Genomic DNA, 56648 nt, shown 5'->3' with positions numbered 1-56648 from the left:
GAGGTGCTCCGCGAGGCGGGCCTGCCCGACGGCGTGCTGACGGTGCTGCCGACGACCAGCGCCGGAGCCGTCACGGGTCCGATGCTGCGCGACCCGCGGCTGCGCAAGCTGTCCTTCACCGGCTCGACCGAGGTAGGCCGCCGCCTGATCGCCGATTCGGCGGATCAGGTCCTGCGGGTCTCGATGGAGCTCGGCGGCAATGCCCCGTTCCTCGTCTTCAACGACGCCGATCTCGAGTCCGCCGTCTCGGGCGCCGTGCTCGCGAAGATGAGGAACGGGGGCGAGGCGTGCGTAGCCGCCAACCGCTTCCTGGTGCAGCGCGGCATCGCCGAGCGCTTCACTTCGGCCTTCGTCGAACGGATGGCCGGCTTCCGCGTCGCCCGTGGCACCGAGCCCGGCTCCACTCTCGGACCGCTCGTGGACGAGGCGACCCGCGGGAAGGTGTCGGAGCTCGTCTCCGGCGCCCTGGAGGACGGGGCGACGCTCGCCCTCGGCGGCTCCGCCGTCCCGGGTGCGGGCTACTTCTACGAGCCGACCGTGCTCACGGACGTGCCGCGCGACGCGAGGATCCTCGACGAGGAGATCTTCGGCCCGGTCGCCCCGATCGTCGTCTTCGACACCGAGGCGGAGGCGGTGGAGCTCGCGAACGCGACGCCGTTCGGCCTGGTCGCCTTCGCCTTCACCCGCGATCTCGACCGCGGGCTCCGACTCGCCGAGGAGCTCGAGACCGGGATGCTCGGCCTCAACGCCGGTGTCGTCTCCAACCCGGCCGCGCCCTTCGGCGGCGTGAAGCAGTCGGGCCTCGGCCGCGAGGGCGGGGCCGAGGGCATCGAGGAGTACCTCGAGACCCGCTACGTCGGCATCGCCGATCCGCACCGCGCCTGAGACCCGGAAAGGACCTCTCGATGGAGATCACCGACTTCTCGACCGACTACTTCTCGCTCGCCGGCCGGACCGCGGTCGTCACCGGCGGCAACACCGGCCTCGGCCGCGCCTTCACCCTCGCCCTGGCCACCGCGGGCGCCGACGTGCTCGTGCCGAGCCTCGCCGAGGACGACGGCACCACCCGTCGGCTCGTCGAGGCGACCGGCGCGCGCTACGAGTTCGTCGAGGCCGACATCAGCGTGCGGGGCACGCCCGCCCGCGTCGTGGAGACCTGCGTCGAGCGCTTCGGAGCGATCGACGTGCTGGTGAACTCCGCCGGGATCTGCCTGCTCGCCGACGTCGACGACTTCGGCCGCGAGCAGTGGGACCCGATGCTCGCCGTGAACCTGACCGCGGCGTTCGAGCTGGCGCATGAGGCCTCGGTCCGGATGCGCGCGCAGGGCGGCGGGAAGATCATCAACATCGCCTCGCTGTTCTCGTTCCTCGGCGGCAAGGGCTCCCCCGCGTACGCCGCGACCAAAGCAGGGATCGTCGGCTTCACCAAGGCCTACTGCGACGAGCTCGGCCGCGACAACATCCAGGTCAACGCTCTCGCTCCCGGCTACTTCGCTACCGCCATCACCGCCGCCACCCGCGCCGACCCGGACGCGGACCGACGGGTCCTCGAGCACATCCCCGCCGAGCGCTGGGGCGACCCGGGCGACCTGATGGGCGCCACCGTCTTCCTCGCCTCGCGCGCCTCCGACTACGTCAACGGCCACGTCCTGGTCGTCGACGGCGGCTATCTCGTCCGCTGATGACCTCCCTCCCGACCCTCCCGAAAGCGATGGACCACCGCATGGCCGCCTCCCGTTCCCCCCTCCGCCGCGACGAGATCGTCGCCGCCGTGACCGAGCTGCTCGGCGCGGGATCGGTCGACACCGACCCGCGCGAGCTGGAGCTCGCCTCCGTCGACCGCTTCAAGAAGTACCAGTCGGTGCACGGGATCTTCGACGGGCCGATCCCCGCCGTGATCGCCTACCCGCGCACCGCCGAGGAGGTGGCGTCCGTCCTGCGGTTCGCGGACGCGAACCTGGTCAACGTGGTCCCCCGCACAGGCCGCACGGCCACCGAGGGCGGCCTCGAGACCGTGATCGAGGACACGATCGTGCTCGACGGCTCCCGCATGGACGCGATCCTCTCGATCGACCCGGTCGACATGATGGCGACCGTGCAGTGCGGAGTGCCGCTGCAGCGGCTCGAGGACGAGCTGCGCGAGCAGGGGCTCACGACCGGGCACTCGCCGCAGTCGAAGCCGCTCGCGCAGTACGGCGGCCTGGTCGCCACGCGCTCCATCGGCCAGTTCTCGACGCTCTACGGTGCGATCGAGGACATGGTCGTCGGACTCGAGGCCGTCTTCCCGGACGGGACGGTCGCGCGGATCAAGAACGTGCCGCGCCGCGCCGCGGGACCGGACCTCCGCCACATCGTGATCGGCAACGAAGGCGCGCTCTGCGTGATCACCGAGGTGACGATCAAGGTGTTCCGGTACCAGCCCGAGAACAACCGCTTCTTCGGCTTCCTCGTCGACGACTTCGCCGACGGCGTCGACGCGCTGCGCGAGCTGGTGACCGCGGGCTACCGCCCCTCCGTCTGCCGCGCGTACTCGCCCGAGGACGCCGCCCAGCACTTCGCGCACTTCGCCGGGGGGAGGAGCGTCGTGATCCTCGTCGCCGAGGGCCCGAAGCGGATCGCGGACGCCACGGCCGAGGCGATCGAGGAGATGTTCGCCTCCCGTCCGCACCAGCGCGTCGAGACGGCACTGATCGAGCGCTGGTTCGACGGTCTCAACTGGGGCCAGGACAAGATCGACGCCGAGAAGGAGACGATGCTGCGCGAGGCGCACCTCGGCTACACCACCGAGGTCTCGATCGACTGGTCCCGGGTGCGCGCGCTCTACGACGCGGTCATGACCCGGATCCGCGGGGAGTTCCCCCGCGCCGCCGACCTGACGATGCTGGGCGCGCACTCGTCGCACAGCTACCAGACCGGCACGAACCTCTACTTCGTCTACGACTACGCGATCCAGGTGTCCCCGCGCGAGGAGATCGACGAGTACCACGTCCCGCTCAACGCGATCATCGTCGAGGAGTCGCTGCGCCTGGGCGGGTCGATGGTGCACCACCACGGCATCGGCAAGTACCGCACGCCGTGGACGCAGCAGGAGCACGGCTCCGCCTTCGGAATGCTGACCACGCTCAAGGACGCCTTCGACCCGCGAGGCGTGATGAACGCCGGCACGCTGATCGCCCTCGACTCGTGAGCACCGCGGACCAGGCGCGCTACGTCGTCGCGGTCGACAACGGCTCCCAGAGCACGAAGGTGCTGATCCTCGATCAGGACGGGACGGTGCACGCCTCGGCGCAGCGCCGGCTCCGCGGGTACGAGACGCCCGAGCCCGGTCACGTCGTGCATCCGGGCGACGACGTCTGGGAGTCGATCGTCGACGCCTGCGCTGAGGCGACGGCGTCGTTCCGGGGTGATCCGGCGCAACTGGTCGGCCTGGGGCTGTGCACGATCCGCTTCTGCCGCGCGCTGCTCGACGCCGACGGACGCCTGGCCGAGCCGATGCTGAGCTGGATGGACGAGCGCGTCTCGCGCCCGCACGTGCAGCGGCCGGGAGTCGCGTCCGTCACGACCTCCTCCGGCTACATCACTCACCGCCTCACCGGCGAGCGCCGGGACGCGGCCGCCAACCACCAGGGCGTCTGGCCGATCGACCAGGCGACACGGCGCTGGTCGACGGACCCCGCCGCCTACGAGGCGACCGGCCTCCGGCCCGAGCAGCTGTTCGAGCTGGTCGACCCGGGGGAGCTCCTCGGACGGGTGAGCGCCGAGGCGGCCGGAGCCCTGGGCCTGCCTGCCGGGCTCCCGGTCTTCGGAACCGCGAACGACAAGGCGGTCGAGGCGCTCGGCAGCGGCCTGCGCTCCGACGACCAGCTGCTCCTCTCCCTCGGCACCTACATCGCCGCGATGTCGACGGGTCCCTTCGCCCCCTCGTCGGACGCGTACTGGGTGAACTTCGGCAGCGAGCCGGGCCGCTACCTCTACGAGAGCGGAGGGATCCGCCGCGGCATGTGGACGGTGAGCTGGTGGCGCGACCTGCTCGCCGGAGGCCTCACCGACGAGGAGCTCAACGCGGGCGCAGCCCTGGTGCCGCCCGGCGCCGACGGCCTGATCGCGCTGCTCGACTGGCTCGCGCCCGGAGACGCTCCGGACCGCCGCGGTGCGCTGCTCGGCTTCGACGGACGGCAGGGGCGCTTCCACGTGCACCGCAGCATCCTGGAGGGCATCGCGATGACGATGCGGGGGCACGTCGACCGGATGGAGACGGCGCTCGGCCGCCGCTTCGCCGAGATCGTGGTCTCGGGCGGCGGCTCCCGCTCGGACCTCGTGATGAGCATCGTCGCCGACGTGTTCGACCGGCCCGCCCGGCGGATGCGCGTGACCGACGCCGCGGGCACGGGTGCCGCGATCTGCGCGCTCGTGGGCGCCGGCGTGCATCCGGACTTCGACACCGCCGTGGCCGCGACCGTCTCCGAGCGCGACCGCGTCGAGCCGGACCCCGAGCGGGCGGAGGAGTACCGGCGGCTGACCGCCCGATACGCGGCGGTGACGACGTACACGGATCCCCTGTTCGAGCATCTGGCGCGCTGAGACGGGGATCGGGACCCTGCCGTCGAGACGGCTGGGTGGATCGTCGAGGGATGGCACCGCCTCACGCGGACCGCACGACCCGCGGTCGCCTTCGTCACGGAGGAAGGCTTCGCAGCGCCCCGCGGAACGGCGCGGATCAGGAGGGACGGATCGGATGTTCGTCCTGAGTTGTGGACAGCTCTGCTGTCCCGAGCCGCCGTCCTCGGCCCTCCACCGCCGCTCCGCGCCTCCGCCGCCGCTGTCAAGAGGGGAGAGACGGGCCGCGCCCCTCGCCTAGGGTGCCGGGATGCCCCGCACCCGGACGTCCCGCGCCGCCCTCGCCTGGAGGGAGGCGGTCACCGGCTCGCGCTTGATGCTCGCTCTCAAGACGGCGCTGGCGGTCGGCATCGCCTGGGCCGTCGCGCCGCTCGCTCCCGGAGTCGCGGAGCAGTACCCGTACTACGCGCCGCTCGGCGCCCTGGTCAGCATGTACCCGACCCTGATGGGCTCGGTCCGCACCGGACTGCAGACCCTGCTCGGCCTGGCGGCGGGGATCGGGCTCGCCGCCCTCGTGGTGGTCACTGTCGGCCCGACCTGGTGGACGATCCCGCTCGTCGTCGGGATCGGCGTGGTCCTCTCGGGGACGGGGTGGTTCGGCGCGGGCCGCGAGTACGTGCCGATGGCGGCCCTCTTCGTGCTGATCATCGGCGGGGCCGACGCCGAGGACTACTCCCTCGGCTACCTCGTGCAGATGGCGGTGGGCGTGGTGGTGGGGCTGCTCGTGAACGTGGTCGTCGCCCCCGGGCTCACCGTCGAGGCGGCGTCCGCCCGGGTCGACGCGTTCCAGCGCGAGCTCGCGGAGCACCTGCGCCAGCTGGCCGCCGCGCTCGAGGAGACGTGGCCGCCCGAGCACGAGGCGTGGGCGCGCAACGGCGAGGAGCTGGCCCGGACGGCGGAGGAGGTCCGCGCGGCCCTCGCGGACGCGGACGAGAGCCGCAAGGGCAACCCGCGCGCGCTGCTGCACCGGCGCGACTCCCGGCCCGACCACCTCCGCCTGGAGACGCTCGACGCGATCCTCTTCCACGTCCGCGATCTCAGCGACGCCGTCGCCGACACCATCTGGGAGCGGCCGGGTGCGCTCCCGTTCGACCCGGCGCTCGGCCCGCCGCTGAGCGAGGCCTGCCGAGCGGTCGCCGACGCGATCGACCGCGACGACCGTGGCTCTCCCGCGACCCACCGGGCGATCGGAGGCGCGGCCCGTGCGATCCGGCACCTCGTGCAGGTCGTCGACGAGCGCACCGCAGCGACGTCCCGGACCCTCGGTCCCGGCGTCCTCGCGGCCATGCACCTCCGCCGCGTCCTGGTGCGCCTGCAGCACGACGGCGCGGAGCCGCAGGAGGACTGAGGTCTGGCGCATCCTGCCCCATACTGATATGGTGATCGGAACATCAGGAGGACGGGGACGACGTGCAGTGGACGGTGACGACGACGAGCCTCCGTGGTCGCGCGCCGGAGCGGGCGACCACGGAGGCTCAGGAGGCCTTCGGGCAGGCGCTACTCGCAGACGAAGAAGGCGACCTCCACGTAGCCCATCGTCTGCGGACGGGTGTCGACGTCCGAGTTCTCGACGGTCACGCTGGACGCGGCGAAGCTGCTGCCTCCTCCGCCCGTCGACGCGTTGGCCGCGTAGGAGCCGCCACCGCGCACCCACAGGGAGGTGCCGCCGCCGGCACCGCCGAAGTAACCGCCGCCACCGCCACCGGACGCGTACGTCACCTGGCGGCTCGCGTTCGTCCTCGGTGCGCCGGCACCGCCGTCGCGCCCGGAGCCCGGGCTGCCGAGAACCGACTCGGTCACGTTGACCGTCGTCACACCGGGCTGCCCGGGCCCGGTCTGGCTTCCGCCGGTGCTCCGGGCCTGCTCGGTGGAGCCGGTGCTGCTGTCCGCGCGCGAGACGGCGCTCTCGTAGCCGGAGCCGCCGACGGGACCGCCGGACGCCGCGTTCGGCCCGACGCGGGCGGACCGGGTGAAGTCGTTCGAGGTGAAGCCGGCTGCGCTACCGCCGCCGCCGCCCGCGATGACGAGCAGGGAGCCCGCGGCGGTGATCCCGCTGGCCCCGCCCCCTCCTCCGGAGCCGATGTAGCCCGGAGTGCCCGGAGCCCCGCCGTTGCCGAGCCCCTGGCCGCCGGCCTGGTTGCTGCCGCCCGAGCCCGCGGTGATGACGATCTCGGACGCTCCGCCGAGCGCGTCGACGGGGATGGTGCCCGTCACCCGCGCACCGGCGTTGGTGACGTCCGACCCGGTGCGGACGCCGCCGCCGTCTCCGCCGACCGCCGTGAAGCGGACCCACTGGGTTCCCGCGGGCACGGGGATCGTCCGGGCCGCGAGCGCGGTGGTCGAGGTGGCGTCGATGCGCTGCGTGTCCTGCAGGGCGCACTGGGGGGCGGTCGAGGCCGAGGCCATCGGAGCGGCGATCGAGGCGGCCACCACGGGAACGGCCCATGCGGCGCCCTTCACCACGGTTCGGCGCTGGGTCAGACGATCGGGGGCGGCGGTCGGCGTACTGGTGTCTTCGTTCTGCATCGGAGTCCTTCTTGTCATCGTGCACCCCTGGGTATCGGGGGCAGAGTCGGGTGAGAGGCACGGGAGGATGCCCGCGCTGCTCCGACAGAGTCGCCTGCTGCGCGACGGGGCACGCCGCTCGAGGCCGCTCTGGCGCGAACCTGTCCTAAGGCGGCGCGCCGCGCCTCTCGCGCCTCATCTTTCGCGGCTTCTCCGCACCGCTGGGCGGTCGGGTCTCGACGCCACGGACCCGCACCCGACGCGTCGGCGCGGACCCTCCGAGCGGGCGGCACGGCTCGCGAGCACCCTGGAACGAGCAGCCCGGCGAACCCGCGACGGCCGAACGCAGAACCCGACGTCAGTGGGCGCCTGCCCGCGACGGCCGAACCCAGAACCCGACGTCAGTGGGCGCCGGCCCGCGACGGCCGGTCGGGCAGACCGGCGCCGACCCGCGACGGCCGAACGGGCAGCCCGGCGTCAGCCCGCGTCGGCGAGCAGGGACTCGCGGTCGAGCCGCTTCGCGCAACAGCGGGCGCTCGGCTCGTCGCCCCAGTAGCCGTAGCCCGCGATCGGGTCGTAGCCGGCGCTCGCGTAGAGCGCCATCGCCTCCGGCTGCTCCGTTCCGGTGACCAGTCGGAGCAGCTCCACGCCCTCGCGGGCCGCCAGCCGCTCGACGCCGGCGAGCAGCACGCGGCTGAGCCCGCGGCCCCGCGCGGCGCTCACCACGAACATCCGCTTGATCTCGCCGATCCCGTCCTCGACCGCGAGCGCCACGCAGCCGACGAGCCCGCCGTCGACCTCGAGCAGCAGGGTCGGAGCGTCGGCGGGAGGGCGCGGACCGGTGTCGTCGCCGCCGTAGCGGGCGAGGAGGTCGGCCTCCTGCAGGGCGAAGAGGTCCGTGGCTGCCGGGTCTCCGGCCGTGGTCTCGATCAGGCGGTGCACGGCACGATGCTACGGCGCGGCGGCGAGCCCCGCGGCGATCCCGGTCAGCTGCTCGAGCACGGCCCGCACGGCCGAGCGCTCCAGCGTCTCGGGCCGGGCGAGGCAGTCGATGTGGCGGCCGAGCCCCGGGATCCCGAGCGGCCGCAGCACCACCTCCGGCGTGCGCCGCAGGTCGGTCGTGTACCGCGGCAGCAGCGCCACGCCGTCGCCCGCCGACACGACCGCCGCCGCGACCAGGAAGTCGTTGATCCGGTGCGGGATGCGCGCGTCGCCGCCCGCGAGGACCGCGATGGCGTCGATCGCCCGTTCCAGGGGGAAGCCCTCGTGCACCGCGACCCACTCCTCGTCGCGGAGGTCGGCGGGGCGGACGACGTCCTTCGCGGCGAGCGGATGGTCGCGGCGGAGCGCGAGGTCGAGCGGCTCGAAGAGGAGGGGCGTCGACCGCACGGTCCCGGGCCACTCGGCGCTGCCGGCGAGCCGGTGCGCGACGACCAGGTCGTGATCCGCGGTCAGCCCGGCGAAGGCGCTCTGCGCCACGTCGAAGTCGGCGAGCGCGACGCCCGGCCGACCCGGTGCGCACAGCGCCTCCAGCAGCGGGCCGAACATCGCCAGCCCCGCGCTGTGGAACGCGGCGACCGAGACCGTGCCGCTCGGCTCCCCCTCGAAGTCCGCGACCGCCCGGGCCGCGCGCTCGAGCGCCACCTCCACCTCGACCACGGCCGCCGCGAGAGCGCGGCCAGCGGGGGTCAGTGCGGTCCGGCGCCCGTCGCGGAAGGTCAGCGCCGTCGGTGTGCGGCGCTGCAGCGCGCTGATCTGCTGCGAGACGGAGGAGGGGGACACCCGCATCGCGGCGGCGACGGCGGCGATGCTCCCGCGCTCGCCGAGCTCCCGCAGAGCCCTGAGCTGTCCGAGTTCCATGAGTTCCAACTTACGCGTCGGCGAAGAAGATGCAGTCTTGTCCTTCGGGTCTCCGTGCCGCCACGATGAGCCGTGCGCGCTCTCCTCTCCCGCTTCCGGGTCGACCTCCTCCTGCTCGTGGTCGCCGCCTCCTGGGGCTCCACCTACTTCGCGGCGAAGGAGCTCGTCACCGACTCCAGCGTGATGGCGCTGCTCGGCTCACGGATGACCCTCGCCGCCCTGTGCCTGGCCGTGATCGTCGCGGCGCGGCGGCACCGGATCACCGCGGCGGAGTGGCGGGTCGGCGTGACCATCGGGGCGCTGCTCGCGACGATCTTCGCGCTCGAGACCTACGGCATAGCCGGCACCTCCGCCACCAACGCGGGCCTCATCATCAGCCTGACGATCGTGATCACGCCGATCCTCGACTCCGCCGTCTCGAAGCGCCGGCTCCCGGGCCGCTTCCTGCTCGCCTGCCTCGTCGCGGTCGTCGGAGTCGCGCTGCTCGCGGGCAACGGCGCCCTCCGCCCGCTCTCCCCCGGCGACCTCCTGATCCTCGGCGCCGCCGTCGTGCGGGCCGTGCACGTCACGTCGATGCACCGCCTCTCGGCCCGGGCGCCGATGGACTCCCTCCGCCTGACCACGGTGCAGCTCGGCACCTGCGCCGTCGTGTTCAGCGCCGCGTCGCTCCTCGTCGGCGTGCCGATCCCCGAGTACGTCGCGGGACTCGACCCCGTGGGCGCCGGTCTGTTCCTCTACCTCGTCCTGGTCTGCACCGTCTTCGGCTTCCTCGTGCAGACGTGGGCGGTCCGCCGCACCTCCCCCTCCCGCGTCAGCCTCCTCCTGGGCACCGAGCCGGTGTGGGCCGCGGTCGTCGGAGTCGCGCTCGCCCGCGACCCGATCGCGCCGGTCGGCTTCCTCGGCATCGCGCTGATCCTCGCGGGCACGGCCTGGGGCCGCTCCCTCGAGCAGCGGACGGCGACCGACGTGCCGACCGCGGCGGCCGCTCCGGAGGCGCTGCTCGCCCCCGAGCCGGAGGACGAGCACCGGCGTCCCGTCGAGCTGTAGCCGGGTCAAGGGACTCGCGTGCGGCGCCCCGATGTGGGGGAATCGGATCGGGAGGCGTCCGCCGCGGGTGCCGCCGGAGGAGGATCCATGTCGCTCAGCGTGCTGTTCATCGGCGGGACGGGCATCATCAGCGCCGCCTGCGTCCGCGAGGCGCTGCGGCTCGGCCACGACGTGACCGTGCTGAACCGGGGGCGGACGTCGCTCCGCCCGCTGCCCGAGGGCGTCCGCGAGGTGCAGGCCGACGGTCGCGACCGCGACTCCGTGACCGCCGCCCTCGGCGACCGGAGCTTCGACGCCGTGATCGACTTCGTCGCCTTCACGCCCGAGCACGTGCAGCAGGACATCGACCTGTTCGCCGGCCGCACGGGCCAGTACGTCTTCATCAGCTCGGCCTCGGCCTACCAGAAGCCGCCGCGCAGCCTCCCGGTCACCGAGTCGACTCCGCTCCGGAACCCCTACTGGCAGTACTCCCGCGACAAGATCGCGTGCGAGGACCTGCTCGTGGCCGAGTACCGCGCGAGCGGCTTCCCGGTCACGATCGTCCGCCCCTCCCACACCTACGACCGCACCGCGCTGCCCGTCGACGGAGGCTGGACCGTCGTCGACCGGATGCGCCGCGGCCAGGAGGTGGTCGTCCTCGGCGACGGCACCTCGCTCTGGACGCTCACGCACGCCGACGACGTCGCCGTCGGCCTGGTCGGCCTCCTCGGCGCCTCCGCCGCGATCGGCGAGGCCTTCCACATCACCGGCGACGAGACGCCGACCTGGGACGAGATCCACCGCTGCCTCGCCGCGGCGGCCGGAGTCGAGCCGCGCCTCGTGCACGTCGCCTCCGACGCGATCGCCGCCGCCGACCCCGAGCTCGGTGCCGGGATCATCGGCGACAAGGCGCACTCGATGGTGTTCGACAACGCGAAGATCCGCCGCCTCGTCCCGGCCTACTCCCCCTCGGTGCGCTTCAGCGACGGCGCCCGCGAGATCGTGGAGTGGTACGACGCCGACGAGTCGCGCCGCGTGGTCGACGAGCGGATGAACGGCCTGTTCGACGCGCTGATCGAGCGGTACCGGCCGCGCCCGCTGTGAGGGTCGGGAGGGGGGTGCGCGAGTCCGCCGGCTCCGCCCCTCCCGGCCGCTGCACCCCGCTCGGCTCCTCCGCCCGCGCCGGCGCCCCCGCTCAGCCGATCGGCTCGAGCCGAATCAGGAACCCGCCCGGCACTCCCGGCTGCAGCTCCTGGTACTCGGACGGCACGCGGTAGGAGCCCTCGCCGACCGCGGTCACGGTGAAGGCGTCGTCCGTGCGCGTCCCTGCGAGGAAGACGGTGTAGACGTCGGTGCCGTCCTCGGCGGTGCGCTTCCCGGCCGCCGCGCCGACCCAGCGGTGCCCGCCCGGATCGACCGTCGCCGTCTCCCCGAGGGTCGCGTCGATCGCGGCCGGGTCGACGTTCACGGCGCGGATCCCGTCCTGGCACTCGCGCCAGACGCCCGTGAATCCCGGGTCGGGGTCGGAGTAGCAGAACATCATCGACCCGTCGGGCGCGACGTGCAGGTCGCCGTAGCCGCCGACCACCGGCCCGGAGACAGGGGCGGTCGTGGGCCCGGTCGTCGGCTCGGGGTCGGTCGGCGCGGTGCACCCGGCGAGCGCGAGGACGAGCACCGCCGCCGCTCCCGCTCGCCACCTCATGTGCGCAACCTACTGGAGCCGCGCCCCCGCCCGTCCGGGTGCCGAGCCGGGAGTCGTCCGAGCGTCCGCCGGGAGGCGGCCCGCCCTCAGACCAGCCGGCGGCCGCTGAAGCGGTCGACGGGGGCGTCGTGCCGCATCGCCCGCTCGTACATCCGCCGGAACGGCTCGGTGAGCACGCCGTTCGACCGGTCCAGCGAGTCCTGCCAGGCCACGATCTCCCCCAGCTGCGCGGCGAGATCCGCGCGGAGGGCCGCCTCGTCGACGGTGGTCGAGACGCCCTTCGAGACGACGACCCGGCCCGCGACGATCACGGTGTCGATCGACGAGCCGTTCTCGGAGTAGACCAGCTGGTTCTCGAGCCGCTGGCGCGGGGTGAAGTTCAGCGTCTCGAGGTCGTAGACGACGAGGTCGGCCTGCTTGCCGACCTCGATGCTGCCGGTGACGTCGTCGAGCACGGCGCTGCGCGCGCCTCCGATCGTGCCGGCCGTGAGCACCTCGGACACGGTCGGCCAGGTGGCGATGTCCGGATCCGTGACCTTGTGCAGGAGCGCCGCGGCCTTCACGACGTCGAGCATGCGCGGAGAGTCGCTGCTCGAGCAGCCGTCGGTGCCGAGGCCGAGGTTCACGCCCGCGTCGTGCAGCGCGCGCCACGGGGCGATGCCCGAGCCGAGCTTGAGGTTCGAGATCGGGTTGTGCGAGACGGACGTGCCGGCGGCGGCGATCCGCTCCATGTCGGAGTCGGTGAGCCAGATCCCGTGGGCGAAGGTCGTGTTCGGGGAGAGCGCGCCGATCCGCTCCATGTACTCGACCAGGGTCGAGCCGTAGGACAGCTCGCCGGTCACCAGCTGCGTCTTCGTCTCGAGGACGTGGATGTGGCACTCCGCCCCGTGCTCGAGCGCCAGCTCGGTCGCCCCCACGAGCAGCTCGGGCCCGCAGCGCTGAGGAGCGGACGGGGCGACCATGTAGCGCAGCCGCCCGCCTCCCCTCCCGTGCTGGGTCGCGAACGCCTCGCGGCTGAAGGCGAGGTAGCCCTCCGTCGTCGGGCGCGACGCCGACCGCGCCTGGTCGAGGATCTCCGCGGGCACGTACTCCTCGAGGAACGGCATCGTCTCGTGGAAGGGCCTGCTGATCACGTGGCCCGAGATGTTGGCGCGGACTCCGATCTCGTCGTACGCGTCGAAGACCGCGGCGAGCTGCTCAGCGTCCTGGTCAGGGTTCTCGAGCACGTCGTCGACCAGGGTCGTGACCCCGGCCTTCAGCGATTCGAGGGCGAAGAGCGACGAGCGCAGCCGCACCAGATCCGGAGCGACGCGGCTGTTCCCGAGGATCGGGTACGACAGCAGCATCCACAGCTCGAGCGGCAGGTTGTCGTAGCGGCCCTTGGAGAGGTACTCCCACGAGTGGGTGTGGGCGTTGACGAAGCCGGGGACGACCAGGCGGTCGCGCCCGTCGATCACCTCGTCGCCCGGCTCGGGGACGAGGCCCGGGCCGATCGCGACGATCAGCTCGTCGACGATGCGGATGCTCGCCGTGATCGGGACGGCGCCCGAGACAGGGTCCATGGTGATCACGGCGGCGTCGGAGAGGAAGAGGGGCATGGCGGTTCCGTTCGTGGTGCGGGGTGGGACGGGGCGGGCCGGCTCGCGAGGGGACCGGCCCGCGGAGGGGCTCGGACTCAGCCGCGGACGGGCTCGGGCTCCGCGGCGACCGGCGCGGCCGACTCCCGGCGCTCGACCCAGGCGGGAGCGTCCCGACCGAGCAGGAGGTAGGCGAGGCCGGCCGAGACTCCGCCCGCGAGCCACGAGACGTCGACGCCGCCGAGGGCGGTCGCGGCCGGACCCTGCAGGGCGGGCACCGAGCCGTTCATGAACAGCCAGGTCAGGGTCGCGCCGATCGCGAAGGAGAGCAGCGCCCGCCAGCGGACGTCCGGCAGCAGCGGCGAGCCGACCGGTGCGAACAGGTGCCCGAAGGAGCGGACGCGCGGCTCGAACACCGTGTAGTGCACCAGCACGATCGCACCCCACGGGGCGACCCAGCCGACGAGGCCGACCAGCCACGCGTCGAGCGTGGTGGCGAGGTCGTCCTGGAAGACGAAGAACACCGCGGCCGCGAAGGCCAGGACGCCGACGATGAGGCTGAGCGCGCGGCGCCCGAGCCGGATGTCGAGGGCCTGGGTCGCCATGCCGAACGAGTAGATGTTCAGGACGTTGGTCGCGATCGGGCCGTGCACCACCAGGAGCAGCACGGGGATCGCGAGGGCGCCGAAGTTCTCGACGATCAGCTCCCCGGGATCCACGGAGCCGTTCTTCGTCGCGAGGGTCGCGCCGAGGACGCCGAGCCAGACCACCGGGATGAACTGGCCGAGGACGCTGGCGAGGTAGAGCCCCCGCTTCGAGGAGCGGGGCCCGACGAAGCGGGAGTAGTCGCCGGCGTAGGCGAGCCAGGTGAGGCCCCAGCCGATGCCGATGGCGGTCATCACGATGGACATGGCCGCGATGCGGTCGCCTCCGGTGAGCGCGCCCTCCGCGGGGCCGGCGTAGGACCAGTCGATGTCGAGGAAGAACCAGGCGACGACCGACATGATCGCCAGCACCAGGAGGGTCGGCGGGACGGTCCAGCGCTCGAAGGCGGCGATCGCGCGGTAGCCGAGGAAGGAGATCGCGACCTGCACCGCCATGATCACCGCCGCCACCGCGATCTTCCAGCCGACGTTCGCCTGCTGCGGGTCGACGACGCCGACGGAGCCGAGGAGCGCGATGACCAGGTCGAGGACGATCCAGGTGTTGATGGCGCACCAGCCGATCACGACCACGGCCTGGATCGCGGCCGGGACGTAGTTGCCGCGCCGGCCGAAGATCGCCCGTCCCACGAGCATCCCGGTCGCCCCCGTCCGCTGGCCGAGGAGGACGAAGAAGCCGAACACCGCCATCCCGACCACGTTGCCGAGCACGAGGACGGTGACGGTGTCCGCCAGGCCGAGGCCCATGTTCACGCCGAGGGCGCCGAGCACCCAGTTGATGGGGGCGATGTTGGCGCCGGCCCAGATCCAGAACTGCCCGTCGAGCCGGGCGGTGCGTCGGGAGTCGGGCAGGGGACTCAGCGCGTCCTTGGCGTCGGCGGTGCCGTGCAGGGTGTCGGTGCTCATGGCGGATCCTCTCGGGGAGGGGGATGAAGGGGAGGGCGGGGCGCCCGGTGAGGCTCCACTCTCGTGCGGACCCGTTTCGGGCGGCGCGTCCGCGTGTAAATTCGCCGTGACGCGAGAGGACGTTCTGTATGGCCTACCTGCTGTCGGACGCGATGCGGGATCCGCGCCTCGCCGCCATGCTCCCTGTGGTGGCCGCCGGGCACGCGGCCGCCGAGCGCGCCGTGATCCGCTGGGCCCACACGAGCGAGCAGCTCGACATCGCGCCCCTCCTCCTCGGGGGCGAGCTGCTCCTGATGGAGGGCGCGCTCCTCTCGACCGACCAGGACCCGGCGGAGTGCCGCGAGTACGTGCGGTCTCTGGTCGACGCGGGAGTCGGCGCCCTCGCTCTCGAGCTCTCGCCGCGCCTGCCCGCGGTGCCGCCGCCGATCGTCGCGGCGGCCGACGAGCTCGGCCTCCCCGTGCTCGCCCTGCCCCGGCGCGTCCCCTTCGTGCAGGTCTGCGAGAGCATCAACACCCACCTCACCGAGCAGAAGTTCCGGAGCATCCGACTGGCGGACAGAGTGTCCGGTCTCCTGGCCGACGCGGCCTCCGGGGACGCCGGTGTCGACGAGCTCCTGCAGGTCGTCGCCTCCGCGACGGGCGCCTCCGCCTCGCTCGTCTCGCTCACGGGCGACGAGATCGCCCGCGCCTCGCCCGGGCCGGGCGTCGACACGGAGCCGACGGCCGGGACGTTCTCGAACGTGCTGCACGCGGGCGACTCCCTCCTGGGCACCCTGCATCTGCGAGCCCACGCCGACGCCGACCTCCACGCCGTCGCCGTCGCGCTCGACCGGGCGCCGGACGTCCTCGCGATCGCCGTGCTCCGGCACCGCCCGCCGTCGGTCACCGAGCGGCTGACCGCCCAGCTCTTCGCGATCGCGTCTGTCGAGCGCGCGGACCCGGCGGCCGACCTCCAGATCGACGCCTTCCTCGGTCGCCTCGGCGCCGGATCCCGGGAGCGCTACCTCGGCGTCCGGGCCGACACCGGTCACGACGACCGGCGGCTCCGCGCTCTGCTCCGCCTCCTGACGGGCGCGGGAGCGGATCCCGGCCCGGTGCTCTGCGTGGTCGGCTCCGAGCTGCTGGCGCTGCTGCCGTTCGCCACCGCCGCCGCGATGGAGGAGGGCCGCACGGAATTCCTGCGCCTCGGCGCCGCCCTCGACTCGGACGCTCTGCTCTGCGTCGGCAGCGGGCTCGGCGGGCAGGAGCGGGTGCCCCGGGAGCTGGCGGAGGTGCGCGGCGCGCGTGAGTGGGCGCCCGCGGGCGGAGTCGTCGACTCGCGCCAGTACCGCCTGGAGCGGTTCGCGAGCTCCCTGCAGGACGATCCGGAGGCGGACGACCTCATCGAGGAGGTGCTCGGGCCCCTGCGCGCCCAGCGCGGCGAGCTGCTCGTCACCCTCGAGGCCTTCGCATCGCTGTGGGGGAGCAAGACGGCGACGGCGGCCGCGCTCGGCATCGGCCGGCAGACCCTCTACGACCGGCTCGCGCGGATCGAGGAGCTGATCGGCCCGCTCGACTCGTCGCCGGCCCGCGCCCGGGTCGTCATGACCGCCGTCTTCCTGCACCGGGCGCGAGCGGCGCTCCCTGCGGGCCCGCCTCCGGTCGGGCGGACGTTCCCGCCTCGCGCCGAACGCTGACGGGGCCGGACGGCATCGACCGGCTCAGGCGGGCAGCAGCTCCGCGACGAGCGCCTGCACACGGGCCCTGATGTCGTCGCGGATCGAGCGGACCTCCTCGAGCGGTCGGCCCTTCGGGTCGGCGAGGTCCCAGTCCTCGTAGCGCTTGCCGGGGAAGACGGGGCAGACGTCGCCGCAGCCCATCGTGATCACGACGTCGGAGGCCTGGACCTGCTCGGTGGTCATCAGCTGCGGGACGGCCTGCGAGATGTCGATGCCCTCCTCCGCCATCGCCTCGATCGCGATCGGGTTGATGCTGTCGCCGGGCTCGGAGCCGCCGGAGCGGACCTCGACGGCGCCGCCGGAGAGGGCGCGGAGGTAGCCGGCGGCCATCTGCGAGCGGCCGGCGTTGTGGATGCAGACGAAGAGGACGGTGGGGGCGGCCATCGGGGCTCCTGGTGTCGAGGGGCGGTGCTCGGAGGAGCACGGGGCGAGGGTAGCGCGCCCGGGCGAACGGCTCGCGCGCCTGCGGAGCCGGAGGAGACTCCGACGGCCGGGTCGGGAATATACCCCCCGGGGGTATGTTGCACTCCCCTGGACCGAACCGGAGGAGACACCATGACCGACCACGCCCACCACCACCCGACCACCTGGCGCGCCGCCGCCCTCGCGACCCTGCACTGCCTGACCGGCTGCGCGATCGGCGAGGTCCTCGGCATGGTGATCGGCTCCGCCCTGGGGCTGCCCGCCCTGGCGACGGTCGCCCTCTCGATCGTCCTCGCGTTCGTGTTCGGCTACGCGCTCACGCTGCGGGGCGTGCTCCGCTCCGGAGTGACGTGGCGCGCCGCCGTCGGCATCGCGCTGGCGGCCGACACCGTCTCGATCGCCGTGATGGAGGTCGTCGACAACACGGTGGTGCTCTCGATCCCCGGAGCGATGGACGCGGGCCTCTCGTCCGGCCTCTTCTGGGGCTCGCTCGCCGGCGCCCTGGCCCTGGCCTTCGTCGTCACGACCCCGGTGAACCGCCTGCTCATCTCCCGCGGCCGCGGCCACGCGGTCGTCCACGGCCTGCACGGCTGAGCCGCGCGGGGTCTCGATGCGCCGCCTGCGACGGCTGCTCGACCAGCAGGAGGCGCGTGCTGATCGAGCCGCCCGGGCAGCAGGCGCCGCGAGATCCCGTCGGCCGTCAGCCCTGCAGGCGGCGGTAGTGGCGGTTGCGGACCGAGAGGATCGCGCCTCCGATCACCGCCGCGAGGAACGAGCCGGCCAGGACGCCGACCTTCACGTGGTCGTCGGACTCGCTGCCCGCGCCGAACGACAGCTCGCCGACCAGCAGCGACACCGTGAATCCGATGCCGGCCACGAACGCCATGCCGATCACGTCCACCCAGCGCAGGGACGGATCCAGCCCGATGCCGCGGAACCGGGTCAGGAGGAAGGTGCTCCCGGCGATGCCGAGCGGCTTGCCGAGCACGAGGCCCGCGATGATGCCCACGGCGATCGAGTCCTGGAACGAGTCGACCAGGCCCGCGACTCCGCCGACCGTCACTCCGGCCGAGAAGAACGCGAAGACCGGCACCGCGACCGCGGTCGAGAGGACGCTCCAGCGATCGGCGAAGTGCGCGGCGAGGCCGTCGTAGACCGGGCGCCCCTCCGCGTCCGACCCCACCTGCACCCGGGCGCGCCTCGACGCGACGACCGGCACGGTGAAGCCGAGCAGCACGCCCGCGACCGTGGCGTGGATGCCCGAGGCGTGCACGAGCGCCCACGTCGCCACTCCGAGCGGGATCAGCACCCACCAGGCGCGCACGCCGCGCTGCACGCAGACCGCGAAGACCGCCAGCGGCACCAGCGCGAGCAGGAGCATCAGCACGTCGATGCCGGCGGTGTAGAAGACGGCGATGATCGTGATCGCGATGAGGTCGTCCACCACGGCGAGCGTGAGGAGGAACGTCCGCAGCGCCGGCGGGAGGAAGCGGCCGACCACGGCGATCACCGCGACGGCGAAGGCGATGTCGGTGGCGGCGGGGATCGCCCAGCCGTCCAGCGCGGCTCCTCCGCGGGGCAGGTTCACCGCGGTGAAGATCAGGGCGGGGACGGCCACGCCGCCGACGGCCGCGACGATCGGCACGAGCGCCGTATTCGGGTCGCGGAGCTTGCCGGCGACGAACTCCTCCTTGAGCTCGAGCCCGACGACGAAGAAGAAGATCGCGAGCAGGCCGTCGGCCGCCCACGACCCGACGCTCAGCTCGAGGTGCAGGGCCTCGGGGCCGAAGCGGAAGTCGCGGACCGCGCTGTAGAGCGCGGACGCGGGGCTGTTGGCGACGATCAGGGCGAGGAGGGTCGCGGTGAGCAGGAACGCTCCGCCGACCGTGTCCTTCTGGAGGGTCTGGCGGAGTCCCCGCCAGATCGAGTGGGGGGCCTGCTCGGCGGGCAGGGGCTGGTGCGGCATGAGGGGTTCCGTCCGGAGGGGTGGGTGAGCGCGGGAACGCGGCCGCGGGCTCCGGAGGAGGGGCGGTCGCGGGTCAGCCGCGCGGCGGCGGGCAGCCGGCGATCTCGCCGTGCGCGTTCGTCCCCCACGAGCTGAGCCATCCGTTCGTGCCCGAGGCGCGCTTGGTCAGCAGCTGCCGGGTCGGGTACGCCGCGGCGGCGCGCGCGCGGGCGCGGCTCAGCGGAGGGAGGGTCAGAGGCACCGCACCAGGGTACCGGTGGCACCCGCGAGGGGGCCGGGTGTGCACGAGCGCTCGGAGGAGGAGCCGCTCTCCGCCGACGAGAGAGCCGCGCATGCCGACGCCCGAGCCGATCCCGCCGCCGTCCGGCGCCGCGGGCGCCCGGAGCTCGCCTTCGCGGCCGGCGCGGGAGGCGCCCGTCGCCGCTCCGTGCTCCTCGGGCAGGAGTAGCCGCGACCCCTGCACGCTCCACCCGGCACCGGTACCCCTACCCGCGGATCCGCCGCAGGCGCATCGTGGAGCCATGAAGCAGATCCAGTACGCCGGCGCGACCTTCCAGGTGGGGGACGCGGTCGCCGACGCACTCGTCTCCTACGCCTCCGGGCTCGCTGCCCACGGCCGCACCGACAGTGTCGAGCTCCCCGTGCTCGCCGGCGACGGCCACGCGACGGTCGTGACGCTGCTGCTCAACTCCGCGACGAGCCTCTTCGTCTCCGGCGCCGCAGGCCTCCTGCCCGGGCTCGACGAGAAGGCCGTCGCCGCCGACCTCCGCCAGCGGACGCAGTGGCTGGACGCGGTCCCGGCGGTCACCGCCGTGGAGCCGAGCGCTCCGGAGGACCTGATCTGGCTCGAGTTCCCGGAGGTCGCGGCCCTGATGGACCCCGAGACCGGCGCCCGCTCCCCCGCGACGCTCCACCTCGTCGAGCACTCGCCGCGGCGCGACTCCCTCGTCTTCACCGTCGTCTACGTCAGCACCCTCGACCGCGACCTGGGCTCGGGGGAGATCCGCCGGCTGCTCGAGACGAGCCGCCGCAACAACGTCGAGCACGGCGTCTCGGGGATGCTCGTCTTCCGCGGCCGCCGCGTGATGCAGCTGCTCGAGGGCGAGGAGTCGGACGTGCGCTCGCTCTACGCGCGGATCCTCGCCGACCCGCGGCACGAGGGCGTGGTCACCGTCTGGACCAGCGTGCACGAGCAGCGCCGGTTCCCGGACTGGTCGATGGGCTTCGACGAGCTCGACCTGCCCGTCGAGCGGCCCGCCTCCTGGCCCGAGCCGGACCTCCCCGAGCAGTCGATCGACGCGGTGGCGGACGACTACCTCCGCCGCCGGTCGGAGGCGCTGCGGAGCGCGCTGGTGAGCAGCGACCCCCTCGTCGCGAGCCTCGCCGTCATCCTGCACGGGCACCGCCCCGAGCGCGTCCTCGAGGGCGGCGCCGGAGTGCGGCTGCGCTGCGCCGAGTGCCGCGCCTTCGACGCCCACGACGGGTACGACTCCTACCCCTGCGCGACCGCGAGGACCGCGATCCAGGCGCTCGAGGCGGCCTGACGCGAGCCGGGCGGCCGTGCGGGATCACCGCCCCGGGGCGCCCCGAGCGCACCCCCTCCGCGGGTCTGCGCAAGCCCGTCCGCTCGCCCCGGCGCGCCCCTAGGGTGAGGCCATGACCGATCCCGGCGCGGCCCGCCACGACGTCCTCATCATCGGCGGCGGCAACGCCGGACTCTCGACCGCGGGGCGGCTGCGGCGCTCCGGAGTGGACGACGTCGCGGTGATCGAGCCCCGGTCGACCCACGTCTACCAGCCGATGCTCTCCCACGTCGCGGGCGGCACCGCACCCGCCTCCGCGGCGACCCGGCCCCAGGGCTCGGTGACGCCGAAGGGGGTCGTCTGGATCCAGGACCGCGTCGAGACGATCGACCCGGTCGCGCACACGGTCACCCTCCTCTCCGGCCGCACCGTCGGCTACGGGCAGCTCGTCGTCTGCCCCGGGATCCAGAAGGACTGGGGCGCGGTCCCCGGGCTCCAGGAGGCGATGGACTCGCCGTTCGGAGTGTCGAACTACGAGTACGAGTACGCCCGCAAGGCGTCGCAGGTGCTCCGCGAGGTCCGCTCCGGCACCGTCGTCTTCACGCAGCCCGGCGGCCCCGGCACCTGCTCCGGCGCCTCCCAGAAGCCGATGTACCTCGCCTGCGACTACTGGCGCGCGACCGGCGTCCTCGACCGCATCCGTGTCGTGCTCGTCGTGCCGACCCCCACACTGTTCGGGATGCCGCTGATCGACTCCGAGCTCGAGCGGAAGGTGGCGGAGTACGGGATCGAGGTCCGCTACGGCCGCGAGCTGGTCGAGGTCGACGCGGCCGAGCGGCGGGTCGTCCTCGCCGTCGACGAGCGCGCGAGCGCCCTCCCCGGCCCCGACCGCGCGCGGCGCTCGACCGACGGCCCGCGCGAGACGCTGTCGTACGACGTGCTGCACGCCGTGCCCCCGCAGTCGGCCCCCGACTGGCTGGCCGGCACCGGACTGGCCGCCGAGGGCGACGAGGGCGGCTTCGTCGAGGTCGACCCGCTGACCCTGCGGCACCCGCGGTTCCCCGACGTCTGGGCGCTCGGCGACGCGGCGGCCACGGTCAACTCGAAGTCCGGAGGAGCGCTGCGCCAGCAGACCACCACGCTCGCGAAGAACCTCGTCGCCGCGCAGAAGGGCCGCCCGCTCCCCCGCGTGTACAACGGCTACTCCGTCTGCCCCTTCGTGGTCTCGCGCTCGAGCGTGGTGTTCGCCGAGTTCGACGACCGCTACCGCCCGAAGCCGACCGTCCCCTTCTGGACGGGTCTGGCGAAGGAGCGGCGCCTCACCTACCTCGCCGACCGCCGCGTCCTGCCGTGGGTGTACTGGAACCTGATCCTGCAGGGACGGGCCTGAGCGTCCTCTTCCGGACATGTCCGGTAGAGGCGCTTGCCGCTGCCGGACGCGCTCCCGAGACTGAGGGGTCGGCACCACCGTCCGACGCGCTCCCTCGTCCCCTGGAGGACCCGATGCGGCCCAGCCCGACTCCCGACCGCTCCGGCACCGCGCGATGACGACCGCGCAGGACTGGGGGCCCTCGACCGACGCGGACTCCGCCGGCGGTCCGCCCGCCTCGCGGAGGCAGCGCGTGCGCGCCTGGATGCGCGGCGGCTCCTTCGGGCCGACCGGCCTCACCCGGCGCGGCTGCCTCCTGGTGCTGGCGTCGGTGCTCGTGGTGGCGGTGCCGGTCGTCGCGCTGACGCTCGCGCACGTCGACCCGCACGCGTCGCTCAAGGTCTGGATCCTGGCGATCACGCTGATCGCGCTGGTCGGAGCGCTGCTCCGGGTCGTCGCCGACGCCGGTCCGGACCCGCAGGCCGACCTCGACCGCGCGGGCAAGGCGGTCGGAGCAGTGGCCGCGGCCTACACGGCGCTGGCCGTGATCATCGACTGGGGGATGCTGCACCTCTGAGGCGCGGTCAGCGGTCCTCGTCGCGCGGGTCATCCGTGCCGTCGGGAGCGCTGCCGATCACGTCCGGTGTGCCGCCGGTGCCGCCCTGCGCGCTCCCGGTCCCGTCCTGCGCCGCCCGCTCGTCCTCGCGCCGACTGAGCCAGCCCGGGCCCTCGCGCCGCAGCCGCTCCGCCTCCGGACTCGGGACGGGCGGCGCCGCCGGCCGCCGCAGGAGCCGCACCTGCCGGACCGCGCCGAGCACCACTCCGGCGCCGAACAGCGGCAGGCCGAGCAGGAGCACCAGCCACAGCGGCGCGTGCCGGCGTCCGCCGCCGACGACCGCGCCGAGATCCCAGCCCGCGTCCGCCGCCAGCCGGAGCATCCCCGCCACGAAGACGGCGCTCACCAGCGAGAGCGCCCAGGGCTGTGCGAGGAGGAGCGCCTGCGCGCGCTCCGTGCGGAAACCCTTCGCCATGCGCCGATCCTAGGCGGGCGTCAGCCGGCGAGGATCCGGTCGACGAGCCCCTGCGCGTCGCCCTCCGCCGGCACGATCTGCACGGCGTCGCCCTCGATCGGCTGCATGACGGAGAGCGCCGACTCGACCCGGGCGCCCGCGCGGAGGAGGAGCCGGGCGTCGGCCCCCTCGTCGATGGTCGCCTGCGAGCCGCGGCGCAGGAGGGCGGCGCCCGCCTCGTCGAACCGGACGTCGACGACCCCCGTGCTCGGATCCGCCTCGACCGCGACGACGCCCGCGCGGGTGAAGTCCTCGGGATCGACGAGGACGTCCTGCCCGCCGACCGGGACGCACTGCGGATCGGAGCCGGCCTCGCAGAGCGCCGAGACGGCGACCCCCAGGCCGCCGACCGGCTCCGGAGTGGCGGCCGGGGACGCCGCGGGCGACGACCCGGCGGAGCAGCCGGTCAGGGCGAGCAGGAGGAGCGCGGCGGCTCCGGAGGCGGTGCGGCGGATCACGGGGTCTCCTCGGGTCGCGTCGGAGCGCGCCACGATACCGAGGCTCCGGCGCTGCGGCCACTCCGCGGCACGGCTCGGGCGGGGCGGCTGCGGCGGGCGGCGGCGGACCGGAGGAACCCGGCCGGATCCCCGGGCTGGTCGCTCGGGGCAGGACCCCGCCCGGTCCCTCCGCTCGGAGCCGGTCCGGAGCCCGGCCTCCCGGAGCCCGCCCCTCAGAGGCGGACGACCAGCTTCACCGCCGACACACCCTCGTGCAGCCGGTCGAGGGCGGGCTGCAGCGCGGCGAGCCCCTCACCCACCACCTCGGGCGCGGGGGCGCAGACGTGCCGGCCCTCGGCGAGCGCCGCCGGCAGGTGGTCGCGCCACAGCATCGGCCCCACCTCGTTCGTCATCAGCGAGCCGCCCCAGACGAAGCGGGCGCGGATGCCGCGGCGCCGGGCCGCGATCTGGAGCGCCGCGGTGCCGCCGGCCACGCGCAGCATCGTCCGCACGAAGGCGGCGCTGACACCGCGCCGGCGCGGGAGCGAGCCGAACGAGACGGAGGGGCTGGCCAGGGCGACGCGTCGCGCTCCGGTGGCCGCAGCCACCGCCACCGACGGAGCACCGGAGCCCGTCCCGATCGCGAGCACCCCCGCGACCTCATGGCCCGCGAGCGCCGCCACCAGGTCGGCGACGACGGTGGGGCTGCGGTAGTCGAGGACGATCTCGGCGCCCAGCTCGCGCATCCGATCGTGGTTGCGAGGCGAGGCGGTCGTCGCCACGCGGTGCCCGGAGGCGACGGCGAGCTGGATCGCGTTGCTCCCCACGCTCGTCGTCCCGCCCCAGACCACGACCGTCCTGCCCGTCGGGCGGACCGGGACGCTCGGGTGCGGCAGGGCGAGGTGGTCCCGCTGGAACAGCGCCGTCGCCGCCGTCGAGACCGCGAGCGGCAGCACCGCCGCCTCCTCGAAGCCCAGCCGGTCGGGGATCGGCGCCGCCAGGTCCTCGCGCACGACCGTGTACTCCTGGAAGGCGCCCTCGTCGCGGTTCCGCCGCCCGCGCTCCATCCCGACCGCGTACGCGACGGCCCGGTCGCCGACGGCGAAGCGCGTCACTCCAGGGCCGACCGCCTCGACCACTCCCGCCACGTCCTCCCCGAGCACCGCCGGGTACGGCACCCACCGGAACATCAGATCGCCCGTCCACTGCTTCATCTCGTCGACCGGATTCACGGCCAGGGCGCGGTTGCGCAGCAGGACCTCCCCCGGACCGGGGACGGGCATCGGAGCGGGGCGGACGACGAGGTCGGCCCGCGGGGCGGTCAGCAGGGCGGCGGCGTTCTCGGGCACGGGCGGCTCCAGTCGGAAGTGATGGCAGGACGTGTCGTCACACTACTCCTGATGACACGTCGTGTCGTCAGCTATCCTGGGCGGATGTCACGCTGGGCCCCCGATGCCGCCCTCCGCCTCGAGCAGGCGGCGATGGAGCTCTTCGCCGAGCACGGCTACGCGGGCACCACCGTCCCCGCGATCGCGGAGCGCGCCGGGCTCACCACCCGCACCTTCTTCCGCCACTTCGCGGACAAGCGCGATGTCCTCTTCCTCCGCGAGCGCGAGTTCCCCGAGATCGTCGGCCGCCTGCTCGCCGGCGCCCCCGCCGGCCTCGCGCCGATGGACCTCGTGATGCACGGCCTCGAGGCGGCCGCCTCGGGCGACCTCCAGACCTGGCGCGCTCCGATCGCCGCCCGCCGTGCCGTCGTGCGCTCCGAGCCGCAGCTGCGCGAGCGCGAGCTCCTGAAGTCGGCCGCCCTCGCCGAGAGCATGCGCGCCGCCCTCGTCGACGCCGGAGTCGCGCCGGAGGACGCGGCCCTCGCCGCCCTCGCGGCCTCCGCCCTCTTCGACCTCGCCCTGGAGCGCTGGCTCGCCGCACCCGAGGGGTCCCTCCTGGTCGACGTCCTCCGCGCCGAGCGCGCACGCCTCGGCGCGCTGCTCGCACGCTGACCCCGCACGACGCTGTCGAGGCGACGCGAACGGTCGTCCTCCGCGGCGGGAGGCGACCGTTCCCGACGCCTCGGACCGGCGAGCGGGGGACGATCCGCTCAGAGCGCCCAGGGGAACGCGGGGGCGTTCGAGCGGGCGCCCTGCGCGGCCTTCGAGCGGCCGGGCTCGCCGAGCTCGGCGAGCAGCGCCTCCGACTCGCCGACGAGGACCGCGAGCGCGCCGGGCGTGAACCAGTCGGGGCGCAGGGCGAACAGGAGGTCCTCGGTCGCCGTGTTGCCGCTGGCGCCCGGTGCGAAGGGGCAGCCGCCGAGGCCGCCGAGCGCGCCGTCGACCACCGCCGCCCCGGCCTGCACGGCGGCGATCGCGTTCGCGACGCCCGAGCCCCAGGTGTCGTGCCCGTGGAACACGATCTCGCGGGGCGGGGTCTCCGCGGCCACGCGCGAGACGAGCGACGCCACCTGGCCGGCGTGCGCCTGCCCGAGCGTGTCGCAGACGACCACGTCGGCCGCTCCCTCCGCTCGCGGGTCACGCGCGATCGCGAGCACGCGATCCGGGTCGACCGGGCCCTCGAACGGGCAGGTGAAGGAGGTGGCGATGCACAGCTGGATCCGCCCGCCGACGCTCTCGGCGAGCGCGACCGCCTCCGGCATCGCGGCCAGGCTCGCCTCGGTCGGTCTGCCGACGTTGGCGAGGTTGTGCGAGTCGGACGCGGAGAAGCAGTACTGGAAGCGGCGCGCCCCCGCAGCGGCCGCACGCTCGACGTGGCGCGGAGTCGCGACCCACACCCAGCACCGCTCCAGCTCCTCGGGAGTGAGCGCGGCGATCACGTCGAGGGTGTCGGCCATCGGAGGGACGAGGTCGCCGCGCGCGAGCGAGCCGATCTCGAGCTCGGGCACCCCCGCGGCGAGCAGCGTGCGCGCGAGGTCGACCTTGCGCTCGCTCGTCAGGAGCTTGCCGGTGAGCTGCAGGCCGTCGCGGAGGGTGACGTCGCGCAGGCGCGCGGAGGCGAGCGCGGTCACCGGCCGGCCTCCTCGGCAGCGGCGGCGGAGGGAGCAGCGGCAGCCCCGCCGGCGGAGGGAGCAGCGGGACCGGTGCGCCGGAGCATCCCCAGCACCTCCTCGGTGTCCTGGCCCAGGTCGGGCGCGAGCGAGCGGATGGGGAGGGAGCGGCCGCCGAGCACCGGCACGATCCCCGGGAAGCCCACGCCGCGCAGGGTGCCGCCGGCGTCCTCGACGTCGAAGGCCTGGATCATGTCGCGCGCCGCGTACTGCTCGCTCGCGCTGATGTCGGCGGCCGTGTAGATCGGGCCGGAGGGGACGCCCTCGTCGTCGAGGACCGCGAGCGCCTCGGCGGCGGTGCGGCCCGCCGTCCACGCGCCGATCGCCGCGTCCAGCTCGTCGCGCCGGGCCCAGCGCTGCTCGTTCGAGGCGAGCGCCGGGTCCTCGCCCAGGTCGGCGCGGCCGATCACCGCCATCAGCCGCTGGAAGATCGCGTCCGCGTTCCCCGCGATCACGATGCTCGCCCCGTCGGCGCAGGTGTAGGCGTTGGTCGGGGCGATGCCCTCCATCCGCCCGCCGACGCGCTCCCGGACGATGCCGTGCGCCTGGTAGTCGGGGATCAGCGACTCCGTCATCGAGAACATCGCCTCGTGCAGCGCCACGTCGACGACCCGCTCCGCCAGCGGTGCCGGATCCAGCCCGGCGGAGCGGCGGGTCTCGCGCTGGAACAGCGCCATCATCACTCCGTAGCCCGCGTACAGCCCGGCGATCGAGTCGCCGATCGAGACGCCGACGCGTACGGGCGGCCGGTCCGGGTCGCCGACCAGCTCGCGGAACCCGCCCATCGCCTCCGCGACCGCCGCGAACCCGGGCCGGGCCGACAGCGGGCCGGTCTGCCCGAACGCGGAGATGCGTCCGATCACGATGCCGGGCCGGGCCTCGTCGAGCACGTCAGGCCCGATCCCCCAGCGCTCGAGCGTGCCGGGCCGGAAGTTCTCGAGCACCACGTCGCACTCGGCGACCAGGCGGCGGACGGCGTCGCGCCCCTCGTCCGTGCGCAGGTCGAGCGCGATCGAGCGCTTGTTGCGGTTGATCGTGTGGAAGAGGAGCGAGGTCTCGGACCCCTCGTGCAGCCGCCAGCGGCGCAGCTCGTCCCCCGTGCCGGGCCGCTCCACCTTGATCACCTCGGCGCCGAAGTCGGCGAGCAGCCGGCCCGCGGTGGGCGCCGCGATGAAGTTGCCGAGCTCGAGGACGCGGACGCCCGCGAGCGGGAGGGGTGCGGTCATGGCACGGCCTTTCGCTCCCGTCGAGGCTAGCGCGGAGGACGGCGCCACCCCCTGCCCTCCCGCGGACGCCCGACCTACACTTGCCGGACATCATGCGCAGACACACCCTCACTCCGCGACCGGACTGGCGAGCCCGCTGCGACGAGATCGGCTTCAGCTTCTACGACCTCCCCTCCGAGGGCGGCCGCCCTTACTGGAACGAATCCGCGGCCTACTCCTTCGAGCCCGCCGAGATCGACCTGCTCGAGCGCACGACCTCGGAGCTCTTCGACCTCTGCATGGAGGCGTGCGAGCTCGTGGTGCGGAAGGGCCGCTTCGCCGAGTTCGGCATCCCGCCCCGCTTCCACGAGCTGGTGCGCACCTCGTGGGACGAGGACGATCCCACGGTCTACGGCCGCTTCGATCTCGCCTACGACGGTGCGGGCGCGGTGAAGCTGCTCGAGTTCAACGCCGACACCCCGACCTCGCTGGTCGAGACGGCCGCGGCCCAATGGCAGTGGCTCGTCGAGACGAAGGGGCCCGACGCCGACCAGTTCAACAGCCTGCACGAGCAGCTCGTCGAGCAGTGGCGCCACCTCCGCCTCGAGCGCTGGAGCCTCGACGAGGGCGCCCGGCTGCACCTCGCGTCGCTGCACGACTCCGGAGACGGCGAGCTGATCGTCGAGGACGCCGACACCGTCGCCTACATGGCCGAGACCGCGGCGCAGGCCGGCTTCGACCCCAAGCTGATCTTCGTCGAGGACATCCGCTACGAGCTCGACGGCGCCGGCTTCCTCGACGGCGACGGCGAGCCGATCCGCCACGTCTTCAAGCTGTACCCGTGGGAGTGGATGCTCGGCGAGCAGTTCGGCGGCCTGCTCCTCGACCGGCGCGAGCGCACCCGCTGGGTCGAGCCGGCGTGGAAGCTCCTGCTCAGCAACAAGCAGCTGCTGGTGGTGCTGTGGGAGATGTTCCGCGGCCACCCGAACCTGCTGCCCGCCTCCGTGCATCCGCTGCCCGGCACCGCCCAGGTGCGCAAGCCGCGCCTGGGCCGGGAGGGCGCCAACGTGACGGTCCTCGACGCCGACGGCTCGGTCGTCGCCGAGAACGGCGGGAGCTACGGCGCCGAGGGCTTCATCCACCAGGAGCGCGCCGAGCTGGCCCGGGTCGACGGGAAGACCGTCGTCATCGGCAGCTGGATCGTCGGCGAGACCCCGGCCGGCATCGACGTGCGCGAGACGAGCGGCCTGATCACCGGCGACCTGGCGGAGTTCGTCCCCCACTACATCGAGGGCGGACGGAGCGACGGGGCCGCGACGGACGCGGACGCCGCGTCGGCCGCCTCCCGCCCCGGGCACGGCGCCACCCCCGCCTACGGCGCTCCCGCGCCCGGCACCCCCGCGCCCGAGTACGGCGCCCCCGAGCACGACCGGCCGCAGGACACCCGCGCGGCCCGCCCGCAGGACGAGGAGACCCGATGACGGACGACGACCGCACCCCCGGCGATTCCGGGACGCCGAGCTCCGGGAACGACTGGGGCAGCCGCGAGCCCGGGGCGGGCTCCGGCACGCCGGGCGGCGACTCGAGCGGCGGCACCGGCCGCGGCGACGGCTCCACCCGCACCGCTTCCCACCGCTCCCGGAGCGTCGGCATCAGCGGCATCGCGAAGAACCGCCGCGGCCTGCTCATCGGCGGCGCGGTCGCGGTCGGCGCGGTCGGCCTCGCCGTGGCCCTCGCGAACGGCGGCCCCTCGACCGACGGCGTCGTCGCCACGGGAGCCGACGGCCAGGACTACGTCATCCCCGAGAACGCCGAGCGCCCCGTCTACGCGAGCCGTGAGGACTGCCTCGCCGACGTGCGGGAGCAGATCGCCCAGCTCCAGGCGCAGGGCGAGGAGGTCGGCGACGACCCCGAGCAGCTGTGCGAGGCGACCGACGAGTACCGCGGGCACTACGCCGGCGGCTTCTGGCTCGGCCCGCTGATCTTCGCGTCCTCGCGCTGGAACTCGACGCGGGCGACCAGCTGGGCGCCCGTCGCGTCCGGCGGCTTCGCGGCACGCGGAGCGACCCAGCCCGACGTCGTGCAGCGCGCGCCGGCGGGCTCGACCGTCGGCTCGAAGGCGACCCTCTCGGGCGGCTTCGGCTCCTCCGGCAAGTCCGGCTTCGGCTCCACCGTCGGCGGCTGACCGCAGCGCACCTCCGCCCGCGCGCCCGGGACGCGCGCCGAGACATCCGCCTGCCGCCGGGACACCGCTCGCACGCCGGCCGTCTCGTCGATCGCGGGGACGGCTCGCCGCCGCTCCCGCTCTCAGGAGGAGGGCGTCGCGCTCGGGAAGAAGTGCCGCTCGACGGGATCGCCGTCGGCGTGCGTCAGCGCCGCCGCGCGGATCTCGCGGTCGCGGCCGGTGAGCCGCTGGGTCTCCTGCCGCCGGAACTCGCCCCACGAGGGCACCATGAACGTCTCCAGCTGCACGTCGGCCTCCTCCCCGCTCCGGTAGAGCGCCCACCGCGAGGCGCCGGTCCGGCGGCGGGAGCTCTCCAGCAGCCGCATGGCCGATCGGAAGTCCGCGAGGGAGTCGGGGCGGACCGTCCACGAGATCTGCACCATCACCGGCCCGTCCGTCGGCTCCGGCTCGAACACCAGCGTGGGCGTGGGCCACGACATCGAGATGCTGCGGTCGACGGTGCCCGTCCCCGGCAGCAGGGGCAGCACCCGCACGCTGGCCGCCACGAGGAAGAGCAGAGCGGCCGCCGCGGCGTACGCCGGCGCGGTGCCGAGCACCTGCGCGGCCAGGCCCCAGCCGATCGAGCCGACCGCCATGGTCCCCATGAAGACCAGGATGTAGATCGAGGCTCCGCGGGACCGCACCCACTGCGGCAGCGTGAGCTGCAGCGCCGCGTTCAGCACGGTGAGGGTGCCGATCCACGCCAGCCCCGCGAGGACCAGCAGCAGCAGCGCCGGGACGAGGGGCAGGAAGGCCGCCGCGAGCGTCCCCGCCGCGAACAGCACGGCGCTCGCCCCGATCACGACGTCGTCCGAGAGCTTCCGGCGGGTGAGCGGCAGGGCGAAGACGCCGAGCACGGCACCGGCACCGAGGGCCCCGAGGAGGAAGCCGTAGCCGCTGGAGTCGAGCTGGAGGCGCTTCGCGGTGAGCGGCAGCAGCGCCCAGAGCGCACTGGCGGGCAGGGCGAAGAGCGCGGAGCGGAGGAGGATCCGGCGGACGAGGTGCGCGGAGGCGACGTACCGGATCCCTCCCTTCAGCGCGGCGCCGAACTGCTCACGGTCGTCGAGGCCGGTCTGCGCCGGCCGCTTCCACCAGAGCAGAGCGAGCACCGCGCCGATGAAGCTCAGGGCGTTGATGCCGAAGACCACCGGAGCGCCGAACGCCGAGAGGACGACGCCCGCCAGGGCCGGGCCGACCGCGCGGGCGCCGTTCACCGTCACCCCTCCGAGGGCCGACGACGCCGCGATCAGGTTCCGGGGCACGAGCTCCGGCTGGATCGCCTGCCAGGCGGGCGAGGTCAGGGTGGAGGTGATGCCGAGGAGGAAGGTGAAGGCCAGGATCGTCCACGGCGTCAGCGCGCCGACCGCCGCCACGACCGTCAGAGCGGCCGCCAGCAGCGCGCTGGCCGACGACCCCCAGATGAGCAGCCGCCGCCGGTCGAGCGAGTCGGCCAGCACGCCCGCGGGGAGGGCGACGAGGATCGAGGGCGCCAGGCTCGCCGTCTGCACGAGCGCGACGACCGCCGCGCCCGCGGCCGCCTCGACCAGGTACCACTGGGCTCCGACGGTCTGCATCCAGGTGCCGATGTTGCTGCCCAGCTGGGCGAACCACAGCACCCGGAAGGCGGTGATCGCCCTGGGCGCCCAGGCCGACGGCTGCGCCGGCGCGGACGTCTGCGCCGGGGCGGCGGGAGCCGGAGCGACGTCCTCAGTCACGGGGCACGGCCTGCCGCACCGAGAAGAGGTTGCCGAACGGGTCCAGCAGCTGGCACAGCCGCTCCCCCGTGAACACCGTCTTCGGACCGCGGTGGGCGACGGCGCCGTTCGCCGTCCAGTCGGCGACGACGGCGTCGACGTCGGGAACCGTCCAGTACGGGCTCGTGCCGTCGGGTCCGGGCCGGTTCAGCTCGTCCCGCTCGTGCAGCGTCAGGCGGGTGCCGTCCAGGTCGTAGGCCACGAGCGCCCCGCCGCGGACGACGGGCTCGCGCCCGAGCCGCGCCGAGTACCAGGCGATCGCGGCGTCGAGGTCGTCGACGAAGGAGAAGACGTTTCCGACTCCGGCGAACTCCGTCGTCGTCATGCTCGGGCCGGCGGGAGGGCGTCGCGGAGGAAGGCGAGCGAGGGGCCGATGGCCGCCTCCGTGTACCCCTCGGCGTGACGGGTGCCCGGGATCAGCTGCAGCGTGCTGGCGACTCCGACCGCGGAGAGCGCCGCCTGCATGGCCTGCGCGTCGCTCACGGGGACGAACTCGCCGAGCGAGTTGGCCAGGAACACCGGCCCGCCGTCCGGGGAGGCGTGGCGCGTCGTGGAGGCGGCGGTGAGCAGCCCGCGGTCGCCCCCGACCTCGTTGAGGATCGTCCAGCGCAGGAAGGCGTCGTTCCGGCCGGTCTGGTCGATGTCGGCGCTCTTCATGGCGTCGAGGTCCTGCGTCGTCGGCGTGGCCGGGAGCTCGTCGGTCGCCTCGACGATGCCGAGGAGGTCGAACATCCCCGACCAGCTGACGGCGGGCCGACCGGTGGCGATCGCGGCCTCCACGACCAGGTTCCCGCCCGCCGATCCGCCGAAGAACGCCAGTCTGCTCCGGTCGAACGCCCACTCGGACGCGACCGCCCACCGCTCCGCGGCGAGCACGTCGTCCCTGCTGGCCGGGAAGACCGAGTCCGGAGCCTCGCGGTAGTCCGCCGCGAACACGAGGTAGCCGGCGTCGACCAGCATCGTCGCGAGCGCCCGCTCCTTGCTCTTGTCCCCCCGGAACCACCCGCCGCCGTGGATCAGCACGACGGCCGGCCGAGCAGCGTCCTCGGCCGGGGACACCGACCTGCTGTACACGTCCAGCACCTGCGGCGACGACCCCCCTTCGACGTACGGAACCCCGATGCTCACTGACGGCTCGTCCGACACGGTGACCCCCTCCGGTCCAGATTCTCGACTGCAGTCAGACCGTAGGAGCCGGGGGCGGCGCGAGCCAGGCCCTGCCGGGGTCACCCAGGAGGGCGCCCGCAGGCCCGCCCGCCGCGGCTGGGCGGATCGCGACTAGCCTCGGAGGGTGTTCCTGACCGAGCCGTACGGCTTCCGCGACCGCTCCGCCCTCGACGAGCGCCGGGCCCTGCTCGAGGACGAGCCCTCGGTGCAGCCCCTCCGGGCGTTCCGCGAGGAGCTCCTCGCCCGGCGCACCCGCAGGCATCCGGGTGCCGTGGTGCCCGACTTCGACCCGGCAGAGGCCGGCGTCGAGGCGCGTGCGCTCATCGTGCTGGAGGCCCCGGGACCGATGTCGACCGGCCCCGACGGCTCCGGCTTCGTCTCGGTCGACAACGACGACGCGACCGCCGCCTCGACCTGGACCCTCCGCGACGAGGTCGGACTGCACGCCCGCACCCTGGTCTGGAACATCGTGCCGTGGCAGCTCGACGGCGCCCCCGACGCGGACGAGGTGCGGCAGGGCGCGATGGAGCTGCGTCGGCTCCTGCCGCTGCTCCCCGACCTGCGGGTCGTCGTCAACGCCGGGACCGCGCCGACCAGCGGCTGGAAGAAGAACATCGAGCCGTACCTGGTCGACGGCCCGACCGTCATCGACTCGTGGAGCCCCGGCCAGCGGGCGATGAGCCGGCCTCGCAAGCGCGACGAGCTGAAGCGCGCCTTCGAGCGCGCGACGCACCTGGTCGGCTGAGCCCCCGGGACTCCGAGGCGTCACGAACGGTCGTCATCGGAGCCGGGAGGCGGCCCTTCGCGACGCCTCGACCGCCGGCGGGCGGTCCGCTCAGGCCGAGCGGGCGTCCCGCAGCGCGTCGGCCGACTGCTGCGCGGCGCGGCGGACGTCGCGGTCCGGGTCGCGGAGCATGCCCGTCAGGACGGCCTCGACGCTCGCCGCGAACTCGCCCTTCGCGTCCCGACCGGAGGAGATCCCCGCCAGAGCGGCCGCCACGAGAGCGCGCGCTCCGGCCGCGCGGACCCGGGGGTGCTCGTCGGTGGTCAGGCGGGACAGCTTCTTCTGCCCGCCCAGCACGCGCTCGGCGCAGACGCGGGCGCACATCTCGCGGACGCGCCAGGAGGGGTTCGCGAGTCCGGCGGTCACCGCGTCGGCGGCGTCGTCGTCCCAGACGTAGAGGAGCGCGCGGGCACCCCAGAGCTCGGGCCAGTAGAGGGAGGGCGCTCCCTTGAGGATCCCGTCGGCGTGCTCGCCGCCCACGGTGAGGAGGAAGGACTCGCCCTCGTACCCGCCGGTGAGCAGGGCCGCGGATCGCAGAGCGACGTTGCGCTCCCCCTCGCGGGCGACCTGCGCGCGCAGGCGCTCCTCGAGCGGATCGGTGAGGGTGACGGTCGGTTCGTTGTCGCGTGCCATGAGGCTCCCGAGAGTACTCGCCCGCCCCGCGCCTTCGAAGACCCGCAGCGTTCGGCGCCGCGGCGGTCGGCCCTCTCCGTCCTGCGGCGATGGTCCGATCAGCACTCGTGCCACCTGCTGGTCGAGTGGCGCCGCAGGGACCACGGCTGAGGGACGCCTGGTAGATTCGATCCGATCGACCCCCTCCCAAGCCTCTCCGCGATGCTCACATGGGAGGGGCCTTTTTCTTCGGCACCGAGGTACTGCGATGGCACGGAAACCGAGCCTGTCGTGGAAGCAGCAGGTCCAGCTCCTCCGTGACCGCGGGCTCGGCATCGCCGACGGGGAGGCCTGCACGAGCTACCTGGCCGCGCAGAACTACTACCGCTTCTCCGGGTACGCCCGCTACTTCCAGCGGGCTCCGCACGACGGGGACGACTCGTTCGCGAACGGAGTCTCGTTCGAGGACGTCCGAGCGGTCTGCGACGCAGATGAAGCGCTGCGGCAGAGCCTGCGTGCTCGACCGGCCCGTGCCGAGATCCTTCTCCGCAGCCGTACGGCTCATGTCATCGCGCGTGAGCACGGCCCGTACGAGTGCTATCTCGAGAAGAGCTTCTACTCCGAGTCTCCGAACGCGGAGTCGACAGTCGATTCGTGCCTCCGCGACATCGAGCGCAGCAGGGAACGGCATGTCCTCCGCTTCACGGAGCTCCCCGGCGGCAGGGGCGCGGCCGCCTTCGGCGAGCTACCGGTGTGGTCGGCCGTCGAGGCCTGGTCCTTCTGAACTCTGTCGAGATGCATCGAGCGAGGGGCACGAGGATCGCTTGCGGGGGACGTCGCGTCCGGTCTGGGAGTCGCCCGAGCCGGTTTCGCCTACCGGGTCCGCGCACTCGTCTACCTGCGCAACCGTGCGCTCACCACAGCCGGCTCTGGAACCACTCCGTGATCGATGCGGGCCCCACGCCCAACAACGTCCGCGCGAAGGCGAAACGTCTCGCCGGGCAGTTCACTCCGCGCTCGGTCGTGGACGTCATCGCTTCGTTGGACGACATCCTCCTACGAGGAGCGGACGCGGCCCCGATCCTTCCGGAGCTCGTCGCCGAGCATTCCCTGCACGACGTGTTCTGGCGAGGGCTCACGACGCCCCGGAGCCCCCTCGATCATCGAGGACCGCAGTGAGAGCGACGCGACCGGGAAGGTCCCGCCCGCCCGCTCAGGAGGCGCCCACCGGGAGGTCGGCCCCGCCTGACTATGCTGGTGCCACCCCCGGCAGCCGAGCCCTCTGAGCCTCGTCCGCGCCGGGGTGGCGCGGCTCACCCGCCCGGGGAGCGGAGGAGGTCCTCTCATGGCCGATCGGCCGAACCTCCGCCATGTCGCGGCGGTCGCGGGGGTCTCGCACATGACCGTCTCGCGTGTGCTCAGCGGGCACCCCAACATCAAGGAGTCGACCCGCCAGAAGGTCCTCGAGGCGGTCGACGAGCTCAACTACAGGCCGAACATCGCCGCCCGCTCCCTCGTCACGCAGCGCACCGACCGCATCGGCGTGATGATCGAGAGCGGCGCCGAGTACGGGCCGTCGAGCACCCTCCGCGCGATCGAGCGCGCCGCCCGCGAGAAGGGGTACTCGATCACCTCCGTCGCGCTGCGGCCGGACCTCGAGATGACCCCCACCGACGCGATCGACCACCTGATGGGCCTCGGGATCGACGCGCTCTGCGTGATCGCGCCGCGCTCCTCCTCCGTCGCGACCCTCCGCACCGTCGAGATCGGCGTGCCGACGCTCGTGGTGAAGAGCGACAAGGATCCGAGCTTCCTCACCGTCTCGGTCGACCAGCAGGCCGGCATGTTCCAGGCCGTCGACCACCTGGGCAACCTCGGCCACCGCGACGTCCTGCACCTCTCCGGCCCCCTCGACTGGCTCGACGCGCGCGCCCGCGAGCGCGCCTTCCACAGCCGCGCGAAGTCGTGGGGGATGCACGAGCGCCCCATCGTCATCGGCGACTGGACCCCGGACTCCGGGTACGACTTCGCCGCGAGCCTGCAGTCGGTGCCCGACTTCACCGCGATGGTCGTCGCGAACGACGAGATGGCGCTCGGAGTGATCCACGGCCTCGTCGAGCGCGGGATCCGCGTACCCGAGGACGTGAGCATCGTCGGCTTCGACGATCTGCCCACCGCCCGCCACTTCCTCCCGCCGCTGACGACGGTCCGCCAGGACTTCGACAAACTCGGGACGACGGTCGCCGAGGTGATCCACGCGAGGATCCGCGGCCAGGAGATCCCGCAGCGCACCCGGATCCCCACGGAGCTGGTGATCCGCTCCTCCACGGCCGCTCCCCGATCGTGACCCTCCTGTTCCCGTCCCGCCGCATGCGCTCGCGTATCATCGGCGGCAGCCCCTGGCACGCCGGACCCTGACGGCGCGCCGCACACGAACCGAGGACGGCACGTGGCGATCTCATCGAGGACGACCCGGAGCTCCGCGGCACCCGTCGTCGAGATGACCGGCATCCGCGTCTCCTTCGCCTCCGGACCCGCTCTGATGGACGGGAACCTGCGGCTGGTGCCGGGCGAGATCCACGGGCTCATGGGCGAGAACGGCGCGGGCAAGTCCACGCTGATCAAGACGCTGACCGGCATCCACCAGCCCGACGCGGGCGAGATCCTCGTCGACGGCGTCGCCCGGCGCTTCAGCGGTCCGGCGGAGGCGAAGGCAGCGGGCATCACGGCCGTGTTCCAGGACGAGCGCCTCACCGACAACCTCAGCATCGGTGAGAACGTGATGCTCGGACACGAGGTCCGCGGCCGCTTCGGCATCTCGTGGTCGCGCACCCACCACCGCGCGGCCGAGATGCTCGCCGAGCTGGGCCTGGAGGACCTCGACCCTCACCTGCCGCTGCGCTCGCTCTCGCCGGCGATCCGCCAGCTGGTCGCGATCAGCCGCGCGATGGTCGACCGCCCGCGCGTGCTCGTGCTCGACGAGCCCACCTCCAGCCTCGACCTCAGCGACGTGGCCCGCCTCTTCACCGTGCTGCGGAGGCTGCGCGACCAGGGCGTGGCGATCCTGTTCGTCTCGCACTTCCTCGAGCAGGTCCTCACCCTCAGCGACCGGCTGACCGTGCTCCGCGACGGCGGCACCGTCGGCGAGTACCCGGCGCACACCATGGACCGCGCCGAGCTGATCGCGAAGATGATCGGCAAGGACATCGACGCGCTGCGGCAGATCGGCTCCGACCGCCGCGAGCACCGCCGCCAGCCGGTCGGCCCGGCGATCTACCGCGCGCACGGCATCGGCCGCCGCGGCGCCGTGGGCCCGACCGATCTGGAGCTGCACCGCGGCGAGATCGTGGGCTTCGCGGGCCTGCGCGGCTCGGGGCGCACCGAGCTGGCGTCGCTGGTGAGCGGAGTCGAGAAGCCGGACACCGGCGAGGTGCTGATCGACGGCGAGCCCGCGCACATCTCCGACCCGGTGTCGGGCCTGCGCCACCGCATCGCCCACTCGAGCGAGAACCGCCGCGAGGACGGGATCATCGGCGACCTCTCCCTCCGCGAGAACCTCGTGCTGGGCCTGCAGGCCCTGCGCGGCTGGGCGCACCCGCTCTCGGCCGCCGAGACCGACACCCTGGTGCGCACCTACGTCGAGGCGCTGAACATCTCGCCGGCCGACCCGGACATCCCGGTGAAGTACCTCTCCGGAGGCAACCAGCAGAAGGTGGTGCTCGCGCGGTGGCTCGCGACCCGTCCGCGGCTGCTCGTGCTCGACGAGCCGGCGCGCGGGATCGACGTGGCGTCGAAGGTCGAGATCCAGGCGCACATCGCGCAGCTCGCGAAGGAGGGGGTGACCGTCGTCTACATCTCGTCCGAGCTGGAGGAGGTGGTGCGCCTCAGCGACCGCATCGTCGTGTTCAAGGACCGCGAGAAGATCGGCGAGGTCAGCAACGGCCCCTGGCTCACCGTCGACACGATCGTCGAGATGATCGCCGCCGACCGCGACGACGACCTCGACGACGACGACTGACCTCCCCCGCCGGCCGAGCGGCCGCACCGGCCACCGGGTCTCGATGAGCCGTCCGGGCTGCTCGACCGCCACGACCTCGGCGCACCGGCGGGTCCCGCTCGGGCGCCGGGCCTGCGAGGATCCGGGGGTGGACGATCAGCGACCGGACGAGCTCGCGGAGCTGCAGCGGCGCGCGTACGGCCGAGGCTCCGACATCGAGCGGGACCCCGGCGCGCTCGCCCGGCTCTCCGCGCTCGAGGCCCGCGTCCGTCCCGCCCTCGGCACCGCACGGTCGGACGCGGTGGTTCCCGCGGTCACCGAGGACGCGGCGCCGGAGGACGCGGCACCTCCCGCGGATGCCTCCGCCGACGAGGAGTCCGACCCCCTCGGCCACGTCCCGCCCCGCCGCTCCCGACGGCGCGGCCTCCTCCTCCTCGCCGCGCTGGCCGCGACGGCCGCCGTCGCCGCGGGGGCCACCCTCCTCGCCACCGCCGGGGACGGGCAGCCCGGCCGCGAGGTCGCCGTGCTGCCGCTGTCGAACGGCACCGATCTCCCCGGCTGGGAGGGACTGGGGTTCGACGGGTCGGTCACCACCGAGGACTTCGGCGGGCTCACCGTCGTGCGGCAGAGCCTGCCCGCCGACACGGGGCTCACCGTCGTCCGGCAGCGCCGCTCCTCGAGCGCCGGCTCGTGCCTCTCCATCGTGCGGACCACCGAGCCGCAGGACGGCCTGTTCTTCCAGGGCTGCACGGCCGGAGCGTTCCCCGCGGTCGCGCAGTTCACCGTGACGTCGGCGGCGCCGGAGGCCCTCCGCGAGCGGTTCCCGATCGGCACGTCCCTGCGGTTCGCCCTCGAGGGCGACGAGATCCGCGTCCGATCCGACGCCCCCTGACCGCTCGGCCGCGGACCGGCCGCTCCGCACCCGCACACCCGGAGGCGCCCCCGCGCTCAGATCCCCGTCCGCCCGTGCGGATCGCCCACCTTCTTCGACTCGCTCGACCCGCGCTCGAGCAGGAACACGGCGAGCGCCGCCATGCTGCCCACCGCGAGGAACTCCGACTGCCAGTGCCGGAGCGTCCGGTTCCAGAAGTCGGCGGAGGAGACGTAGCCGAGCCAGTCGACGGGCGCCTCCAGGCTCGTCAGCTGCTCCTCGTTGGAGGCCGCGACGCCCGTCACCGACTGCGCCGCCCAGGACAGCAGGAACACCGCCCCCATCACCAGCAGCAGCGAGTGCGAGAACAGCGCCTGCCGCAGGCCGCCGGCGGAGGCCGAGGGCGGCGAGTCGTCCTCCGCGGACGCGCCCGCCTTCTGCTGCTCGTCGGTCTCGAGCCCCTCCTGGCCCACCCGCTTCGACTCGGGCGACCCGCGCTGCACGAGCCGGACGGTCGCTCCGATGGAAAGGAAGAACTGGAGGTACTCCGACTGCCAGTACTCGGCGACGTCGATCGCGAAGTCGGAGGAGGTGACGAAGCGCCAGTAGCCGACCTCCCGCAGCCCCTCCGCTGTCTGGGTGTCGTTGTAGGCGGCGAGCCCGGCGAACGACTGCCCGGCGTCCCCTGCTCCGTCTTCCGCGATCCCGAGCTCCAGCACGCCGTCGGGGCAGTCGCCCACCCTGTCCTCCACGGCCTCGCGGGCGGAGTCGGTGAGCAGGGCGCACGCCGCCCGGCCGTCGCCGTCGGCGAGGGCGGAGAGGAAGGCGTCGGCCGCGTGGCGGGCCGCCGCGCCGTCCGCGGAGCATCCGCAGAGCGCGAGCACGAGGGCCGCCTTCGCGGCCGTCGCGGGGACGGAGCGCGATCGAGGGAGCATCATGGCCAGGGAAGCTACTCCCGGGCCCGACCACCGGGCAGAGGGTCGCCATCGGGCCCTGCGGGGCCCCGCGACCGGATCGTTACCGAAGCGCACCGCCGTGCTGTTGCGTCACAAGAATTGTTCACGGTAACATTTCGACGCGGCGCTGCTTCGGCCGGCGCCCACTGCACATCCTGCACTCACCGCACCTCGGGCCGCTAGGCCCGCATTCGAGGCCCTTCGGGGTCCACCATCTCGGGCGCGCTCTTCGTGCCCGCGATCTCAAGGAGGAGATCTATGTCCAAGACGAGGCGTATCGGCCAGTTCCTGGGTTTCGCAGCAGTCGGCGCACTCGCGTTCGGACTCGCGGGCTGCTCGGGCGGTTCCGGCTCCGATTCGGGCTCCGGCTCGAGCGGTGACCTCACCACCGTCGGATTCGTGGCCGTCGGCCCCGAGGGCGCGTGGCGCCAGGCGAACGAGACCAACATCGAGGACACGTTCACCAAGGACGCCGGCTTCGACCTGAAGTACGCACCCGCCACCAACGGAGACCAGAAGTCGCAGATCGACTCCTTCACCTCCTTCGTGGACGAGGGCGTCGACATCATCCTGCTCTCCGCCACGGAGGGCTCCGGCTGGGAGGACTCGCTCGAGCGCGCCCAGGAGGCCGAGATCCCGGTCATCCTGATCGACCGCGGCATCGAGCCGGACAACACCGACCTCTACGTGACCCGCATCGCGCCCGACAACATCGCGGTCAGCACCTCGGTCGCCGACTGGGCCAAGACCACCTTCCCGAGCGGCGCGAAGTACTTCACGCTCGAGGGCCCCGCGGGCGTCTCGGTCGTCAACGAGCGCAACGAGGGCTGGGACGAGGTCATCGGCGCCGACTCGAAGTTCACCAAGATCGGCGCGCAGACCGCGAACTGGTCCACCGAGGAGGCCAAGAGCGTCTTCGAGACCGTCCTGAAGTCGAACAACAACGACGTCCAGCTGGTCTTCGCCCAGAACGACGAGATGGGCCTCGGCGCTGTCCAGGCCGTCCAGGAGGCCGGCCTCACCCCCGGCACCGACGTCAAGATCGCCACGATCGACGGCACCAAGAACGCCCTGCAGGCGCTGGCCGACGGCGAGCTGAGCTTCGTCGCCGAGTACAACCCGCTGTTCGGCGAGACCGCCCTCGACGCGGTCGAGAAGACCCTGGCCGGCGAGACGGTCGAGTCCTCGATCGTCGTCCCGAGCGAGACCTTCGACTCGCCCGAGGCCGCCGCCACCGCGCTGCCCGACCGCAAGTTCTAGTCGCTCAGCACCACCGGTCGCCCGGCGTCGTCCTCGACGCGGCACCACTCCCCCGGAGCGACCGGGGCCGGCCCACCCGCCGGCCCCGGTCGCTCCGACCCTTCGGCGCACCTGTTCGGCTGCGCCCCGCTCGAGAACGGAACGACGCGACATGACAGGTTCGCCTCCGATCGTCGAGATGAAGAACATCTCGATCAGCTTCCCCGGCGTGAAAGCCCTCGACGGCGTCGACTTCCGCCTGTTCCCGGGCGAGGTCCACACCCTCATGGGTGAGAACGGCGCCGGCAAGTCCACGCTCATCAAGGCCCTCACCGGCGTCTACCGCATCGACAGCGGAGACATCGTGATCGACGGGGAGACCCGTCGCCTGACCGGCACCGCCGACTCGCAGGCCGCGGGCATCTCCACCGTGTACCAGGAGGTCAACCTGGTCACGAACCTCTCCATCGGAGAGAACGTGATGCTCGGCTACGAGGTCCGCGGACCCTTCGGCATCAACTGGAAGGCCACCCACCAGGCCGCGAAGGTCGCGCTCGAGAAGCTCGGCCTCGGCCACCTCAACACACGCCAGTCGCTCGCCTCGCTCTCGATCGCGATGCAGCAGCTGGTCGCGATCAGCCGCTCGACGGTGAGCGACTCCAAGGTGCTCATCCTCGACGAGCCGACCTCGAGCCTGGACGCGAACGAGGTCGAGAACCTCTTCGTCGTCATCCGCCGCCTCCGCGCGGAGGGCGTCGCGATCCTCTTCGTCTCGCACTTCCTCGACCAGGTCTACGCGATCAGCGACCGCCTGACGGTGCTGCGCAACGGCACCTTCGTCGGCGAGTACCTGACCCACGAGCTCGACCGCACCTCGCTGATCTCGAAGATGATCGGCAAGGACATCGCGGCGCTGCGCTCCCTCGACTCCGAGCGCGAGAGCCAGGACCACCTCTACCGCGACGCCCCGCTCTACACCGCGAAGGGCATCGGCAAGAAGGGCTCCATCGAGAGCACCGACCTGACGCTGCACCGCGGCGAGGTCGTCGGCTTCGCCGGGCTCCTCGGCTCCGGCCGCACCGAGCTCGCGCGCCTGATCTACGGCGTCGACAAGCCCGACACCGGCGAGATCACGATGCACGGCAAGAAGATCGACGTCCCGACGCCGACCGCCGGCCTCGCCCACAAGATCGCGTTCTCGAGCGAGAACCGCCGCGACGAGGGCATCATCCGCGACCTCTCGGTCCGCGAGAACCTCATCCTCGGCGTGCAGGCCAAGCGCGGCTGGGCCCGCCCCCTCTCCAAGAAGGAGAAGGACGAGATCGTCGGCAAGTACCTCGTCGAGCTCAACGTGCGCCCGGCCGACCCCGACCGCCCGATCAGCAAGCTCTCCGGCGGCAACCAGCAGAAGGTCCTCCTCGGCCGCTGGCTCGCCACCGCCCCCGAGATCCTCATCCTCGACGAGCCGACCCGCGGCATCGACGTCGGAGCGAAGGCCGAGATCCAGGAGAAGGTCGTCGCCCTCGCCGGCGAGGGCGTCGCCGTGGTCTTCATCTCGTCCGAGCTCGACGAGGTCGTCCGCCTCAGCGACCGCATCATCGTCCTGAAGGACCACCGCGTGATCGCGGAGATCCTCAACGGTCCCGCTGTCACTGCGGAGTCGATCGTCACTACCATCGCCGCAGAGGGAGTCGTCGACGAGGACGTCGTCGTCCTCGAGAGCGCCACGCAGGAGGCCGCATCATGAGCAGCGACACCCGACCCGCCCGGGGATCCGTCCTCGGCGGGATCATCCGCCGCCAGTACTTCTGGGGAGTCGTGGCGATCGCCCTGCTCCTCCTCGTCAACGTCGTCAAGGACCCGGGATACCTGGCCGTCTCGGTCAGCCCGACCACCGGCTACCTCGTCGGCAACGTCATCGACATCGCCCGCGCCGCCGCTCCGATCCTGATGATCGCCGTCGGCATGTGCCTGGTCGTCGCGACCGGGGGCATCGACCTCTCGGTCGGCTCGATCATGGTCGTCGCCGGCGCCGTCTCGATGGAGTTCCTCAACTCCGCGGGAGCGCCGGACTCGCTCGGCGCCGCAGCGGGAGCCTTCGCGGTCGCCCTCCTGGTGGCCGCCGTGCTCGGAGCCGTGAACGGCGTCCTCGTCTCGGTGGTGGGCCTCCAGCCCTTCATCAGCACGCTCGTCGTGATGCTCGCGGGCCGCGGCCTGGCGAAGGTCATCACCGGCGGCCAGAACACCGCCGCCACCAACGAGCCCTTCCGCTGGCTCGCGAACGGGTACGTCTTCGGGCTCCCGGTCGTGTTCCTCCTCGCCATCGCCATCGTCGTGGTCGTCGGAGTCCTGGTGCGCCGCAGCGCGCTCGGCCTGATGATCGAGGCCATCGGCATGGACCCGAAGGCGGCCCGCCTCGCGGGCATCAACCGCCGGGGCCTGCTGATGACCGCCTACATCGGCAGCGGAATCCTCGCCGGAGTCGCGGGCGTGTTCGCCACGGCGAGCGTGATGACGGTCGACGTCTCGCGCACCGGCTACCAGCTCGAGCTCGACGCGATCCTCGCTGTCGTCATCGGCGGCACCTCGCTCGCCGGCGGCAAGTTCAACATCACCGGTGCTGCCGTGGGCGCGATCCTGATCGCCACCCTCGACAAGACCGTCGTGTTCCTCGGAGTCTCGTCCTCCGCGACGCCCGCCTTCAAGGCGATCGTCATCGTCGCGCTCTGCCTCCTGCAGTCCGAGCGCGTCCGCTCCGCCTTCAAGTCCCGTCGCGAGGCGCGCCGCAGCGTCCCGCAGAAAGAGGCGATCCCCGCATGAGTGCCGTGATGACCCGCTCCGCCCCTCCGGCGAGCACCAAGCGCACCTCCGGGGCGCGCGGCTGGCTGAGCCAGCACCTGGACAAGCTGCCCACCCTGGCCGCGCTGATCATCTTCTTCGGGATGATCGTCTACGGCGAGGCCGCCTACGGCCGGATCCTGCAGGCGAGCACGATCTCGAACCTGCTGGTCAACAACGCGCACCTGATCATCCTCGCCGTGGGCCTCACCTTCGTGATCCTCACCGGCGGCATCGACCTCTCGGTCGGCGCGGTGATCGCGTTCAGCAGCGTGAGCGGCGTGCTCCTGATCAACGCCGGCTGGAACCCCTGGCTCGTGATGGTCCTGATGGTCGTGATCGGCGCCCTGTTCGGCGTGATCTCCGGCGTCCTGATCCAGTACTTCAACGTGCAGCCGTTCATCGCGACGCTCGCGATGATGTTCCTGGCCCGCGGTCTCGCCTCCATGCTGAGCACCGTCCCGGAGCGCCTCCCCGAGGACTCGGCCGTGCTGAGCCTGGCCACGCCGATCAAGCTGATCGACGGCCCGAAGGTCAACGACTTCGTCATCAGCCCCGGCGTGATCATCGCGATCCTCGTCGTGGCCGGCGCGTTCTTCGTGCTCCACCGCACCCGCCTGGGCCGTACGGTCTACGCGATGGGCGGCTCCGAGCAGTCGGCGGCCCTGATGGGCCTCCCGGTGGTGCGGACCAAGCTGTTCATCTACATCATCAGCGGCACGCTCGCCGGTCTCGCCGGTGTGGTCTACACCGCCCGCCTCGGCAGTGCCCAGAACATCACCGGCACCGGCTGGGAGCTCGACGCCATCGCGGCGACCGTCATCGGCGGCACGCTCCTCACCGGCGGCGTCGGCTTCGTGCTCGGCTCGGTGGTCGGCGCCCTGGTGCTCGGCCTCATGAACGTCCTGATCACCCGCGACGGCGGCATCCCGCCGGAGGCGACCACGATCATCACCGGAGGCATCCTCCTGGTCTTCGTCCTCCTCCAGCGCGCCGTCATGGCCCGCAGCAAGACCTGACCGGGCTCCGGCCCGATCTCCCCCGGCGCCCCCTCGTCCCTCCGCGGACGAGGGGGCGCCGTCGTGTCCGAGGCGCTCCGCCGGCCTCAGGAGGCGGAGCGGCCGAGCGTCAGTGCGGCCTGCTCGCGGGTGCCGTAGCCGCACTCCTCGGCGAGGCGGGCGAAGTCGGCAGGGCGCCGCCGCCGCAGGCCGATCCGGCGCCGGAGGGTGCCCGCCCGTCGCGTCTCGATCTCCTCCGCCGGCGTGCGGCCGAGGAACGCGAACGCCTCCGCGAGCACGCGGGGGGAGACGAGCAGCTCCCGGGCGAGCACCGCGGCGGAGAACGCGGGGTCGCGGTGGCGTGCCTCGATCACCGGGATCGCCTCCGCGTAGACCTGATCGGCGCCGCGGGTCCGGACCCGCGGCGCGCTGTGCTCGACGATCCCCTCCAGCAGCAGTTCGCTCGCCCGCCTCACGCCGGCGGCCCCGAGCACGGCCGGATCGCCCTCGATCAGACTGTTGGCGAGGGCACGGGCAGGCGTCCAGACCGACTCGCGCACCGGCACGACCTCGTTGATCCGCTCGCGGACCCACCGGTGCTCGAGCACGGCGGCGTCGAAGCTCCAGGTGTACGAGAGGGTGGGCCGCCGGTAGTCGATGCGTGCCGCGGTCCTCGCCTCGAGGACGAGGACACTGTTCGGCACCGCCTCGAGCGAGCCCTCCTCGAGGATCATGTCTCCCCCGCCCTCCACGATCAGGGACACGTGCACCCCGTCGGACTCGGCAGCCCGGTCGGACGCCGGCGGACGGTCGACCCTGATCCCCTCCGGCGCCCAGACCCGCGTCACCCGGAGGCCCGGCCCGTACGCAGCATCCCAGCGGAGTCCCCGGGCGCCCGCCTGCGGCTCGTCCCACGCGCCGATGAACTCCTGCGTCCGCTCCTCTGCGGCCCCCATCTCCCGCCTCCTCCGCGTCGAACGAACAGAATCCCTCATCTGTCGATCACCGCCGGACGTTCGCACGGATCTCCCAGGCCTCCGCGCCTCGCGCTCGGAATCCGGCCGCTCGCCGTCGCCGAACCAGGAGGACGGCCGGGAGGACCGCCCGGTCAGCAGCGCTGGGAGAGCCGCCGCAGCGCGCGGTGAGCGCTCCCCACGGAGGCGAAGCCCGCCTCCTCGGCCGCGCGCGCGAAGCCGGCGGTCGTCAGGGACCGCCCGCCGATCAGGAGCAGGAGGGTTCCCGCCCGGCGCCGCTCGAGCTCGTCGTCGGCCGTCCGCCCGAGGAAGGAGAATGCGCGAGCCAGCGTCAGCTCCGACACCAGGAGCTCGCGGGCGAGCCGTGCGGCGGTGAAGGCGGGATCCGGGTGGCGCTCCTCGATCAGGGCCATGGCCTCCCCGTAGACCTCCTCGGCGCGGGGACGCCTGCGCGGTGCGGAGCCCTCGACCAGCTCCTTCAGGAAGGCCTCGCCCGCCCGGGCGACGGCGGGCTGCTCCGCCAGAGCGGGGTCGCCGTCGAGGAGACCGTTCATCAGCGCCCGCGCCGGGGCCAGGAAGGAGCCGGCGACCGGCAGGACCTCGCCGAAGCGCTCCGTGATCCAACGCTGCTCCAGCGCCCGCTCGCCGAGCACCCAGGCGTAGATCACGGTCGAGCGGGGGAAGCGCGCCCCGGTCCGTGGATCCGCGTCGAGGACCACCAGATCACCGCGGCCGCACTCGAGCATCCGTCCGTCCTGTCGAATGCGTCCACCGCCCTCGACGACCAGCAGCAGATGCGCGCCCGGCGGGTAGCGCGGCTGCCGCTTCTGCTCGAGGACGGAGCCCCCGGGAATCCACAGTCTGGAGATCTCGAACCCCGCCGAGCCCGTCCCCTCCACCCGCAGTCCGGAAGCACGGGCCTCCATGCCGTTCCAGTGCTCGGCCATCCGCCGGTACATCTCGGCCGATCTCGACGCCATCGGGCGCCCCTTCCTCTCGGGCACGCTGACGCCTCACCACGGGGGTGATTCGCAGCCCCCCGCGCACTCCGTTTGTCACCGGACCGGTCACAGCGGATGGCTGCGCTCCCGCTCATCGCACCGGCGGCGCCCCGGCGGCGACGGGCGACCGACGGGAGCACCCGGTCGGGAGGGCTGTCGCGACTCGGAGCGGCGCCGGAGCTCACCACTCCCTCCTCACGGCAGCGCCACTTCCTCCTCACCTGCCCCCGAGCGCTTGGGCCGACCGCCCGCCCGCGGGAAGACTCCCCAGCGGTACGGCGCCCGTCGTACCCGCCGAAGCGGCCGAGCGGACGACGACCGTCCTCCGAGCAGGCCGCCGGCGAGAAGACAGACCGAGGAGCTTCACTGTGACTTCCGACAACTCTCCCGCTGAGCAGGGTCCGCTGAGGCGACGCACCGTCGTCGCCGGCGCCACCTGGTCCCTGCCCGTGATCGCCGCAGCGACGGCCACCCCGGCCGCCGCTGCCTCTGCCACGCAGACCCTCGTGTTCAGCTCCATCCCGTCGAACATGATCGCGTGCACGCCCTCCACAGCGCCGATCACGATGACCCTCTCCGGCGGCACCGTCGCGAACGTCCCCGTGCGGGTGACGCTTCCGCCCGGCTTCAGCTTCGGAGGGGGCGCGACCGGCATCTTCGTGACCGACGCGAACGGAGTCGCCACCATCCCGGCCGGCGGCGTCATCGCCGGCCCCGCGACCGGCTCGGCCCTCGCCTTCGGCGGCTCGGCGAAGACGAACGCCCCGTTCCCGGTCCGCCAGACCGGCGACCTGCAGTACAGCACGGGCCTCGCCACTGTTCCCGACAACTCCGGATTCATCCACACCTCCTCGCAGGGTGTGAACGGCAACGTCTCCGTCGAGGCGAACGGGGACATCTGGCGGTACCGGCAGTCCGACAGCTGGCAGAAGCTCGGGACGGGCGCCTCCACGGAGCCCAGCACGTCCGGGCTCACGCAGGGGCCGGACGGAACCTACGACGCCCACTGGATCAAGGACGGAGTCCTCCAGTACGGCAAGGAGGCCGCGACCGTTCCGAACAACTCCGGCTTCGTCCGTACCTACGGTCAGGGCGCGGACGGGAACGTCTCCATCACGTCGACGGGCGACGTCTGGCGGTACAACAGCCAGTCCGACGCGTGGACCCTTCTGGGCACCGGCGCCAGCACCGAGCCGAGCGCGGCCGGCATCTCCGCGAACTCGGCCGGGACCCTGAACGTCCACTGGATCAAGAACGGAGTCCTGCAGTACGGCACCGCAGCGGCCACCGTGCCGACCAACTCCGGATTCGTCCGCGTCTACGGCCTCGGCACCCGCGGCACGATCGCCGTGAAGTCGAACGGCGACATCTGGCGGTACACCCCGCAGGGGAACGTCTGGGACCGCATCGGCACCGGAGCCAGCACCGAGCCGGGCGCCGCCGGGCTGACCCAGGGGCCCGGCGGGACGTCCGAGGTCCACTGGATCAAGGACGGAGTCCTGCAGTACGGCACCCAGCTTGCGACCGTTCCGGAGAACTCCGGGTTCGTCCGCACCTACGGTCAGGGAGCGGATGGGAACGTCTCCGTGAAGGCGAACGGCGACATCTGGCACTACGACCCGGCGGCGGACACGTGGCGCAAGATCGGCTCCGGTGCCAGCACCGGGCCCGATGCGGCCGGGATCACCGCCCAGCGGATCGGCACGCTGAACGCCCACTGGATCAAGGCGAGAACCGACTGCCGCTGATCCGCGCCCGGCGGCCCTCTCCGCCCGCGTCCTGCCGGACCGCGGGCGAGGAGGGCCGCCTCCGCCCCACACCGCCGGGGGCGGGCGCCTCGCCCGAGGAGGAACGCGCCACCCCGTCCCGGCGCCCCTCCCCCGGCCTAGCGTGGTCACCGCCCGCGCACCCCGTCCCCGCTGCGAAGGAGCCCGGTGACCGCTTCCGAGCAGCCGGCCGCCCCGCGCGGTCTCGTCGAGACGCTGCAGCTGAGCGGTCCCCGCGTGGAGGCGTGGCTGAGGAGCCTCGGCTGGGCGAGCGACGGAGCTCCGCCCCTGCACCTCGCCGGGGACGTGCTCGCCGTCGACGGCTTCCGGCTGAGCCGCCTCTGGCACACACCGGGCACCGTCCGGACGGACCCGCCCCTCCCCGCCCTCGAGCGGGCCGAGGTCGAGGTCGACCTGATCCTCCCGGTCGCCGGCGAGATCGTCGTCGACGGCCCTCTCGAGGCCGCTCGTCTGCTGCCCGGCGGGCTCGCCCTCCTCCGGCGCGACGACTCCGCTCGATTCCGGGCGGAGGAGGACTCCGCCTGGCTGGCGCTGAGGACGTCCTGGCGCAGGCTCGGCCTCACGAGCGCACAGTCCGACGGGCCGTCCTGCACGCTGCTCGCCGCCGACAGCTACAGCGGCGCCTTCGTCTCCCTCGTCAACGCGACCCTCAACGCGGACCTCTCGGCGGGCGATCCCGGCTTCAGCGAGCTGCGCCGGGCGCTCGAGGCGACCGCATCGGCTCTCATCAAGCAGAGCCTCCCGCCCGCCCGTCCGGAGGACGGACTCGAGGGCGTCCTCCTCCGCGCGATCGCCGTCATCGATGCGGAGGCGGGTGATGCGGACTTCACCGCGGGCGTTCTCGCGATGCGTCTCGGCATCTCCCGGGCGACGCTGGACCGCGCCTTCCACCGCCGAGGCACGACCGTGGCGGCGACCCTCCGCGAGCGGCGCGTGCACCTCGCCGCGTCGCTGCTCGCCGCGAGCCCGTCGCTCTCGCCCTCGGCTCGTGCGGCTGTGGCCGACCGGACGGGCTTCCGGACGATGAGGGCGATGGACCGGGCGCTGAGCCGCTCGCGCGACGACGACCGCGGCTGATCGGGCCGGACATCGGCGGCTGCGTCGCTCCTGGATGCCCTCGGACTTCGTCGAACCGGTTCGCCTCCTTTCCGGAGTGTCGGGGAATTGATCCGGTTAGGCTCTTCACGTTGACGTCAACATAGTGTTACCGTGAACATCGCCGCGTACGAAGCCGGCACACTCCCTCCCCTCAGCAAAGATGCCGACCCTGGAGCAAAGCGCGATGAAGCCTTTCCTGCGACCACTCGTCCTCGTGACGGCCGTGGCCCTCACCGTCCCTCTTCTGACGGCCGAGTCCGCGAGCGCCGCTCCCTCCGACAGCCTCGTCCTGCGCTACGCGCTCGACGAGACGAGCGGCACGACCGTCGCCGACAGCTCGGGCAAGGGCCGCACCGGCACGCTCGTCAACGGAGCCGCTCCTCGCGGAGCCGCGGGCGTCGCCCTCGACGGGACCGACGACTACGTCAAGCTGCCCGACGACCTGCTCGCGGGCCTGAACTCGATCACGGTCAGCACCGAGGTCCTGGTGAACGCGAACCAGGGCACGCCCTACTTCATCTGGGGCCTCGGCAACACGACGAACGGCGCCGGGAACGGCTACCTCTACACGACGGGCAACGGCTACAAGGCCTCGATCGCCACCGGCAACTGGACCACCGAGCAGACCGTCAACTCCAACGCGAACCTCGCGCGCAGCGTCTGGAAGACCCTCACCTACACGCTCGACGACGCGAGCGACACCGCACGCCTCTACCTCGACGGCACCCAGGTCGCACAGCAGACCGGAGTGACCATCACTCCCGCCGCGATCGGCAACGGCACCACCACCGCGAATGCGATCGGCCGCTCCGTCTACACGGCGGACAAGACCCTCGCCGGCTCGGTCCGCGACTTCCGCGTCTACAGCACGGCGCTCAGTGCGGCCGACGTCGCGACCCTCCAGGCCCCGGACAGCACGCGCGTCTCCCGCGACTCCGCCGCCCTGGACCTCGGGAGCCTCTCCTCGGTCTCCGCGAACCTCACCCTCCCGACGACCGGCCCCAACGGCTCCGCCATCGCCTGGGCCTCGAGCAACTCCGCGGTCGTCTCGACCAGCGGAGTCGTCACACCGCCCGCGACCGGGGTCGCCTCGGTCGAGCTGACCGCCACGACCACCCGCGGCTCAGCCACGGCCACCCGCACCTTCACCGCCACCGTGCCCGCCAAGGACGTGAACGCCGACGCCCAGAAGGCGCTGGACGCCCTCTCGATCGTCAACTCCGGCGACGTCCGCGGCAACGTGACGCTGCCCGCGAAGGCCGGCTCCTACGACGTCGCCTGGTCCTCCTCGAACACGGCCGTTCTCAGCACGACCGGCGTCGTGAAGCGCCAGACCGCCGCCACGCCCGTCACGCTCAGCGCGACGATCGCCGGCACGACCGCGACCCGGCAGCTGCCCGTCACGGTCACCGCGGCTCCCGCGAACCTCGACACCGAGTACGACGCGGGGTACCTCTGGACCCACTTCGCCTCGACCGACTACGAGAAGATCTACTTCGGCTCCAGCACCGACGGCCTGCACTGGTCGAAGCTCAACAACGACAAGGCCGTGCTCGCCAACCTCGGCGGCACCCTCGGCGTCCGCGACCCGCACCTCGTGCGCTCCCCCACCGGCGACGAGTACTGGATCATCGGCACCGACCTGCACGCCGAGGGCACCGCTCCCGGCGGCACCTGGGACCAGACCAACGCGAGCAAGAACCTCGTCGTCTGGCGCTCGACGGACCTCGTGAACTGGAGCGATCAGAGCATCGTCTTCGCCGGTTTCCCCGACGCGGGCAACGTCTGGGCTCCTGAGGCGATCTGGGACGACGCGACCGGCCAGTACTACGTCTACTGGGCCGCCCGCGACAAGACGCTGACCGGCGGAGCCTCCGCCCAGCGCGTCTACGTCTCGACCACGCGCGACTTCGTCGGCTTCTCCACCCCGAAGGTCTGGCTGGACGAGAACCCCGCCGCCGGCGGCGGGAGCCGCGGCAGCATCATCGACACGACCATCGCGAAGGAGGGGGACACGTACTACCGCTTCTCCACCGCCGACTGGCGCACGGTCGTCGACAAGGCCCCGAGCCTCGCCGGCCCGTGGACCCGCGTGATCGGCTTCGGCGAGGAGAAGTCCCGCGGCCTCTCCGACCACCTCGAGGGCCTCACCGTCTACCAGCTGCCCGACGGCCGCTGGGTCGTCATGGGCGACTCGTTCGGCTACTCCGCCTACGTCACCGACACCCTCGCGGACATGCGGTTCACGGCGCTTCCCGTCGGCACCACCGGCGCGAACACGTACTCGTTCTCGAAGCCCTTCCGCCACGGCTCGGTGCTCCGACTCTCGAGCGCCGAGGAGGCGCGCCTCACGGCCGCCTACGGCACCAGCAGCACCGGCCCCGCCGCGAAGCCGGTCAACGCGGCCGGCGAGATCCTCCGCTACACCTTCGACGGCGGCTCGGGCACCACGGTGCGCGACAGCTCGGGCAACAATCAGAACGGCACGCTGCCCTCGGGCGGCACCTGGAAGGACGGCGCCCTGCAGCTCGACGGCACCGACGACTACGTCAAGCTGCCGAACGACCTGCTCGCCGGAGTGACGGACCTCACCATCCAGTCCGACGTCTGGATCGACCCCGCGCAGGGCGGCGCCTACTTCCTCTACGGCCTGGGCAACACCACGAACGGCGCCGGCGACGGCTACCTCTTCACCTCGGGCAACAACTACCGCACCAGCATCGCGACCGGGAACTACACCACCGAGCAGACCGTCGCCGGCGGCTCGGCCCTCCCCCGCGGCACCTGGGCGCACCTGACGTACACGCTCTCCGGCACCACCGGCACGATCTACCTCGACGGAGTGAAGGTCGCCAGCGGCACCGTCACGACCGACCCGAAGGACATCGGCGGCGGCTCCACCGCGGCGAACTACATCGGGCGCTCGAACTACGACGCCGACAACCGCTTCCGCGGCCAGATCCGCGAGTTCTCGGTCTACAACCGGGCTCTCAGCGCCTCCGAGGTGCTCGCCGCCTCCGGCAACACGTCGGCCCTGGTCGACCTGTCGCTCAGCGGCGACGTCCTGAAGACCGCCCCGATCGTCGACTCGGCGAGCAAGACGGTCACCTTCCCGGTGAAGCCGGGGACCGACCTGACGAAGCTCACCCCGACCTTCTCCACCGCGGCCGGCGTCACGGCGAGCCCCGCCTCCGGCACCGTCCGCGACCTCTCCACCCCGCAGACGGTCGTGCTCACGCCCGCCGCCGGCGGCACCGCGACCACCTGGACCCTCAAGGCCGTCGTCATGAAGTCCCCCGTCCTCGCAGGTCTGAACGCCGACCCGAACATCGCGGTCTTCGGCGACACCTACTACCTGTACGCGACCTCGGACGGCTTCGCCGGCTGGGGCGGCAAGACCTTCTACGCCTGGTCCTCGAAGAACCTGATCGACTGGACCCGGTCGGAGCAGCCCTTCCTGACGCTGGACGGCGCGAACGGCAATGTGCCGTGGGCGACCGGCAACGCCTGGGCGCCGACGATCACCGAGAAGAACGGGAAGTACTACTTCTACTTCTCCGGCGAGAACTCCTCGCTCAACCGCAAGACGATCGGAGTCGCGGTCGCGGACAGCCCGATGGGCCCGTTCACGGCGCAGCCGACCGCGATGATCACCAACGGCGAGTCCGTGCGGTCCGGCCAGGCGATCGACCCCGCGGCGTTCACCGACCCGAAGACCGGCAAGAGCTACCTCTTCTGGGGCAACGGCGACCCGCTCTACGGCGAGCTGTCCGACGACATGCTCTCGATCAAGTCCGGCACGATCAAGAAGATCAGTGGTCTGACCGACTTCCGCGAGGGCTCGTTCCTGAACTACCGCGACGGCCTGTACCACCTCACCTACTCGATCGACGACACCGGCTCCGTGAACTACAAGGTCGGCTACGCGACCTCGACCAGCGTCGACGGACCGTGGACCTACCGCGGCGTGATCCTCGAGAAGGACCCGTCGCAGGGCATCCTCGCCACGGGCCACAACTCGATCGTCAACGTGCCCGGCACGGACGACTGGTACATCGCCTACCACCGCTTCGCCATCCCCGGCGGAGACGGGCAGCACCGCGAGACGACGATCGACCGGGTGACCTTCGACAAGACGACCGGTCTCATGCAGAAGGTCGTCCCGACCCTCACCAGCGTCGCGGCGCAGACGATCGTCGACACCGCGCCGCTCGCGGCCTCGATCACGGGGAAGACGACGGTGGGCAGCACGCTGACCGCCTCCGCCTCCTCCCCGTGGACGGCGACCGGCTTCCAGTGGAAGCGCGGCGGGACCGCGATCAGCGGGGCGACGGCGTCGAGCTACACGCTCACCGCCGCCGATCGCGGAGCGACGATCTCGGTGGCCGTGACCGCCGCGAAGCCGCAGTGGACGCCGGCGACGGCCTCCGCCTCCGTCGGCCCCGTGACCGACTCGACACCCGCGATCGCCGTGACCACGACCGCCACGACGCGCTGCGTCGCCGGGAAGATCGTCGTCACCGCGACCGCCACGAACCCGAACGCCTTCGCTGCGAAGATCGTGATCGGCACGACGTGGGGCTCCAAGAGCTTCGCCGACGTCGCTCCCGGCGCCACCGTCTCGGCCGCCTTCACCACCCGGGCGACGAGCGTGACCGACGGATCCGCGACCGCCACGGCGACCGCGTTCATCAACGGGAAGCCGGCCACGGCCTCCGCGACCGCCCCCTACTCCGCGGCCGGCTGCAGCTGACCCGCGGGCACGACCCACACCCACTGAGATCGAGCCGGCGACGACGCCGGCCGGAGAACGGAGAACACCCGACATGAACACCCGATCCCTTCTGATCCGCGGAGCCGCCGGACTGGCCGGAGGCGTCCTCCTGCTCGGAGTCGCCGGAACGGCCTTCGCCGCCGACACCAACTACGGCAGCGACGACGTCGACGTGAACGTCGACATCGCCGAACTCCCCGGGACCGGCGCCCTCTCGATGACCGTCGCCGGTGACTCGACGACGCTGGCCGAGACCGGCTCGGACAACGTCCGCCGCCAGTTCACCGGCACCCTGCCGACCGTCACGGTCACCGACACCCGTGACCCCGAGGACGTCTCCCCCGACTCCGCCTGGTACGTCCTCGGCACCGCCGAGGACTTCACCTCGGCCGACGGCTCCACCATCGGCGCCGAGAACCTGGGCTGGGCCCCGGCTCTCGTCGACGGCGGCGAGCTCGGCGAGGTCGCCGCGGGCCAGGTCGTCGACACCGCCATCGACGGCGGCGCCAACGGCCTGGGCCTGAAGGGCGAGGAGCTGCTCGCGATCGTCGCCAGCAACTCCCAGCAGGTCAACCCCGAGGGCTCCTGGAGCGCCGACGCCGACCTCTTCCTCCGCACCCCCGTGAACGTGGACGCCGGCGCGTACTCGTCCACCATCACCCTGTCGCTCTTCGAGTGACCCGTCGCGGCCGGGGGACGCACTCCCTCGGCCGCGATCCCACCACGGCCGACGCGGCCGGGCCCGCCCGCCCGGCCGCGTCGTGCTTCCCCCGTGCGACCATGAGGTTCTGATGACTGCTCCGCGCCGCTCCGCCGCTCCCCGCCGCCCGCTCCTCCCCGCGCTGCTCGCGCTGGTCGTCGCCCTCCTCGGCGTGGGGGTCGCCCCGGCGGCCGTCGCGGCCGACGGAGCGATCACCTGGGCGGTCAGCCCCTCCACCGACGGCGTCCCCGACAAGCGCGCGTGGGTCGAGCTCGAGCTCGCCCCCGGCACCAGCGCCTCGGACGAGGCGGTCGTGCGGAACCTCAGCGACCAGCCCGTGACCTTCAGCATCACCAGCGCCGACGGCTACTTCACCGACACCGGCCGCTTCAACATGCTCAACTCCGACCAGGAATCGGTCGACGCCGGGCTGTGGATCTCCGCCCCCGAGACCGTGACCGTCGATCCGGGCAGCAGCGGCGTGGTGCCGTTCACCGTGACGGTCCCCGACAACGCCACCCCCGGCGACCACGCCGCCGGCATCGCCGCCTCCGTGCTCTCGCAGGGCACCGAGGCGGGAGGCGCGAACGTCGGAGTGGAGAGCCGCATCGGCTTCCGCGTGATGACCCGCGTGACCGGCGAGGTGACCCCCTCCTTCTCCGTCGAGGACCTGGCCAGCGACTACCGCCTCTCCTGGAACCCGTTCCAACCCGGCTCCCTCTCGCTCGTCGCCGACGTGGTGAACACCGGCAACGTGCGCCTGCTGCTCGACGGCACGGCGAGCGCCCAGGGCGCCACCGCCCCCGTCGTCGCGGCCGACGCGCCCCAGCAGGAGCTGCTGCCCGGCGACCGGCGCAGCGTCTCGGTGCAGCTCGACGGCATCTGGCCCCTCTTCGGAGTCGGCGCCGACCTGACCATCGCACCGACCGTCGCCGCCGCCGATCAGGAGCCGGTCGCCACCGCTCCCGTGACGGAGTCGATCACGGTCGCCGCCGTGCCGGTCCCGCAGCTGCTCGTGATCCTCGGCGTCGCCCTCATCCTCGCGGCGCTGCTCGCCGGGCGCTCGCGCTCGCGCCGCCGCATCGCCGCCCTGGTGCAGCAGGCCAAGGAGGAGGGCCTGCGCGAGGGCGCGCGCGTCTCCTCCTGAGCCCCCCCCTCCGTCAGCGCGGTGAGGCCCAGCTCGGCCGACATCGGCTCCAGGGCGCCGTTGATGACGCCGGTGTCGTAGCCGAAGAGGAGGCCGCCGAGGG

Annotated in this window: 50 protein-coding genes (1 of these 50 running past the window's edge); 29 read left to right on the top strand and 21 right to left on the bottom strand. The window is 73.0% G+C overall.

What is annotated here, in order from left to right:
- From C5C59_RS00245 to C5C59_RS00225, 5 genes are all read left to right on the top strand, one after another.
- On the top strand, positions 1-885 hold the 3' portion of the coding sequence (locus C5C59_RS00245; RefSeq protein WP_104239397.1) for an NAD-dependent succinate-semialdehyde dehydrogenase. 594 nt of this gene lie to the left of the window's left edge; 885 of the gene's 1479 nt are visible here — the last part of the coding sequence; its start codon lies off the left edge, out of view; its stop codon occupies positions 883-885.
- A 20-nt stretch (positions 886-905) separates the two neighbouring features.
- A complete protein-coding gene (locus C5C59_RS00240; RefSeq protein ID WP_104239396.1) occupies positions 906-1682 on the top strand; it encodes an SDR family oxidoreductase in 777 nt (258 codons plus the stop codon).
- Positions 1682-3187, top strand: a complete 1506-nt coding sequence (locus tag C5C59_RS00235; RefSeq protein WP_258062496.1) for an FAD-binding oxidoreductase — start codon at positions 1682-1684, stop codon at positions 3185-3187. Before C5C59_RS00240 ends, C5C59_RS00235 begins: the two co-directional genes overlap by 1 nt.
- Positions 3184-4581: an FGGY-family carbohydrate kinase gene (locus tag C5C59_RS00230; RefSeq protein WP_104239395.1), complete on the top strand. Its 1398-nt coding sequence runs from the start codon at positions 3184-3186 to the stop codon at positions 4579-4581. Before C5C59_RS00235 ends, C5C59_RS00230 begins: the two co-directional genes overlap by 4 nt.
- Before the next feature lie 286 nt (positions 4582-4867).
- A complete protein-coding gene (locus C5C59_RS00225; RefSeq protein ID WP_104239394.1) occupies positions 4868-5965 on the top strand; it encodes an aromatic acid exporter family protein in 1098 nt (365 codons plus the stop codon).
- A gap of 149 nt (positions 5966-6114) precedes the next feature.
- On the opposite strand, the gene C5C59_RS00220 is transcribed toward C5C59_RS00225, so the two are convergent.
- From C5C59_RS00220 to C5C59_RS00210, 3 genes are all read right to left on the bottom strand, one after another.
- Positions 6115-7143 carry a hypothetical protein gene (locus tag C5C59_RS00220; protein WP_146079736.1) on the bottom strand — a complete coding sequence of 343 codons (1029 nt, stop codon included), beginning with the start codon at positions 7141-7143 and terminating at the stop codon, positions 6115-6117.
- Between the two features lie 456 nt (positions 7144-7599).
- Positions 7600-8064, bottom strand: coding sequence for a GNAT family N-acetyltransferase (locus C5C59_RS00215; RefSeq protein ID WP_104239392.1), 465 nt, complete (start codon positions 8062-8064; stop codon positions 7600-7602).
- Positions 8065-8073: 9 nt separating this feature from the next.
- Positions 8074-8982: a LysR family transcriptional regulator gene (locus tag C5C59_RS00210; RefSeq protein WP_104239391.1), complete on the bottom strand. Its 909-nt coding sequence runs from the start codon at positions 8980-8982 to the stop codon at positions 8074-8076.
- A gap of 72 nt (positions 8983-9054) precedes the next feature.
- On the opposite strand from C5C59_RS00210, the gene C5C59_RS00205 reads away from it, so the two are divergent.
- On the top strand, positions 9055-10029 hold the full coding sequence (locus C5C59_RS00205; protein ID WP_219812490.1) for a DMT family transporter: 975 nt from the start codon (positions 9055-9057) through the stop codon (positions 10027-10029).
- Positions 10030-10116: 87 nt separating this feature from the next.
- Positions 10117-11112, top strand: a complete 996-nt coding sequence (locus tag C5C59_RS00200) for an SDR family oxidoreductase (protein ID WP_104239390.1) — start codon at positions 10117-10119, stop codon at positions 11110-11112.
- A gap of 91 nt (positions 11113-11203) precedes the next feature.
- Here C5C59_RS00200 and C5C59_RS00195 read toward each other — a convergent pair whose 3' ends face one another.
- From C5C59_RS00195 to C5C59_RS00185, 3 genes are all read right to left on the bottom strand, one after another.
- Positions 11204-11710, bottom strand: a complete 507-nt coding sequence (locus tag C5C59_RS00195; RefSeq protein WP_146082883.1) for a hypothetical protein — start codon at positions 11708-11710, stop codon at positions 11204-11206.
- An 86-nt stretch (positions 11711-11796) separates the two neighbouring features.
- On the bottom strand, positions 11797-13308 hold the full coding sequence (locus C5C59_RS00190; protein ID WP_104239388.1) for an amidohydrolase family protein: 1512 nt from the start codon (positions 13306-13308) through the stop codon (positions 11797-11799).
- A gap of 77 nt (positions 13309-13385) precedes the next feature.
- Positions 13386-14855, bottom strand: a complete 1470-nt coding sequence (locus C5C59_RS00185; RefSeq protein WP_104251197.1) for a cytosine permease — start codon at positions 14853-14855, stop codon at positions 13386-13388.
- Between the two features lie 128 nt (positions 14856-14983).
- On the opposite strand from C5C59_RS00185, the gene C5C59_RS00180 reads away from it, so the two are divergent.
- On the top strand, positions 14984-16531 hold the full coding sequence (locus C5C59_RS00180) for a PucR family transcriptional regulator (protein ID WP_104251196.1): 1548 nt from the start codon (positions 14984-14986) through the stop codon (positions 16529-16531).
- A 24-nt stretch (positions 16532-16555) separates the two neighbouring features.
- Here the strand turns inward: C5C59_RS00180 and C5C59_RS00175 are convergent, their stop codons facing one another.
- A complete protein-coding gene (locus C5C59_RS00175) occupies positions 16556-16957 on the bottom strand; it encodes an arsenate reductase ArsC (protein ID WP_104222419.1) in 402 nt (133 codons plus the stop codon).
- A 171-nt stretch (positions 16958-17128) separates the two neighbouring features.
- On the opposite strand from C5C59_RS00175, the gene C5C59_RS00170 reads away from it, so the two are divergent.
- On the top strand, positions 17129-17590 hold the full coding sequence (locus tag C5C59_RS00170) for a DUF4396 domain-containing protein (protein ID WP_104238675.1): 462 nt from the start codon (positions 17129-17131) through the stop codon (positions 17588-17590).
- 106 nt (positions 17591-17696) lie between these two features.
- On the opposite strand, the gene nhaA is transcribed toward C5C59_RS00170, so the two are convergent.
- Both nhaA and C5C59_RS17100 read right to left on the bottom strand, forming a co-directional pair.
- On the bottom strand, positions 17697-18962 hold the full coding sequence (gene nhaA / locus C5C59_RS00165) for a Na+/H+ antiporter NhaA (protein ID WP_104238674.1): 1266 nt from the start codon (positions 18960-18962) through the stop codon (positions 17697-17699).
- Positions 18963-19035: 73 nt separating this feature from the next.
- The gene (locus C5C59_RS17100; RefSeq protein ID WP_181027217.1) at positions 19036-19203 is read right to left on the bottom strand and encodes a hypothetical protein; all 168 of its coding nucleotides are present in this window, start codon (positions 19201-19203) and stop codon (positions 19036-19038) included.
- A 280-nt stretch (positions 19204-19483) separates the two neighbouring features.
- Between C5C59_RS17100 and C5C59_RS00160 the strand changes: the two genes are divergently transcribed.
- The 3 genes from C5C59_RS00160 (at position 19484) to C5C59_RS00150 (ending at position 22431) form a co-directional block, all read left to right on the top strand.
- On the top strand, positions 19484-20506 hold the full coding sequence (locus tag C5C59_RS00160) for a BLUF domain-containing protein (protein WP_104238673.1): 1023 nt from the start codon (positions 19484-19486) through the stop codon (positions 20504-20506).
- 112 nt (positions 20507-20618) lie between these two features.
- Complete coding sequence (locus C5C59_RS00155) at positions 20619-21875, top strand: NAD(P)/FAD-dependent oxidoreductase (RefSeq protein WP_104238672.1); 1257 nt, start codon at positions 20619-20621, stop codon at positions 21873-21875.
- A 154-nt stretch (positions 21876-22029) separates the two neighbouring features.
- Positions 22030-22431: a hypothetical protein gene (locus C5C59_RS00150; RefSeq protein WP_104226999.1), complete on the top strand. Its 402-nt coding sequence runs from the start codon at positions 22030-22032 to the stop codon at positions 22429-22431.
- A 7-nt stretch (positions 22432-22438) separates the two neighbouring features.
- On the opposite strand, the gene C5C59_RS00145 is transcribed toward C5C59_RS00150, so the two are convergent.
- The 3 genes from C5C59_RS00145 to C5C59_RS00135 form a co-directional block, all read right to left on the bottom strand.
- Positions 22439-22885, bottom strand: a complete 447-nt coding sequence (locus C5C59_RS00145; RefSeq protein WP_104238671.1) for a hypothetical protein — start codon at positions 22883-22885, stop codon at positions 22439-22441.
- Positions 22886-22905: 20 nt separating this feature from the next.
- Positions 22906-23382 (bottom strand): hypothetical protein, encoded by a 477-nt coding sequence (locus C5C59_RS00140; protein WP_104238670.1) that lies wholly within the window; start codon positions 23380-23382, stop codon positions 22906-22908.
- Between the two features lie 212 nt (positions 23383-23594).
- The gene (locus tag C5C59_RS00135) at positions 23595-24710 is read right to left on the bottom strand and encodes a zinc-binding alcohol dehydrogenase family protein (RefSeq protein WP_104238669.1); all 1116 of its coding nucleotides are present in this window, start codon (positions 24708-24710) and stop codon (positions 23595-23597) included.
- 84 nt (positions 24711-24794) lie between these two features.
- Between C5C59_RS00135 and C5C59_RS00130 the strand changes: the two genes are divergently transcribed.
- On the top strand, positions 24795-25361 hold the full coding sequence (locus tag C5C59_RS00130) for a TetR/AcrR family transcriptional regulator (protein ID WP_159940693.1): 567 nt from the start codon (positions 24795-24797) through the stop codon (positions 25359-25361).
- Between the two features lie 98 nt (positions 25362-25459).
- Here C5C59_RS00130 and C5C59_RS00125 read toward each other — a convergent pair whose 3' ends face one another.
- Both C5C59_RS00125 and C5C59_RS00120 read right to left on the bottom strand, forming a co-directional pair.
- Positions 25460-26380: a hydroxymethylglutaryl-CoA lyase gene (locus C5C59_RS00125; protein ID WP_181134782.1), complete on the bottom strand. Its 921-nt coding sequence runs from the start codon at positions 26378-26380 to the stop codon at positions 25460-25462.
- Entirely contained in the window at positions 26377-27645 is a 1269-nt protein-coding gene (locus C5C59_RS00120) for a CaiB/BaiF CoA-transferase family protein (RefSeq protein ID WP_104238668.1), read from the bottom strand. Before C5C59_RS00120 ends, C5C59_RS00125 begins: the two co-directional genes overlap by 4 nt.
- A gap of 92 nt (positions 27646-27737) precedes the next feature.
- On the opposite strand from C5C59_RS00120, the gene C5C59_RS00115 reads away from it, so the two are divergent.
- On the top strand, positions 27738-29105 hold the full coding sequence (locus tag C5C59_RS00115; RefSeq protein ID WP_146082835.1) for a glutathionylspermidine synthase family protein: 1368 nt from the start codon (positions 27738-27740) through the stop codon (positions 29103-29105).
- Positions 29102-29809: a hypothetical protein gene (locus C5C59_RS00110; RefSeq protein ID WP_104238667.1), complete on the top strand. Its 708-nt coding sequence runs from the start codon at positions 29102-29104 to the stop codon at positions 29807-29809. The genes C5C59_RS00115 and C5C59_RS00110 overlap by 4 nt, the downstream gene beginning before the upstream one ends.
- A gap of 122 nt (positions 29810-29931) precedes the next feature.
- Here the strand turns inward: C5C59_RS00110 and C5C59_RS00105 are convergent, their stop codons facing one another.
- Genes C5C59_RS00105 through C5C59_RS00095 form a run of 3 tightly spaced genes read right to left on the bottom strand, consistent with a single transcriptional unit; the run spans position 29932 to position 32661 of the window.
- Entirely contained in the window at positions 29932-31563 is a 1632-nt protein-coding gene (locus C5C59_RS00105) for an MFS transporter (protein ID WP_104238666.1), read from the bottom strand.
- Complete coding sequence (locus C5C59_RS00100; RefSeq protein ID WP_104238665.1) at positions 31556-31927, bottom strand: VOC family protein; 372 nt, start codon at positions 31925-31927, stop codon at positions 31556-31558. The genes C5C59_RS00105 and C5C59_RS00100 overlap by 8 nt, the downstream gene beginning before the upstream one ends.
- Positions 31924-32661, bottom strand: a complete 738-nt coding sequence (locus C5C59_RS00095; protein ID WP_181134781.1) for an alpha/beta hydrolase — start codon at positions 32659-32661, stop codon at positions 31924-31926. Before C5C59_RS00095 ends, C5C59_RS00100 begins: the two co-directional genes overlap by 4 nt.
- Before the next feature lie 232 nt (positions 32662-32893).
- Between C5C59_RS00095 and C5C59_RS00090 the strand changes: the two genes are divergently transcribed.
- A complete protein-coding gene (locus C5C59_RS00090; RefSeq protein WP_104238663.1) occupies positions 32894-33514 on the top strand; it encodes a hypothetical protein in 621 nt (206 codons plus the stop codon).
- 90 nt (positions 33515-33604) lie between these two features.
- Here C5C59_RS00090 and C5C59_RS00085 read toward each other — a convergent pair whose 3' ends face one another.
- Complete coding sequence (locus tag C5C59_RS00085; RefSeq protein WP_244230570.1) at positions 33605-34186, bottom strand: HEAT repeat domain-containing protein; 582 nt, start codon at positions 34184-34186, stop codon at positions 33605-33607.
- A gap of 247 nt (positions 34187-34433) precedes the next feature.
- Here C5C59_RS00085 and C5C59_RS17505 point away from each other — a divergent pair, with 247 nt between their 5' ends.
- The 4 genes from C5C59_RS17505 to C5C59_RS00065 all read left to right on the top strand — a co-directional run bounded on the left by C5C59_RS17505 (position 34434) and on the right by C5C59_RS00065 (position 39054).
- Positions 34434-34949: an Abi family protein gene (locus C5C59_RS17505; protein WP_258062494.1), complete on the top strand. Its 516-nt coding sequence runs from the start codon at positions 34434-34436 to the stop codon at positions 34947-34949.
- A gap of 561 nt (positions 34950-35510) precedes the next feature.
- Positions 35511-36512 (top strand): LacI family DNA-binding transcriptional regulator, encoded by a 1002-nt coding sequence (locus tag C5C59_RS00075; protein WP_104238662.1) that lies wholly within the window; start codon positions 35511-35513, stop codon positions 36510-36512.
- Between the two features lie 153 nt (positions 36513-36665).
- Entirely contained in the window at positions 36666-38183 is a 1518-nt protein-coding gene (locus C5C59_RS00070; RefSeq protein WP_104238677.1) for a sugar ABC transporter ATP-binding protein, read from the top strand.
- 127 nt (positions 38184-38310) lie between these two features.
- On the top strand, positions 38311-39054 hold the full coding sequence (locus C5C59_RS00065) for a hypothetical protein (RefSeq protein ID WP_104238661.1): 744 nt from the start codon (positions 38311-38313) through the stop codon (positions 39052-39054).
- A 56-nt stretch (positions 39055-39110) separates the two neighbouring features.
- On the opposite strand, the gene C5C59_RS00060 is transcribed toward C5C59_RS00065, so the two are convergent.
- Positions 39111-39971 carry a DUF6766 family protein gene (locus C5C59_RS00060; protein WP_104238660.1) on the bottom strand — a complete coding sequence of 287 codons (861 nt, stop codon included), beginning with the start codon at positions 39969-39971 and terminating at the stop codon, positions 39111-39113.
- 276 nt (positions 39972-40247) lie between these two features.
- Here C5C59_RS00060 and C5C59_RS00055 point away from each other — a divergent pair, with 276 nt between their 5' ends.
- The 4 genes from C5C59_RS00055 (at position 40248) to C5C59_RS00040 (ending at position 45085) form a co-directional block, all read left to right on the top strand.
- Positions 40248-41249 carry an ABC transporter substrate-binding protein gene (locus C5C59_RS00055; RefSeq protein WP_104238659.1) on the top strand — a complete coding sequence of 334 codons (1002 nt, stop codon included), beginning with the start codon at positions 40248-40250 and terminating at the stop codon, positions 41247-41249.
- A 151-nt stretch (positions 41250-41400) separates the two neighbouring features.
- On the top strand, positions 41401-42975 hold the full coding sequence (locus tag C5C59_RS00050; RefSeq protein ID WP_104222393.1) for a sugar ABC transporter ATP-binding protein: 1575 nt from the start codon (positions 41401-41403) through the stop codon (positions 42973-42975).
- Positions 42972-44048 (top strand): ABC transporter permease, encoded by a 1077-nt coding sequence (locus tag C5C59_RS00045; protein ID WP_104238658.1) that lies wholly within the window; start codon positions 42972-42974, stop codon positions 44046-44048. Before C5C59_RS00050 ends, C5C59_RS00045 begins: the two co-directional genes overlap by 4 nt.
- Positions 44045-45085: a sugar ABC transporter permease gene (locus C5C59_RS00040; protein ID WP_104222391.1), complete on the top strand. Its 1041-nt coding sequence runs from the start codon at positions 44045-44047 to the stop codon at positions 45083-45085. Before C5C59_RS00045 ends, C5C59_RS00040 begins: the two co-directional genes overlap by 4 nt.
- 86 nt (positions 45086-45171) lie before the next feature.
- Here the strand turns inward: C5C59_RS00040 and C5C59_RS00035 are convergent, their stop codons facing one another.
- Both C5C59_RS00035 and C5C59_RS00030 read right to left on the bottom strand, forming a co-directional pair.
- A complete protein-coding gene (locus tag C5C59_RS00035) occupies positions 45172-46020 on the bottom strand; it encodes a hypothetical protein (protein ID WP_104238657.1) in 849 nt (282 codons plus the stop codon).
- 152 nt (positions 46021-46172) lie between these two features.
- Positions 46173-47018, bottom strand: a complete 846-nt coding sequence (locus C5C59_RS00030) for a hypothetical protein (protein ID WP_104238656.1) — start codon at positions 47016-47018, stop codon at positions 46173-46175.
- Between the two features lie 389 nt (positions 47019-47407).
- On the opposite strand from C5C59_RS00030, the gene C5C59_RS00025 reads away from it, so the two are divergent.
- The 5 genes from C5C59_RS00025 to C5C59_RS00005 all read left to right on the top strand — a co-directional run bounded on the left by C5C59_RS00025 (position 47408) and on the right by C5C59_RS00005 (position 56545).
- A complete protein-coding gene (locus tag C5C59_RS00025; protein WP_104238655.1) occupies positions 47408-48787 on the top strand; it encodes a hypothetical protein in 1380 nt (459 codons plus the stop codon).
- A gap of 186 nt (positions 48788-48973) precedes the next feature.
- Positions 48974-49903 (top strand): helix-turn-helix domain-containing protein, encoded by a 930-nt coding sequence (locus C5C59_RS00020; protein ID WP_104238654.1) that lies wholly within the window; start codon positions 48974-48976, stop codon positions 49901-49903.
- A 205-nt stretch (positions 49904-50108) separates the two neighbouring features.
- Positions 50109-54677: a family 43 glycosylhydrolase gene (locus C5C59_RS00015; RefSeq protein ID WP_181134780.1), complete on the top strand. Its 4569-nt coding sequence runs from the start codon at positions 50109-50111 to the stop codon at positions 54675-54677.
- A gap of 73 nt (positions 54678-54750) precedes the next feature.
- The gene (locus C5C59_RS00010; protein ID WP_104238652.1) at positions 54751-55377 is read left to right on the top strand and encodes a hypothetical protein; all 627 of its coding nucleotides are present in this window, start codon (positions 54751-54753) and stop codon (positions 55375-55377) included.
- A 112-nt stretch (positions 55378-55489) separates the two neighbouring features.
- Positions 55490-56545, top strand: coding sequence for a WxL protein peptidoglycan domain-containing protein (locus C5C59_RS00005; RefSeq protein WP_104238651.1), 1056 nt, complete (start codon positions 55490-55492; stop codon positions 56543-56545).
- The last annotated feature ends 103 nt before the right edge of the window (positions 56546-56648 follow it).

Origin of the sequence: Rathayibacter sp. AY1F4 (assembly GCF_002931775.1) — a bacterium.
Lineage (GTDB): Bacteria > Actinomycetota > Actinomycetes > Actinomycetales > Microbacteriaceae > Rathayibacter.
The sequence above is the reverse complement of the archived record's forward strand: the minus strand, read 5'-3'. Positions and strand labels throughout refer to the sequence as shown.

Excerpts from the sequence above, each read along its gene's own strand:
- C5C59_RS00010 (WP_104238652.1), top strand. The coding sequence starts at position 54,751 with ATGAACACCCGATCCCTTCTGATCCGCGGAGCCGCCGGACTGGCCGGA.
- C5C59_RS00160 (WP_104238673.1), top strand. The coding sequence starts at position 19,484 with ATGAAGCAGATCCAGTACGCCGGCGCGACCTTCCAGGTGGGGGACGCG.
- C5C59_RS00210 (WP_104239391.1), bottom strand. The coding sequence starts at position 8,982 with ATGGAACTCGGACAGCTCAGGGCTCTGCGGGAGCTCGGCGAGCGCGGG.
- C5C59_RS00170 (WP_104238675.1), top strand. The coding sequence starts at position 17,129 with ATGACCGACCACGCCCACCACCACCCGACCACCTGGCGCGCCGCCGCC.
- C5C59_RS00075 (WP_104238662.1), top strand. The coding sequence starts at position 35,511 with ATGGCCGATCGGCCGAACCTCCGCCATGTCGCGGCGGTCGCGGGGGTC.
- C5C59_RS00085 (WP_244230570.1), bottom strand. The coding sequence starts at position 34,186 with ATGGCACGCGACAACGAACCGACCGTCACCCTCACCGATCCGCTCGAG.
- C5C59_RS00035 (WP_104238657.1), bottom strand. The coding sequence starts at position 46,020 with ATGGGGGCCGCAGAGGAGCGGACGCAGGAGTTCATCGGCGCGTGGGAC.
- C5C59_RS00060 (WP_104238660.1), bottom strand. The coding sequence starts at position 39,971 with ATGATGCTCCCTCGATCGCGCTCCGTCCCCGCGACGGCCGCGAAGGCG.
- C5C59_RS00045 (WP_104238658.1), top strand. The coding sequence starts at position 42,972 with ATGAGCAGCGACACCCGACCCGCCCGGGGATCCGTCCTCGGCGGGATC.
- C5C59_RS00115 (WP_146082835.1), top strand. The coding sequence starts at position 27,738 with ATGCGCAGACACACCCTCACTCCGCGACCGGACTGGCGAGCCCGCTGC.
- C5C59_RS00120 (WP_104238668.1), bottom strand. The coding sequence starts at position 27,645 with ATGACCGCACCCCTCCCGCTCGCGGGCGTCCGCGTCCTCGAGCTCGGC.
- C5C59_RS00145 (WP_104238671.1), bottom strand. The coding sequence starts at position 22,885 with ATGGCGAAGGGTTTCCGCACGGAGCGCGCGCAGGCGCTCCTCCTCGCA.
- C5C59_RS00110 (WP_104238667.1), top strand. The coding sequence starts at position 29,102 with ATGACGGACGACGACCGCACCCCCGGCGATTCCGGGACGCCGAGCTCC.
- C5C59_RS00180 (WP_104251196.1), top strand. The coding sequence starts at position 14,984 with ATGGCCTACCTGCTGTCGGACGCGATGCGGGATCCGCGCCTCGCCGCC.
- C5C59_RS00100 (WP_104238665.1), bottom strand. The coding sequence starts at position 31,927 with ATGACGACGACGGAGTTCGCCGGAGTCGGAAACGTCTTCTCCTTCGTC.
- C5C59_RS17505 (WP_258062494.1), top strand. The coding sequence starts at position 34,434 with ATGGCACGGAAACCGAGCCTGTCGTGGAAGCAGCAGGTCCAGCTCCTC.
- C5C59_RS00190 (WP_104239388.1), bottom strand. The coding sequence starts at position 13,308 with ATGCCCCTCTTCCTCTCCGACGCCGCCGTGATCACCATGGACCCTGTC.
- C5C59_RS00150 (WP_104226999.1), top strand. The coding sequence starts at position 22,030 with ATGACGACCGCGCAGGACTGGGGGCCCTCGACCGACGCGGACTCCGCC.
- C5C59_RS00225 (WP_104239394.1), top strand. The coding sequence starts at position 4,868 with ATGCCCCGCACCCGGACGTCCCGCGCCGCCCTCGCCTGGAGGGAGGCG.
- C5C59_RS00195 (WP_146082883.1), bottom strand. The coding sequence starts at position 11,710 with ATGAGGTGGCGAGCGGGAGCGGCGGCGGTGCTCGTCCTCGCGCTCGCC.
- C5C59_RS00005 (WP_104238651.1), top strand. The coding sequence starts at position 55,490 with ATGACTGCTCCGCGCCGCTCCGCCGCTCCCCGCCGCCCGCTCCTCCCC.
- C5C59_RS00030 (WP_104238656.1), bottom strand. The coding sequence starts at position 47,018 with ATGGCGTCGAGATCGGCCGAGATGTACCGGCGGATGGCCGAGCACTGG.
- C5C59_RS00235 (WP_258062496.1), top strand. The coding sequence starts at position 1,682 with ATGACCTCCCTCCCGACCCTCCCGAAAGCGATGGACCACCGCATGGCC.
- C5C59_RS00185 (WP_104251197.1), bottom strand. The coding sequence starts at position 14,855 with ATGAGCACCGACACCCTGCACGGCACCGCCGACGCCAAGGACGCGCTG.
- C5C59_RS00130 (WP_159940693.1), top strand. The coding sequence starts at position 24,795 with ATGTCACGCTGGGCCCCCGATGCCGCCCTCCGCCTCGAGCAGGCGGCG.
- C5C59_RS00055 (WP_104238659.1), top strand. The coding sequence starts at position 40,248 with ATGTCCAAGACGAGGCGTATCGGCCAGTTCCTGGGTTTCGCAGCAGTC.
- C5C59_RS00015 (WP_181134780.1), top strand. The coding sequence starts at position 50,109 with ATGAAGCCTTTCCTGCGACCACTCGTCCTCGTGACGGCCGTGGCCCTC.
- C5C59_RS00070 (WP_104238677.1), top strand. The coding sequence starts at position 36,666 with ATGACCGGCATCCGCGTCTCCTTCGCCTCCGGACCCGCTCTGATGGAC.
- C5C59_RS00175 (WP_104222419.1), bottom strand. The coding sequence starts at position 16,957 with ATGGCCGCCCCCACCGTCCTCTTCGTCTGCATCCACAACGCCGGCCGC.
- C5C59_RS00220 (WP_146079736.1), bottom strand. The coding sequence starts at position 7,143 with ATGCAGAACGAAGACACCAGTACGCCGACCGCCGCCCCCGATCGTCTG.
- nhaA (WP_104238674.1), bottom strand. The coding sequence starts at position 18,962 with ATGCCGCACCAGCCCCTGCCCGCCGAGCAGGCCCCCCACTCGATCTGG.
- C5C59_RS00155 (WP_104238672.1), top strand. The coding sequence starts at position 20,619 with ATGACCGATCCCGGCGCGGCCCGCCACGACGTCCTCATCATCGGCGGC.
- C5C59_RS00050 (WP_104222393.1), top strand. The coding sequence starts at position 41,401 with ATGACAGGTTCGCCTCCGATCGTCGAGATGAAGAACATCTCGATCAGC.
- C5C59_RS00200 (WP_104239390.1), top strand. The coding sequence starts at position 10,117 with ATGTCGCTCAGCGTGCTGTTCATCGGCGGGACGGGCATCATCAGCGCC.
- C5C59_RS00240 (WP_104239396.1), top strand. The coding sequence starts at position 906 with ATGGAGATCACCGACTTCTCGACCGACTACTTCTCGCTCGCCGGCCGG.
- C5C59_RS00040 (WP_104222391.1), top strand. The coding sequence starts at position 44,045 with ATGAGTGCCGTGATGACCCGCTCCGCCCCTCCGGCGAGCACCAAGCGC.